Raw genomic sequence first — 57,671 nt, 5'->3', positions numbered from 1 at the left:
CCAACAGCACGGTAGCCGTCAGGTACCCGGCCAGACAGCCGAGCAGGACCGTGCGGGGGGCGTGTCGGTCGATGAGTCGACCGCGCAGGGGAGCGGTTGTACCTTGGCCGACCGCCAAGGCGCTGACCGCAAGGCCCGCGGTCCCATACGAGTGATTCCGGCTGACCAGGAGCAGCAGACTCAGCCCGGCCATGCTGGGCGGCAGCTTCGACGCCAGGCCGATCCCGGCGAGCCGCCAGAAGCCGGGTACGTCCATCAGGTCGTGGTAGCTGGAGAGGTATCGCCGCGGTGCGGCGTCCAGCAACTCGGTGGGGCCGGTCGACCCAGCAGGTTCGGTGGAGGCGGCGGAGATCGAGCCCGAGCGGCCCACTACCGAGGCGTCCGGGCACGCAGGGCCTGGACGGCCCAGGCAAGCACCGGCGCCAGACTCTCAGGCGCAGGCCAGCCGTTGATCACGGCGAGCAGTGCCAGATACCGGTCTCTGCGGGGGTCGTCCATCGTCTCCAGACGGGTTACCAGGCGCTGGCGGACCTCGGCGTTATCGGGGACGCCGAGAATATGGGCATAGTGCGCCGAGAGCGCCGTGACGATCGGCTCGGCCTGCGGCGAGGTCGGGTCGGTGCCCGCCTCGACAGCCGTAGTGACTTGTGCGCGGACGGCCTCGGCGAGGATGCGGGGCAGTCCTGTGGCGTCGTCCGGGGCCCGGTCGGACGCCAGGTCCCCGGCCATTCCCCGCATGGTGGAGCGAAATCCCGGATCCTGGAACAGATCGGCCAGTTCCACCCATGCCTCGACCTGCTCGGCCTCAGGGTTGTCGGGCAATTCGGGGGTCAACGAGCGGATGACTGCAGGGAATGCCGGGTGGTCGTGCAGACCCTCGAAGACAGTGTCGAGGAAATCATCGATGAGGCGTTGGCGTTCGTCTTCGGAGAGTTTGGCCAGCTTGTGCATCAGTTCCAATTCTTCTGGTGTGGAGCTGCGCTTGGCTACCGCTGTCAGGATCGCTCGCCGCAGTCGGAGCACGCGGATCTGCACCTCCAGTGCGTCCGCGTGCGCCGAGGCGACCGCGGGCAGCGAGACCTCGTGGTCCAGGACCTTCCGAATGGTGGGCAGGTCAAGTCCCAGGTCGCGCAAGGTGCGTACGAGATCGAGGCGGGCCACTGCGTCGGTGTCGTACAGGCGGTAGCCGGCCGGACTGCGGTCGGCGGGCGGAACGATGCCCGCGTCGGAGTAGAACCGGACGGTCTTGACCGTCAGCCCAGTCCGCCGCGCCAGTTCGCCGATCGAGTAGAGCGTGTCGCCGTTCATGTCCTTCACCTTTACGTCTCCCCTTACAGGAGACTCAAGCTCTCCTACAGGAGAATCGAGCCCCGTCACCTACGGGCGCGGAGTGCGGCATCTGCGGCGTATCCGGAGCTTTCAGAGCCGCCAGCAGATGCCGGATCGCGGGGGACAGTGGCTCGGGACGCACGGCAAGGCTGACGATCGATCCCGCGCAGAGCAGCGTCCGGCTTCTCGGCGGCACCATGGAGTTTCTCACCTCATGTCATGTGCGCCACCTACCCTTTGGGTTCAGCCATCTGGACACGATGGCTGCGGACCCGACAAAAAGGCCCCGCACCGTGGACTTGGACGAGATGTTCGGCGAAGGCTGGTGCGTCACCCTCGCCCCCCACCCACTCACCGAAACCCTCCACCTCATGGGCGTTGCCAATCCCGTGCCCTGCCCCGAGGACCCGAACCAAGCCGCGCACTTCCTCCAAGAGCACCAGGGCGAAGGCGCCTTCGTCCTCGGCCGCGAAATGCCAGGCGGCTGGACCCTCACCATCGAATTCGAAAGCTGGATCGGCTCCGAAAACGATGTCCTGCGCAACCTCGCCGCCGACGGCCACACCGCCATCAGCGCCTACCGTGACCCCGACACGAAGACGGCCACCATCGCCCACGACGGCGCCATCCTCGGCCGCCTCGAACTGTCCGGCGGCTACTTCGACGGCCCCTCCGGCAGCGTAGACACCACTCACCCCGTCGTCGGCTCGCTCACCGCGGCGGGCTTCGACGCCTCCGATGACTGTGAACCCACCGGCGAGGCCGACACCGAAGAACCCGAAGGCTGCCTCATCCTCGCCGTACGCGTCCTGACCGGCGTCACCCTCACGGCAGCCGACTTCGGCGGAACGCGGATCTTCGCCTGACAGCACGATGGTGGAATCCACCGGGATGTCCTCGTCGATCGCGCCCGCGACACCGGCAGCGGCCTGGACCTGGTGCGGGATCCGACCGATCACCTGTCGATGATCCCGCCATCGGCCACAACGTCCATTGCTCGCCGGCAGGAACGGCCGCAACCGTTACCACTCAGCATCGTCAGAGAGTGGCTGACGCGGCGCTCCTGGCGGCAAATGTGGCGTCTACGTAGTCAGGTGGTTCGCGCCGGCGGAAGGCCGAAGCTACGCCGCCGCACCCGCCGGATCATCAAGCACGGTCCGTACTACGGAGTGCGCCGCCCCCAGCAACGGACCGTCGGAGCCCAGTCCGGATACCGCGACATCGCACGCTGTGCCCGCTGTACGGCGCCCCAACTCGCCCTCCAATGACGGCAGCAGCCACGGTGCGAGCCGCGACAGGGCCCCGCCGAGCACCACCGAGCGCGGATCCAGCAGATTCACCGCTCCGGTGAGCGCGATGCCCAGTGCTGTCCCGGCACCGTGCAGTGCCTGTCGTACTTCCTTGTCGCCCTGTGCGGCGCGCTCGGCGAGCAGCCCGACGCGGTCCGCATCCGGGGCGATGCCCGCCGCGCGCAGCACCGCCCCCTCGCCCGCGTACTGCTCCAGGCAGCCACGCCCGCCGCACGGACACGCCGGGCCGTCGGGCCACACCGGGACATGCCCCAACTCGCCCGCGAAGCCACGCGTCCCCCGCAGCAGCCGTCCGTCGACGACCAGTGCGGCACCGATGCCGATCTCCGCCGATACGTGGAGGAAGTCCTGCGGTATCTCGTCGCCGAGCCACAGCTCGGCCAGCGCACCGAAGTTGGCTTCGTTGTCCACCGTCAGCGGCAGCCCGCCCGGCAGCAGCGCACCGAGGTCGACGTCGTGCCAGTCGAGGTTGGGGGCGCGGACCACCGTTCGTGTGTCATGGGCGACGAGGCCGGGGACCGCGACGGCAAGGCCCGCGGGACGTAGACCTGCCAGCCGCGCTGCGACACTCACCTGTCGCACCAGTGCGACGAGCTCCTTGAGAACGGGTTCGGGGGCGCGCCCCCAGTTGCTGCCTTGTCGCACGGCACGCGCGCGTACCTCTCCGCGCAGATCGACCACGCACACCGCGAGATGATCGACGCCCACCTCGGCGCCGATCCCGGCCGGTCCGCTGCCGCTGACCGCGAGTGCGGAGCCGGGGCGGCCCACCCGGCCGGGGCGCTCAGGGCCCAGCTCGTCCAGGAGTCCGGAGCGGATCAACTCGTCCACCAGGGTGGAGACGGTGGCCCGAGTCAGACCGATCCGAGTGGCCACGGCGGCACGGGACAGCGGCCCGTGCGCCGCGACCGCGTGCATGACGCGGGAGAGATTGCGGCGGCGCATCCCCTGCTGGGTGTCGGGCAGTGGGGCCCCTGACGTGCCCTGGCGTGCGTCGTGCGGTGGTGCGGTCATGCCCCCGTCAGTCCCTGCTCTGCTGTCCTCATGGCCGTGAGTCCTCGTGACCCGTGCTGCCGAGCAGCGGCGCCGCGTCGGAGACTACCCCGGCGATCCGCGCGAGTGCCGCCTCGTCCCGTTCCACAGGGGCCAGCACTGGCCCCTTGGCCGTACCCCAGCGTCGCGCGACAGCCGCCGGATCCTCTCCGGTGAGGAGTCCCGCGGCCTGCGCGGCGGCGCCGAGCGCGACCAGTTCCCGGGCTTCGGGCACCTGAACGGGGCGTCCGGAGAGGCGCCGCACGGTGTCCTGCCAGGCTGTGCCGCGTGCGCCGCCGCCGATGAGCAGGAGCGGAGCCGACCGGTCAGTGTCGGCATCGAGGACCAGATCGAGGGCGCCGAGCAGCGAGTGCACGGCCCCGTCGTAGGCCGCCTGCAGCAGCTGGCCCGGAGTCGTGTCGTGCCGGAGTCCGTACAACAGCCCCGAGGCGTGCGGCAGGTCAGGGGTGCGCTCACCGTCCAGATAGGGCAGCAGTGTGACGGAGCCGCCTGCCTCCACCGCCTCACGGTCGAGGCTCAGCAGCGTGGCCACGCGGTCCACGGCCAGGGTGCAGTTGAGCGTGCAAGCCAGCGGCAGCCAGTCGCCGCGTGCGTCGGCGAAGCCGGCCACCGTGCTCGTCGGATCCGTGGGGCGGCGGCTCGATACCGCGTACACGGTGCCTGACGTTCCCAGGCTCAGCACCGGAGTGCCGGGTCGCAGACCGAGTCCGAGCGCGGCCGCCGCGTTGTCCCCGGTTCCGGGGGCGACCAGCGTGCCCTTGGAGAACGGAAGTTCGCCGCTACCGCGGACCGTGCCCGCGACCTCTCCCGGGTGGACCACTCGCGGCAGCAGCGAGGGATCCAGGCCTACGAGTCCCAGGATCTCCTCGTCGTACGACTCCGTCGCGGACGCCCACCAGCCCGTACCGGAGGCGTCGCCTCGGTCGGTCGTGCCGCATCCCGTGAGACGTTCGGTGAGGTAGTCGTGGGGGAGTCGCACGGCGGTGGTGGCGCGGACCGCCTCGGGCTCGTGCTCGCTGAGCCAGGCCCACTTGGTCACCGTGAAGGAGGGGCCCGGCACGCTGCCCACGCGTTCGGCCCACGCCTTCGGGCCGCCCAGACGGTCGACCAGAGAGCGGGCCTGCGGCGCCGAGCGCACGTCGTTCCAGAGCAGAGCGGGCCGCACCGGCCTGGAGTGTGCGTCCAGCGTGACGAGCCCGTGCTGCTGACCGCCGACCGACACCGCCGCGGCCTCGTGCGCCGCGTCTCCGCACTGGCGCAGTGCCTCGCACAGCGCCTGCCACCACTCCTCGGGGTCACTCTCGCGTGCCGCCCCCGAACTGACGCCGTGCGGGGCCTGACCGCTCGCCACCACCCTGCCGGTGGCGGCGTCGACGACCAGGACCTTCGTGGACTGCGTGGAGCTGTCCACGCCGACGACGAGAGGACCGTCGGCTGCTGGTGCTGATGACATCGGGGGTCTCCGTTCCCGCGGCTCTTTCCGGGCGTGCCCGGACTTCTTCTCGTCCGACCTTCCCAGGGATGCCTCCGGATACTAATTTGTTAAGTGCCATGACGAAATAGTCGGGGCAGCCGCACATGAGCTCGTGGCACAGCCATGAGCTCATGGCGCAGCCGTGCCCGGATCGGCCGCACAGCCGCGCATCAGCCATCTAGGGAGCCGCACATGACGTACCAGCCCACTCCTGAGGACAAGTTCACCTTCGGCCTGTGGACCGTCGGCTGGCAGGGAAGGGACCCGTTCGGGGACGCGACCAGGGCGGCCATCGACCCGGCCGACTCCGTACGTCATCTGGCCGAACTCGGTGCCTACGGAGTGACCTTCCATGACGACGACCTGATCCCCTTCGGATCCACGGACGCCGAGCGCGAGTCGCACATCAAGCACTTCCGGCAGGCGCTCGACACGACAGGGCTCGTCGTGCCGATGGCGACCACGAACCTCTTCACGCACCCCGTCTTCAAGGACGGGGCGTTCACCGCCAACGACCGGGACGTGCGCCGCTACGCCCTGCGCAAGACGATCCGCAACATCGACCTCGCGGTGGAACTGGGTGCCCGCACCTACGTCGCGTGGGGCGGCAGGGAAGGCGCGGAGTCCGGCGCCGCCAAGGACGTACGCGCCGCTCTCGACCGCATGAAGGAGGCCTTCGACCTGCTCGGCGACTACGTGACGGAGCAGGGATACGACCTGCGCTTCGCGATCGAGCCCAAGCCGAACGAGCCGCGCGGCGACATCCTGCTGCCCACCGTCGGACATGCGCTCGCCTTCATCGAGCGCCTGGAGCGCTCTGATCTGTTCGGCGTCAACCCCGAAGTGGGCCACGAGCAGATGGCCGGCCTCAACTTCCCGCACTCCATCGCGCAGGCCCTGTGGGCGGGCAAGTTGTTCCACATCGACCTCAACGGCCAGACCGGCATCAAGTACGACCAGGATCTGCGCTTCGGCGCGGGGGATCTGCGGAGCGCCTTCTGGCTGGTCGACCTCCTGGAGAGGGGCGGTTACGAGGGGCCGCGGCACTTCGACTTCAAGCCGCCGCGCACAGAGGATTACGCGGGTGTGTGGGCGTCAGCGGCAGGCTGTATGCGCAACTACCTCATCCTGCGGGAGCGTTCGGCGGCGTTCCGTGCCGACCCGGAAGTCCAGGAAGCCTTGCGCGCTTCCCGCCTTGACGAACTGTCCTTGCCGACAGCAGAGGACGGCCTCTCCGGACTGCTCGCCGACCGCGGTGCCTTCGAAGACTTCGATGTGACGGCGGCCGCCGTCCGTGGAATGGCCTTCGAGCATCTCGATCAGCTGGCCATGGACCACCTCCTGGGGGCGCGAGGCTGATCGGAGGCTTCAGCTCCGGGAGCATCACTTCCGCGCACGGGCTGCGTCTCGATCCTTCCGAGACGCAGGTCCCCGCCACCTGGTAACGCCCCCCCCGCGTGGCGGAACGGAGTCCTGGGGCTCAGATCTTCTTGGGCAGTCGCACGTACGTCACGGTGGTCTGCACCCCGCTGTCCACCAGCCGGCCGTCCTTGTCGAAGGCCTCCGCTCCGTCCGTCATCCCCAAGTCGTTGTCGTTGATCAGCGCGAGAGTGCGAGTGCCGACGCGAGCCACGCCCTCGATCTTGTCGGGAACACCGTCGATGCCGTTCAGATCGACCAGGAGCCGCTTCTTCAGGACGGACACTCCGGAGGCCGCCGGATCCTCGAGCTGCTCCAAGGAGGGCTTCGTCGAGGCATCGTCCCACTGGTCGCCGAGTATGTCGGCGCGGCGGTCCAGCTTCACCGTCTGCAGCCGCGCGGCCTTGTCGGTGCGCTCCTCGACGAGGAGCCGGTCACGGCCGATGGCCACTACGGAGGAGATCTTCAGCTCGGACGTGTCGTCCTCACCCGGGTCGACGACCCCCACCGCGTCGAAGCGATACGCGTACTCGGCGGTGACCGCCTGCTTCTTCGGCGAGAAGCGCAGCAGCCGCGTCGTCCGTGATCCGTCACCCGTGTCCTCGTCCGGCACGGACAGGGGGCTCTGGACCGCCATCACGAGGTCACCGCCCGGTAGTTGAGCGAGCCCTTCGAAGCCTCGATTGCCCTTGCGGTGCAGCAGGATGCCGGGCAGCGCCTCGACGACCGGGTAGTCGGCGCCGGCGAGCTTCAGGCCATGGGGGACGTAGCGCTTGAGCACCTCTCCGTGCGCGGAGACATGGATGAGCGAGGGGCCGTACTCGTCGACCAGCCAGAAGCTGCCGTCGTGCGCCCGCACGATGCCCTCGGTGTCCAGACCGTTCGGGTCGTACGTGAGCGAGGTCTTCGCGTCGTACGTGTAGGGCGCCTCGTCGCGCCCCTCCTGGTTGGGCAGTCCGGTGACGGGCTTCCCGGAGGATGTCGTCAGCGGGAGCGCGTCGATGACTTTCACGGTGTCACCGGAGACGCGGACCTTCACGATCGCCGGATCGAATCCGGGGACAGCGAAAGTGCGTCGCTTCTTGCCATCCACCTTGATCTGGCCATTCGGCCCCGATCGGTGACTGTCCAGAACTCACCCTTGCGGCCCGTCGGATAGATGTCACTGCCGATGCCGCCCAGATCCACACCGCGGTCGTTGTCCACGGTGCCGGGCAACAAGGAGTTGCTGAATGTGCCCAGAGGGATGTCGCCCAGCGTCGCCGTAGCCGTGATCCGAGGTGCCCTCTCCTTGTCGCCGGTCTGGGCGCCTGTGGCGGTCCCGGTGACCGCGACCGCGGCGAGCACGGCGAACGGCACACCCGCGGCGACGGAGCGGCGGATGCGACGCTTACGGGCGGCGTGCGGGGACATGGGTGCCTCCTGGGGCGGTCGTTCGGTGACAGCGGTCAGACTTCGCCGTCGCCACGAACACAGGGAGGCGGAAAGGTGAACGTGAGGGGGCATACCGACGGCGCCTCCCGCGAGGGGTGGGAGGCGCCGTCGTCGACCACAGGCCGGTCAGCGGTGGTTGGGCACGTTGCCCTCGTCTCCCCCTTCAGGTAGATCGCGCTGATGAACCCGACGCTCCTGCGGTACTGCGGGACGGGGGAGTCCAGTCGCGGTCGGTACCCCCTGAACCGGTGTGATCCACACTCTCGGATGTCATGCTCGTGCTCAATCGCCGATCAGGGGGAGCGCGCGAGCCGGTGTTCCCGGCGTGTGTGTGAGTGGCGCGGATACGCCGGTCGCCGCTGCGGCGTCGAGTGGTCTTGGCCGCGCGGGGCGGGCCGTCTGATGCGGGCGCCGGGTGGGGCCCGCACCAGACTTGTCTGCCCTACTCGCCGCCGGTCAGTACGGCCAGCGCGGTCGCCGGATCGTGTGCCGCGGGTCCTGCCGGGGTCCAGCGGCCGCGTTCCTTGCGGTAGGGCCACCAGCGGCCGTCGGTCCCGTGCCGCAGCTGTGCGTCGCTCCCGACCACGGTCCAGCGATTGCGGGCGGCGCGCAGCCGGGGCCGCTCGCCTTCGTCCCAGGCCGCGTCCAGCGCCGCACGCGCGCGTGCCAGCGCCTCCGCTTCGGGAGCCCACTCCTCCTCCAGGACGCGGAGCGCAGCCGGACCCCCGTACTCCCAAGCCCGTACGGCCAACGTGAGCCCCTCCTTGCCGCGGTCAGAGGCGGACGCGAGGCGCGCCGCCACCGCAGCCGTGGGAGCCGCGGCGCCCAGCCGTACGGCATCCTCGTCCAGCGTCAACTCCTGCTCGACCGGCTGCCGTTCGTGTCCGGGCGAGAGCGCCTCGGCCAGCATCCGGTGCGCCGCCGTGGCCGCCTGTGCCGCCAGGAACTCGAGCGCGGCCACATCGATGCCGGGCGCGGGCTCCGCCTCAGTGTCGAGGGAGGGCGGCAGGCCCCTCTCGGACGGCAGCAGAGGGAGGTCGGGCAGCGGAGGAAGGATGGCTCCCTCTGCGTACGCCTCGTCGGCGTACACGCCTTCCTGGACCCCCTCGGGCTCCTCCCCGGGCGTCTCTTCAGCCTCCGCCCGCGCCACACTGCGTACTTGAAGCTCGTCCAGCAGTTCCCGCTCCGCGCGGCCACGCATCAGGAGCAGCACGAACGGATCCTGGTCGAGCAGCCGGGCCACCTGGTAGCAGAGCGCGGCGGTGTGCCCGCAGTGGTCCCAGGCCTCGCAGTCGCACTCCGGCTCCAGGTCACCGATCCCCGGCAGGAGTTCGACACCCGCTGCCGCCGCGTCCTCCACCAGATGCGGCGGCATCTCACGGTCGAGCAGCGCCGCGATATGCCCGGCCCGCTCGACAGCCATGCCCAGGAAGCGGTCCCACGCGTCCTCGCTCAGTTGCTGCAGCAGTACGTCGGAGCGGTGCGGGGTGCCGTCATGGCCCTGGACCACCGCGGTGATGCGGCCAGGGCGCACCGACACCGCGCCCACGGCGTCGGCGCGCGCGAGCCTGCGCCCGGCCTTCAACTGCGCAAGGTCCAGTGCGGTGTCCTCCAGGGCCTTGAGCCAGGCCTGGCCCCACCAGCTCTGCGCGAATGCCCGCCCGTGCGTGGCCGGCAGCGCGGAGAAGGTGCGCTCATGCCCGTATGGGCCTTCCCCGGGGGCGCCGTCCTCGTGTGTGTCGCCGTTCGACTCGTCATACATGTCACTCATCGCGACCCCCCTCGCAGCTCCACCAGATCGGACAGTTCCGCGTCGGTGAGTTCCGTCAGCGCCGCCTCGCCGGAGCCGAGCACCGCGTCCGCCAACTCCCGCTTGCGCACCAGCATGTCGGCGATGCGGTCCTCGATCGTCCCCTCCGCGATGAGCCGATGCACCTGCACGGGTTGCGTCTGCCCGATCCGGTACGCCCGGTCGGTGGCCTGGGCCTCGACGGCGGGGTTCCACCAGCGGTCGTAGTGCACCACGTGCTCGGCCCGCGTCAGATTCAGTCCCGTCCCCGCGGCCTTCAACGACAGCAGGAAGACGGGGACTTCGCCGTCCTGGAAGCGCTGCACCATCGCCTCGCGCGCGGCGATGGGCGTTCCGCCGTGCAGAAACTGAGTGAGGGTGCCACGGGCTGCCAGATGCTGCTCGATGAGGCGCGCCATCTGGACGTACTGCGTGAAGATCAGCACGCTCGCGTCTTCGGAGAGGATCGTGTCGAGCAGCTCGTCAAGGAGTTCCAGCTTTCCGGAACGGCCCTCGATCCGCGGCTTGTCCTCCTTGAGGAACTGCGCCGGGTGGTTGCAGATCTGCTTGAGCCCGGTGAGCAGCTTGACGATCATGCCGCGGCGGGTGAAGCCGTCAGCGCCGGAGATCTCCGCGAGAGTCTCGCGCACCACGGCTTCGTAGAGGCCCGTCTGTTCCGCCGTGAGGGACACGGCCCTGTCGGTCTCCGTCTTGGGCGGCAGCTCGGGCGCGATGCCCGGATCGGACTTGCGCCTGCGCAGCAGGAAGGGGCGTACCAGTTGGCCGAGACGCTCGGCGGCCGACGGGTCCTTACCGCTCTCGACGGCTTGGGCGTACCGGGTGCGGAAGGTGCCGAGCTTGCCGAGCAGCCCCGGTGTCGTCCAGTCGATGATGGCCCACAGCTCGGAGAGATTGTTCTCCACGGGTGTGCCGGTGAGCGCCACGCGTGCGCGTGCGCCGATGGTCCGCAGCTGCCTGGCGGTGGCCGAGTAGGGGTTCTTGACGTGCTGAGCCTCGTCGGCGACGACCATGCCCCAAGGGGCGCCGGCCAGGCTGCCGGTGTCGAGCCGCATCGTGCCGTACGTGGTGAGCACGAACTCACCGTCGGCCAGGTCCTCCAGGCTGCGCTGAGTGCCGTGGAAGCGGCGTACAGGGGTGCCGGGGGCGAACTTCTCGATTTCGCGCTGCCAGTTGCCCATCAGGGACGTGGGGCAGACGACGAGTGTCGGTCCCGCGGACTCGCTGTCCGTCTGCCGGTGCAGATGCAGGGAGATCAGCGTGATGGTCTTTCCGAGGCCCATGTCGTCCGCGAGGCAGCCGCCCAGGCCCAGCGAGGTCATCCGGGCCAGCCAGTTCAGGCCGCGCAGCTGATAGTCGCGCAGATCCGCGGCGAGCGCTTCCGGCTGACCGACCGGCTCCATGCCCTCCGGGTCCAAGAGGCGCTCGCGCAGCGTGGCGAGCCAGCCTGTCGGCTGGACGTCCAATCGGCTCCCCGCCACCTCGGTGGTGCCCGTCAGAACGGCGCTCAGGGCGTCGATCGGGGTGACCTTGCGGTCCTGGTGTTCGCGAGCGCGCCGCGCCTCCTCGGGGTCGATGAGCACCCACTGGTCGCGCAGGCGCACCACGGGACGATTGGCTTCGGCGAGACGGTCCAGCTCCTCGCGTGACAGCTGCTGATCGCCCAGCGCGAACCGCCAGTTGAAGGCCAGCAGCGCGTTGGCGGAGAGGTATGACGGCGTGTCCGACGACGGCTTGTCAGGGTCCTTCTTGTCGTCGTCGGGCGGGCCGATGACTGCGCGGGCGGTCAGGTTGCGTGCCAGTTCCTTGGGCCAGTGCACCTCGACACCCGCGGTGACGAGCATGCGGGATCCCTCGCCCAGGAGCGAGGTGACCTCTTCGTCGGCGAGTTCGAGCGCATCGGGCACGGTGGCCGAAAGGAGTGGGGCCAGCGGCGGCCACGCGCGCGTGGCGCGGCGGAGCGCGAGCAGGGCGTCCATCCGGGAGCGTGGCCCGAAGGCCTGCCCCGAGGCGCCGGAGCCGGCCCACACCTCAGCCGCGTCGGCGACGAGTGAGGGGTCGCTGACGCTGTGCATCTGCAGCACGGCGCGGAACGGCAGCCGGGTGTCGCCCGAGGTGTCCGACACCAGGCCGGGCACCTCGACGCGCAGTGAGATGCGTACGCCGGCGTCGTGCCCGGCGGCGACATCGGTGGCCCAGGGGCGCTGCTCGGGGATGCGCTGCGGCTGGGGAGAGGCGAAGGGTGCCGCGCCCGCAGCGAGCGTCGCCGCGGGGGAGCGGGGGAGCGTATCGGCCACCGCGTCGAGGAACTGGCGCAGTAGCCGCTCGGGTTCGGGCAGCCGCAGCGGCTCGGAGTCGTCAAGCGGAGCGGCGTGGGCGGCGGGTGGCATCGCGGCGGCGAGATCACGAAGCCGCTGTAGGTCATCGGCCCCGAGGGGGCCCGAGCGCCACGCGTCGTGATCATTCGGTGTCAGTCCGGGCAACAGCAGCCCGCGCGCCGCGAGTTGCAGCGCGAGCACGCCCGCCGTCCCCCAGAACGCGACCGTCGGGTGTGCCCCTGCCATGGCACGCGCGCGTGTCAGGACCGGTAGTGCCGCGCGCATCGGGAGGAGTGCCGCGGATACGCGGCTGAGCCTTGCGCCGTCGCCGCCGGGCACGGCGACGGTCAGCTCCTCGATGGCGCCTGCGGAGCAGTCGGGCGGTGCGTCTCCGTCGGGGTTCCAGAAGGCGACCCGGCCGCCGCGGGCCGGGTCGGCGGATACGAAGAGCGCGGAGCAGCGGGACAGTTCAGAGATCTCGGAAGGTGACGCGGCAGGGGGCCTTGGCACGACGATGGCACATTCCTCAAACTTGACTACTGGGGTCGGAGCGGCCGAGAGTACAGTACGCCCAGCGCAAGACGGGAGTGATCGCGCGGTGATCCCCGTCACGCCACTTCGAAGGTGTAGCTACCCCCCCTCCCGGGCGGTGCTAGCCCCCTTCAGAAGTCGGGTGTAGGCGCCATGGTTGCCCAAGGTCACTGGCTCGTACGTTTTGTGACGTCAGCCCGATCCAGTCAGAGACCGGAGACCTCACCATGCCCCAGGCCGCCGCAGCAGTCGCGGAACGTTCCCCAGGCACCACCACACGGCAGCCCACGGGAAGCGATTTCGCTCCTCTCCTGCGCACCGTCAAGGAGCACGGCCTCCTGGGGCGCCGCACTGGCTGGTACACGTCCACCATCGCGGTCAACGCGGTGGCGCTGGCCGCCGTAGGGACGGGCATGTTCCTCATCGGAGGCTCGTGGTGGGTGCTGCTCCTGGCGCCCGTCCTCGCCGCACTGTGTGCCCGGACGGCGTTCATAGGTCATGACGCCGGGCACTCCCAGATCACCGGCGACCGCGGCGTGAGCCGCGCCATCGGTCTCGTCCACGGGAACCTCTTGCTCGGAATGAGCTCGGCCTGGTGGAACGACAAGCACAACCGCCACCACGCCAACCCCAACCACATCGACAAGGACCCCGACGTCGCCGCGAACGTCCTTGTCTGGACCAGTAAGCAGGCCAAGGTCCGCAGGGGCTTCCAGCGCTGGCTCACCCGTAACCAGGCCTGGCTCTTCTTCCCCTTGACGCTGCTCCAGGGCGTCGCCATGAAGATCTACGGCTTCCAGGACCTGCGCCGCCAGGCTCCGCGCGAGCGTGTGCTGGAAGGCCTTCTGCTGGTGGCGCACCTCGTCGGATACGTGGCGCTCCTGCTCGCCACGATGCCCGTGGGCCACGCCATCGCCTTCGCCGCCATCCACCAGGCGCTCTTCGGTCTGCATCTCGGCCTGGCCTTCGCGCCCAACCACAAGGGCATGGAGATGCCCGACCCCGACGGTGAACGCTGGGGCCACCTCAGCCGGCAGGTCCTCACCTCCCGCAACATCCGCGGCAGCGTGCTGACCGACTGGTTCCTCGGTGGACTCAACTACCAGATCGAGCACCACCTGTTCCCGAGCCTGCCCCGCCCCAGCCTGCGGCGCGTGCAGCCCCTGGTACGCGCCCACTGCGCCGAGCTGGGGATGCCGTACACGGAGGCCGGATTCATCGACTCCTACCGGCAGGTACTGCGCCACATGTACGAGGTCGGCGAGCCGCTGAGGGTCGAGTAGCCGCTCGGGCGGCGGGCGCGGCTCAGGGTTGCGTCAGGGTCGCTCCTCAGGGATCTATCAGGGGAGCAGACTGGAACTGTGGGCCGCCGGAGCCCGTTTCTCAATACAGAGAGCGGCAATAGCCGCGAAGGAGGCGACGCACATGTCGAAGAACGCGAAGATCGCCGCAGGAGGCGTGGCGGTCGGCATCATCCTGTTGATCTGGCTGCCCTGGTGGGCCTCCCTCCTGATCGTGCTGGGAGTCCCGGCCGCGGCCTATCTGACCCTGGACCCAGGGCAGCGGCGCAGGCTGCGCCGCGTTTCACGCAAGGAGATCGGCCACTGACCCGGCGCGCCGGGGAGAGCGTCGCGCCGGTGAGCGCACACGCGAGGCACAGAAGCTGACGGGTGCCCCGCTCGCGGTCCTGCCCACGGCAGTTCCGCGAGCGGAAAACCCGTTGCACCACTCCCGGTTCGGCGGTGATCATGGCAGACATGACTTCCCGAAAGGAGGCCCAGCGCTCACACGGTGACCGCTGATGGCCGCATACGACGCGTCGCAGACGCCGTCCTCCCAGTCTCAGACCGCTCCCGCGCCGCTGACTGCGGCCTGGCTGAAGGCGCACTTCGACCCACTGCCCTTCCCGGCCCGCATGAGCGCCTTGGCGCGCTATGTCCGAGGGCTCACACCGGCGGCGTACAGAACGCTCCGCAGCGCCCTCGCCGCAGGTTCGGCTGACGAACGGCACACCGCTCTCTTCCTCGCCGTCACCCGCCGCGACCTCGCCGTCGTCGCCGCTGCCCTCACCGATCCCCTCCTGCGCCGCCGTGCCCTCTCGGCAGCCATCCGGCTTCCTGTGCCGGACGAAGCCCTGGGACAGCTCGCGTTGAGCGACATCGGAGCGGTGCGGCACGAGACGTACCGAGTCCTGCGCCTCAGCCACCGCCGCATCCTTGCCGCACGTCTGTTGCCAGAAGTCCACGAACGGTTCGGCGCCCAGGACGCCTCCCAGCTCCTGCCCGCATGTCCCGCAGGGACAGTGGGCGAGTGGCTGCCCCGACTCGACCCGCCTCCCGGCGTGCTGAACGCACTGGCTCGCACCGCACCACGCGCCGTGGCCGAACTCCTGGCCACCCGCAGTCAGAGCAAGGAGGCAAGCCGCGACCGTTACCGCTTCACGAGCCGCAACCGCGCGGTCGCGAGCCTGGCCGCGGGACGCGAACCGGAAGCCGGACTTTTGCTCCTGACCCGGGCTCCCGACCTCCTGTCGGCACGCGCGGCCCGTTCCCTGCTACATCATCCGGCCCGGGTCCTCGAGATCCTCCGTGCCGCCCCACCCGGCCAGGACGGCAACCCATGCGAACTCCGGCTCCCCGCCGGGACCTTGCCGCCCGCCACACTGCGCGCCCTGCGTGAACTCCCGCCCACGGATCTGGTGGACCTGGCCCGGCGGTGCCCTGTCACACAGCCACGCCATCACGGGCCAGGACGTCACGACGTCGAGCCCGACAACCTGCTGGCGCTGCTGCCCGCCCCGGAACGACGACGCCTGGTCGAGGAACGCACCGCCCGCCGCCGCTCGGTGCGAAGCCTCCCCGCCGCCGTACTCACGGCCCTGGAGCCGGCCGACAGGGCGGAAATCGTCATGACCTGGGTGGAGCGCTGGTCGCGCCAGGAATGGACATCGAGCCGACTGGCCGTCGCGCTCCCGCTCGCCCTGGGAGAACCGCTGCTGCGCGACATGGCGGGGCGGCACCGGGTCCACCAACGCCTGGCGGCCTGGCCCGCGCTGCTCGCCTGCGCGGAACTGGAAGGCGACCCGGACGACTTCGCACGGATCGCCGTGGACTGCGAGCGGGCCTGGCACGACCAGGAGGAAGTACGGCGGGCCACCCTCCAGCAGCTCGCGGGGGCGCCCCCGCACCTGCTCGCCGCGCTGCCCGACCGGGTCCTGCGCGATGCGGCGCTGACCACCGTCCAGTCCCGCGACTCGACCACCCGCACCCTGGCCGCGGCTGAGCAACTGCTCCGGCGCGGAGCGGAGAGCGCCGCCGGCACCGGAAGGCCGAGCCGTGCAGCGTTCGCCATCGAATTGCTCTGCCACGTCGTATCCGACCTCCGCTCCCACAAGCCCGTCCCGCCGCTGCGCATCGGCGAAGAGGCGGCACGTGCCATCTGGTCCGTGGTGTCGGCAGGCACGCGAGCGCGCCCCGATCTCCACACCACGATCGCCGAACTCCTCGCACCGCACCTCACCGCGCTGCCGGAACTCGACGCCCTGGTGCGACACATCGCTTTGGAGTCCGACGACCCGGACGTCGTGGCCCGTGCCGCTGCCGCATGGGTGAGTCCGTCGGCGATGCGAGAACGGCGCAGTGCCGAACTGGTCGGCCGGGACGCCTCGTTCGCGGCGGTGCCGATCATCCTGCGCACCGTCGCGACCCGGCGTACCGACCTGCTGGACTCGGTACTGCTAGCCGCCCAGGAAGGACTCACAGGCCGTGTACGTCCCCGAGCCACTGCCTGGGCTCCGGGGCTGCACACGGGCGTCATCGGCCGCTGGCTGCCCGACCAGCGCCGCGCGTGGGACGAACACCACGCGCGCGTGGCCGCTGACGAGCTGGCCCCGCTGCGCACTCGTGCCGACGCCGCGACGCAGCTGCGTGACCCGGCGTTGCTCACGACTCTCGCGGAGACGGCGCCACAGCCAGTCGCCGCAGCGGCACTAGGGGCGCTGGGCGATGTCCTCACCGCCCCTCACGACGGAGCACAGCCCACGACCGACCCACTGGTGGGCACCCTGCTCCGGCACGCCGCGACAGGTGGCGTACGAGGGCGGGCCGCCATGGCATCCGCCCGCAGACTCCTGGAGGCCGTGCCGGACTCGCAGGCCGTCGCCCTGCTCGCTCCGGCGGCCTGCGCGCCGGACGCCCCCGTCGGCTCCCGAAAGGAGGCGGTCCGCGCCTTGGGTGCCCTCACCGGTGGCGCGGCGTTCGACGCCCTGGTGGCCGCCTGGGACGCGCCACGTCAACACCGCGACGTACGCGCTGTCGTGGCACGTTTCCTCCTTGCCGCGATCGACCGACCTGCCATCGCCGACCGCCTGGCTCGGGCGGCGGACGAGCCCGCGGTAAGGGAAGCGGTGGTCCACGCGCGCGTGGGGCCCGTACGTGAATCCGCGGGGGAGGCCTATGCGGCCTTCTTGGCCCGCTTGGTGAGGGAAGGCGACGAAGAGACCGTCGTCGCCGCGTGCCGTGCCCTGCCCGCATGGTTCACACCGGAATCAGACGATGCCATGCGCGCCGTCGCCGGAGTCGCCACAGACTCGCGACGAAGCCGAAGGGAGTGGGACGCGGCCGCACAACAGCTGGCCTGGTTCCCCCTGGGGCCGACCGGAGGGGCCGTCCTGAAGGATGCCATCCGGCGTCTCCAGGAGCTCGGGGGCGCGTCAGACCCCCAGACGCGCGCTGACGCACTCCGCCGTATCGCGGGTATCGGTGAAGCCTTGCGTGTGCGGCGAGGTTCTGCCGAGACGCTTCGCACCGCCGACGCCCTGGCCCTGTCGATGCACACGGTGGGCTTGTACGCCGACGCGGTGACCCTGACATGGCACACGTCGCTGGCCGCAGTACGCCACGGAGAACACCGGGCCGAGCGCTGGGAGCGGCTCCTGGACCTGGTCGAGGAACGTCCCGAGCGGCTGCCCCTGGGGACCGGGGTTCAGCTCGATGCCCCTACGCAACGCGCGCGTGCGGCACTGCTCGCTGCCGCCCGGCTGCTGCGCGAGCGCGGGTCCCCAGCGGCCGGAGTGATGGCCCTCGCGCTGGTGCGCGCCGGTGGCCGGGTGACGTCGTGGGACGAGACCTGGCGCGGTGAACTGGAGTGCCTGCGGGATCACGCGGATCACGACACGGCAACGGCCGCGTTTCTCGTCGACCCCGAGAGGAACAACTGACGATCCGCAGCTCCCGCGGGCAGCGGGGGGATCAGGCGGGACGCACGGCCATCTTGTCGAGCGACTCGAGGAGCCAGGGGAGTTCGGTCCCACGGCCCACCGGCAGTACCTCTCCCGGCTCCTCGTCGAGGAGCACGAACGCGATGTCGTCGGTCCTGGCGACCATGGACCAGCCAGGACCGTCGGCACGCAGCGTACGGGCCTCACCGGAGGCGAACGACGACCGCACGCGGCCCAGAGGCGGCGGAGTGCTCACGTACGCCCGTGCTTCCGCGAGGACCCTCCGTACACCGGTGAGCGGTTCCTGACGGGCATCCGTGTCCCCGCCCTCCGCGTCGGCCTCTTCGTCCTCCCGCGCCGCACTCTCCACTGCACCGTCGGTCAGGAAGTCGGCGTCGTCGATCCGCTCGCGCCAGGCCGCCCACTGGAGCGCGATCTCGTCGGCGCCGAGCCGCCGCTGAGCAGGACCCCAGGTGTCGGAATGAGGAGGCGAGAGCGGCTCCTGGTCCGCGTCCTCGGGGGCGGGTTCGGGGTCGTGGGGAGCGGGCACCCCGGGCGCGGCGACGGCAACCGCCAGTGGCCAGCCCGGCAGCGCGGCGACCACGGTGTGCTCATCGGGGGACAGGTCGTACTCCATGCCACAGTCCCAGGAGGCGATCGCGACGGCCACGAGTGACACGTCGTCGACGACGACCGTCCACCGGGCGCCCGACCCGTCCTGACCGAGCACCAGACCGTAACCGGCGGCGAGTGGTGCGAGCCGTAGTGCCGCACACGCCTCCGGGTAGTCGTCACCGAGCACGCTGGGGAACTTCGCGGGTGTCAGCAGTACCGCGGTCAGCACGTACAGCGCGTCGTCCTCGGCGGCGACAGCGTCGTCCGTTCCGGCCATGCCAGCCTCCCCCATCGCTTCATCCGTCGGCGCACCCTAACCACAGGTCCACTTGATCGTCGAGGGTAGATGACCAATGAAACTCGCTCGTATGCCGCCGCTTCGGGCGCCGAGACAGGCGCTCCGAACAGTGACGGGCCGGCCTGCCCTGGTCCCGCACACACGAATGTTCAGGCGGCAGGCAGGCCGAGGAGCGTACGGGCCACATCCGTCGGCGACTCGTCGCGTTCCCGTGCGAGTGCGATGACCGCGCGGCACGCCAGTTCGCTGATGCCGAAGGACAGGGCTTCCGGTGACACCCAGCCCGTGGCCTCGTCCATCCGGTCCTGATCGTCGTCGGCGCTGGCCGCCACGTAGACAGCGACTGCTTCGAAGAGGTTGTGCGGACGCTCCTCCTTGCCGCGAACGGTTTCGTTCGCGCGCCACAAATTGCGGAGCTTGTCGAACATGTGGGCCACCTTCCCCCCGGGTGCGGTTGCCGTCGATGATCATTCATGTGTCGTACCCCAACGTAGAGTTGGAGCTCCAGCGAATGAAGGGGGGCCGTGCGGTGAAGCGCTATGAGCGGCTCGAGGAAATCCGGCGTCTCGATCCGGAGAAGGACGCCCTGACGATCTATCGGCTCACCGCGTCCTACGAATTCCCCTGGGACTTCACCCGCTCTCTGGAACTTGCCCTCTACCGAACCTACGCCGTCCCCAGTATCGGCCGACTCCTCGCCGATACGGCCGAACTGACGGACCGTACGCAGAAGCGGTACGACGACACGGCCCTGCTGCTCGACGCTGTCGTCGAGCACGGCTTCGGCACGGAGGAGGGGCGCACCGCGATCCGTCGCATCAACCAGATGCATCGCAGTTACGACATCAGCAATGACGACATGCGGTACGTGCTGTGCACGTTCGTGGTGATGCCCAAGCGCTGGATCGACGCCTACGGATGGCGCAGGTTGTCACGCCATGAGAAGACCGCGAGCGCCGTCTACTACCGCACCTTGGGGCGGCACATGGGGATCCAGGACATTCCTGACTCCTACGAAGAGTTCGAGAAGTGTCTCGACGACTACGAAGAGGTCCACTTCGCGTGGGACGAGGGCGCGCGCAGGGTCTCCGACGCGACCCTCGACCTCATGGCTTCCTGGTATCCGCGTCCCTTGGCGCCTTTGTTGCGGACGTCGACCCTCGCCCTGCTCGACGAGCCTCTCCTGCGGGCATTCCGCTACGAACCACCGGGCGCCACCACTCGCGCTCTGGTCCGGCGCGCGGTGTGGTTGCGCGGCCGTGCCGTGCGGCTGATGCCGCCACGCGAGGCGCCGCACTATGCCCGGCAGAACTGGGAGATCAAGGGCTACCCGAAGGGCTATCGGATCGGCGAACTCGGTTCGTTCCCGGTGCCCGGTGTGCGGGGCTGCCCGGTGGTGCACACGGACGAGGCGGGCGGCGCTTCAGCGGAGTGAGTTCAAGGTCGTCCGCAGCCAGGTGAGTTCGGCCCGGCTCGTCGCGCGGGCGATGGTGAGGATTCCGCGTCGGAACGGGTCGTCCAGATCCTCGGCGCGCAGCGGGCGCTCGCCGTCGTAGAAGAAGCTCGCGGGCTCCTCCAGGAAGGCGAGACGGCGCTCGAGGACCGCGGCTTGCGCCGTCTTGTCGTCGAGATGGCGGAGAAAGGCGAGGACCGTGAACCAGCGGTTCTCGTCGGTGATGTCGGCCTGGACCGGCTCTGTGAGCCTGCTGCGCAATGCGCGCTGCCCGTCCGCGGTGAGGTTCAGGACATGCCGCGGGGCCGCCACTGAGCCGGGCTGGGTCTCACGGGTGAGGAGGCCGGTCTTCTCCAGCCGTTTGATGGCGGGGTACAGCGTGCTCTCCGCGACCGGGCGCACGTGGCCCGTCAGTGCCGTGATGCGCTTGCGCAGCTCATAGCCGTGCAAGGGCGCGTCGTAGAGGAATCCGAGGATGGCCAGTTCGAGCATGTCGTGCATTCTGCCGCATCGGCGGTGTACCTCGGACTCGTGATACATCGAAATCGATGTATCGTCTTCCCGGGTGCTGGCCAATGAGTAGGCGCGTGAGTGAGGGAGCGGCGATGCGACAGGCACGGTTCGACGCGCAGGGCAGTTGTGTGCGCTGGACGGAGGCTGAAGGGTACGGCCCGGCCCGGGTGTATGTGCACGGGCTCGGCGCGGCGTCGACGGTCTATCACGCGCACATCGCGGCCAGGCCCGAGCTGGCAGGTCGTCGATCGCTCTTCGTCGACCTGCCGGGCCACGGCATCAGCGATCGTCCGGCGGACTTCGGCTACACGCTTGAGGACCACGCGGACGCCTTGGCCGCGGCGTTGGATGAGGCTGAGGTGACCGGCGCGGAGATCGTCGGGCACAGCATGGGCGGCGCTGTCGCCATCGTGCTCGCTCACCGCCGCGGTGGTCTGGTGTCGCGGCTGGTCCTCACCGAGGCCAATCTCGATCCGGACCCACCCATGACGGCGGGCAGCAGCGGAATCGCGGGGTACGACGAGGAGGAGTTCGTGTCCGGCGGCTACGCGCGCGTGCTCGACAAGGTCGGCCCCCTCTGGGCGGCGACGATGCGGCTCGCCGACCCCCGTGCACTGCACCGCAGCGCAACGGGGCTGGTGAGGGGGACACGGCCCACGATGCGGGAGATACTCAAGGACCTGCCTATGGAGCGTGTGTTCTTGCAGGGTGCACTGAGCGGTGAACTCGCCGGAACAGACGAGCTGGTGGCGTCCGGGGTGCGGGTCGTCACCGTGTCGAGGGCCGGGCACAACGTCATGTTCGACAACCCGGAAGTGTTCGCCTCGGCCGTCGCCGGACGCCAGTGACGGCCCTCTTCTAGCCTCCCCGTACCGCAAGGGCGAGGAACCGGGCGTCTTCGTCGACGTACGACGTCAGCCGCCACCCTGAACCGTCCAGCAGGGGGCGGAGGTTCGGCTCCGCACGCAGATCGTCCGCTGTGATCCGGCGCCCCTGCCGGGCCGCGAGCGCGGCCCGGCCGATGGGGTGAAAGAGCGCGAGGCACCCTCCGGGACGCACTACGCGCCTCAACTCCCGCAAGTTCTCCGCCGGATCGGGCAGATGCGAGATCAGGCCCGCGCCGAACACCGCGTCGAGTGACGCGTCGCGCAAGGGGAGCTGGGTCACGTCGGCGAGCAGGAGCTGTCCTTCGCGGTCCCTTCCTGCCCGCGTAGCGGCCTCCAGCATGGCGGGCGTCAGATCGATCCCGAGTACGGCTCCAGAGGGCCCTACGGCGCCCCTGAGTGCGGGCAGCGCACGCCCGGTGCCGCAGCCGGCGTCGAGGACGCGGTCGCCGGGGCGCAGACCCAGCTCGGATGCGGCGGCCTGGTAGGCGGGCCCGTCATCGGGGAACCGGCTGTCCCACCGGGCCGCTCGGGCGGTGAAGAATTCGCGGACATGCGTGTGGTCGTCGCTCATCTGGCCATGATCCCGCAACGACTCGCATGTGCGTTGGGGGCACACGTTCGAGCGTGACGCGATCGTTCAGGAACCTCTCTCTGTCATATTCCAACACCTTTCGAACTGCGCCCCCGTAGTGCGCCCCTGCTGGGACTAGCGTCCCGGAGCCATGGGACACCTGGACCACGCCACCTTCGGCTGGCTGACCCCCGTGCTGTCGTACGCGATGGCCTGTATCGGCGCCGCTCTCGGGCTGCGCTGTACCGTCCGTGCGCTCGGGGCCACGGGAAAATCACGCCGCAACTGGCTCATCACCGCGGCCTCCGCCATCGGCACGGGCATCTGGACGATGCACTTCGTGGCCATGCTCGGCTTCGGTGTCACCGGCACCGAGATTCGCTACAACGTGCCGCTGACGTTCCTGAGCCTGATCGTCGCGATGGTCGTCGTCGGTGCCGGAGTCTTCGCCGTCGGCTACGGCCGTGACCGCGGGCGTGCGCTCGCGCTCGGCGGGCTCACCACCGGGCTCGGTGTCGCGAGCATGCACTACCTGGGCATGGCCGCGCTGCGGCTGCACGGCAGCGTGAGCTACGACCCCGTGCTGGTGGGCCTCTCCGTGGTCATCGCTGTCGTCGCCGCGACCGCGGCTCTGTGGGCGGCGCTCAACATCAAGTCACCTCTCGCGGTCGCCGTCGCGTCGCTCGTCATGGGAGGAGCGGTGAGCAGCATGCACTACACCGGAATGCTGGCTGTGCGCGTGCGCGTCACCGAGTCGGGCGCCGCACTGCCCGGGGCCGCGACGATGCAGTTCATCTTCCCCCTTGCCGTCGGCCTCGGGTCCTACCTCTTCTTGACCTCGGCGTTCGTCGCACTGTCCCCGACCACAGGGGAGCGCGAGGCCTCCGTCTCGGCACAGCAGCCGGTGGAGGGCGCTGCCCGATAAGGCGTACCCGGACCGGGTCACGGCCCACCGGCACACGCCCCGAAAACCTTCCGAGCGAGGAGGCCATGCGTACACCCCGCAGGACCCCTGCCCCAGCCGACGGCGCCGCGCCGCCGCAGCCTGGGCCCCCGGCACGCGGTCGCCGCGCGCACGCGGGACAGCCCGCCGACGAACGGTCCGAAACGGAAACGCCGTCGGGCGCCGGACCTCTCACGGCCTCCACGAGCAAGGGGCACTGGTGGCCGCGTCCCCGCACCGTACGAGCCAAGATCGTCTGCCTGCTGATGGTGCCGGTCGTCTCGCTGCTCGCGCTGTGGGGATACGCGACGGTCAGCACGGCCCAGGACGTGGCGCGCCTGCGGCAACTGCAGCGCGTCGACGCCGAGGTGCGAGGACCCGTCGACGCCGCGGTCGCCGCGCTGCAGGCCGAGCGGGTGGCGGCCGTGCGATACGCGACCGTACCCGCGCCCGACCGCGGCAGCGAACTCAAGAGGAGGGCGGTACGCACGGACCGTGCGGTGGCGAAGCTGCGCCGTGGCGAGCACCGGACGGTCGCCGACGGCGCTGATCTGCCCAACGGCGTTGCGTCCAGGCTCGAATCGTTCGTCTCCGGAGCTGAAGGCCTGAGCACGTTGCGGACCGACGTGCTCGACCGCCGAACCGGCTGGGACGCGACCTATGGCCAGTACACGAAGACCATTACGGCCGCCTTCGGAGTCGGCGGCGCGCTCACCGGTATCCAGGACGCCGAACTGGGCTCCGAAGCACGCGTGTTGCTCGAATTCTCCAGGGCGTCCGAGATGCTGGCCCGCGAGGACGTCGTGCTCGCCAGCGCCCGGCTCGACGGCTCGCTGGACGGCGAGCGACTGCGGCAGTTCAACGGGACCGTCGACACGCGACGGACCCTGACCGACGCGGCCGTGGCAGATCTGCGCGGACCCGAACGAGCGGCCTGGCATGACCTCGCGGAGGGGAGCGCGTACGCCGACGTGCGCGCCACCGAGGACAAGGTGCTCGTCGCACCCCCGGGCCGCAAGGCGGCCGACGCGGCACCGGCCGCCACATGGGACAGTGCCCACGCCGCGGTACAGGACGAACTCCGCGCCATCCAGGTGGGCGCGGGCCGCAGCGCAGCCGACCGGGCCGACCCGTTCACCCGCGGAGTACTCACGCCGGCAGGCGCCGCCGTGCTCTTCGGGCTCGCGGCTGTCGCCGCCTCACTGGTCATCTCCGTACGCATCGGGCGAGGCCTGGTCGTCGAGCTGGTGAGCCTGCGCAACGGCGCGCTGGAGATCGCTCGTCGCAAACTCCCGCACGCCATGCGGAGACTGCGCGCGGGCGAGGAGATCGACATCCACGCCGAAGCTCCCCCCGGCCCGCCCGCGGAGGATGAGACGGGGCAGGTCTACGAAGCGCTCGGCACGGTGCACCGGGCGGCCCTGCGTGCCGCCATCGAGCGCGCCGAACTCGCCAGCGGGATCTCGGGTGTCTTCGTCAACCTCGCTCGCAGGAGCCAGGTCCTCGTCCACCGTCAGCTCAGTCTTCTCGACAGCATGGAGCGCAGGTCGGACGATCCGAACGAACTCAGTGACCTCTTCCGGCTCGACCACCTCACGACCCGGATGAGGCGGCACGCGGAAAGCCTGATCATCCTCTCCGGAGCCGCCCCGGGGCGCGCCTGGCGTATGCCGGTCTCCTTGACGAACGTCGTCCGCGCCGCCGTCTCTGAAGTCGAGGACTACGCGCGCGTGGAGGTGCGACAACTCCCCGGCGCCTCGGTCGTCGGAACAGCGGTCGCCGACCTCACCCATCTCCTGGCGGAACTCGTCGAAAACGCCGCCCAGTTCTCGCCACCCCACACCAAGGTGCGGGTCAACGGCGAACCGGTGGGCAACGGCTATGCCCTGGAGATCGAGGACCGTGGCCTCGGTATGGGCGGGGAGACCCTCGCTGAGGCCAACCGCCGAATCGAGCAGTCCGAAGCGCTCGACCTGTTCGACAGCGATCAACTGGGACTCTTCGTGGTCAGCCGGCTCGCCGCACGGCACGGGGTGAAGGTGCACCTTCGTACATCCCCCTACGGCGGCACCACCGCGGTCGTCCTGCTGCCCACCGCACTGCTGCAGAGCAGCACGCCGGAGAGCACCGGAGCTCACACCATGGATCCTGACCGCGAACAGGCCGTGCACGCGCGCGTGCACGGTGCCGCAACGGTGAACGGCAACTCCGTTCCTGCCGCGGCCGCCCGCCCCGCCCTGGCAGCGTCGGCGGAGCTCCCGGTGCCGACACCGCCCGGCGTCACCGCGCTCCGCCTGCACAAGTCCCCGGAAACAGAGCCCGACAGCGCCCCGGAAGCTACGGACGATCTCCCACGCCGTGTACGCCAGGCCAGCCTCGCCCCCCAACTGCGCGAACAACGCCCCGAAGAGGCGACCGGATCCGTGAGCGTGCGCGAGGACACCGAACGCAATCCCGAAGAAGTACGGGACCGGATGTCCGCCTACCGCGACGGCTGGGCCCGCGGTGGTGGTCGTCGTCCGGGCATCGTCGGCGCCGTCCCCGACGTTCCAGGGCCCGCACCGGCCAGTGACAGCACCGAAGGAGACCACGCATGATCCAGGATCAGAGCATCACCGCCGGCCGGTCCGGCGAACTCGACTGGCTGCTGGACGACCTGGTGCTGCGCGTCGGCGAGGTGCGACATGCCGTGGTGCTGTCCAACGACGGTCTTGCCGTCGGCGCCTCGACCGCCCTCACCCGTGAGGACGCCGAGCACCTCGCCGCGGTCGCCTCCGGGTTCCACAGCCTCGCCAAGGGGGCGGGCCGGCACTTCGGGGCCGGGGGAGTGCGCCAGACCATGGTCGAGATGGACGACGGCTTCCTGTTCGTGGCGGCGGCGGGCGATGGCTCCTGCCTCGCCGTACTCAGCTCCGTGACGGCCGACATCGGCTTGGTGGCGTACGAGATGGCGCGCCTCGTCAAGCGGGTGGGCGAGCATCTCTACACGCCACCGCGCTTCGCGGCGCAGCCACCGGCCGCCGGATGACGCAGGGCGGTCGACACAGATGACCGAGGACAGGAGCGGCGTCCCGCGCGACGCGGGCAGCCAGTGGTACGACAACGAGGCCGGACCGCTGGTCCGTCCCTACGCGATGACGGGCGGACGGACGAAACCGGGGCCCAGCGGAGTGCATTTCGATCTGATCGCACTCGTCAGGCTGGACGAGAACGCGCCAGGTCCCGGGGATGACACCGCGCTAGGACCGGAGCACAGGTCGCTCATCGAACTGTGCCGCACCGAGACCCAGTCGGTCGCCGAGCTGGCGGCCGGTGCCGATCTGCTCGTGGGTGTGGTCAGGGTGCTGCTCGGTGACCTGCTGGAAATGGGCTGCGTGAAGGTGAGCCGACCGGTGCCTCCCGCACAGCTACCCGACGAAAAGATCCTGCGAGAGGTGATCGATGGGCTCCGAGCACTCTGACGCCGAGGGCGGCGACACGACCGCCATGGCGTTGAAGATTCTGGTCGCGGGCGGCTTCGGGGTGGGCAAGACCACCCTGGTCGGCGCGGTCAGCGAGATCCGTCCGCTGCGTACCGAGGAACTGCTCAGCGAGGCCGGCCAGTCGGTGGACGACACCGGCGGCGTGGACCGGAAGACCACGACGACCGTTGCCATGGACTTCGGCCGCATCACCATCAGGTCGGGCCTGTCGCTGTACCTCTTCGGTACGCCGGGGCAGGACCGTTTCTGGTTCCTGTGGGACGAGTTGTCACAGGGCGCGCTCGGTGCCGTCGTCCTCGCGGACACGCGACGGCTCGAGGACTGCTTCCCCGCCGTCGACTACTTCGAGCATCGGCACATCCCGTTCGTGGTGGCCGTCAACTGCTTCGCGAGCGCGCGTACGTACGGTGCGCATGAAGTGTCGCGGGCCCTGGACCTCGACCGTGGAACCCCCGTGGTGCTGTGCGACGCACGGGACCGTGATTCGGGAAAGGAGGTGCTGATTCGCCTGGTCGAGTACGCCGGGCGGATGCATACCGCCCGGCTGCTCGACACGGTGGGCTGAGCCGTCAGTTGGCGACGGAGGCGAGCGCGACGACCTTGTCGATCTTGACGCGTACGAGGAGTTCACCGGGCACGCCATTGCGCTTGCCGAACTCCTCGGCGCGGCTCTCTCCCATGTAGCGCGCGCCGAGCCGGGCCGCCCAGTGCCGCACCTCGTCGAGATCGTCGATGAGTTCGGCCCGCCCCTGCAGCACGGCGAACGCGAACGGGGGCTTGTCGTCGTCCACGCACAGGGCCACGCGCCCGTCCCGCGCCAGATTCCGCCCCTTGACGGTCTCTGCCCCGGTGTTGAACACCAGATCGTCCCCGTCGAGCAGGAACCAGATCGGTGCGATATGCGGGCTGCCGTCCGCCCGGACGGTCGACAGCTTGGCGGTGCGGGTGCCGTGTGAGACGAAGGCCCGCCATTGGTCATCGGTCATCTTCTGTGCCATGTCCTCATCATGCTTGCCGGGGCGCCGATGGTGGGGAAGGCTGGCAGGTCAGTTCCTCCAGCCAGGGGGAGCAGAAAACGGGAGACGGGAACATGGTGCAGAACACGGGGCTCGGTTGGCTGCTCGACGACTTGACCCAGCGGATGGAGTCCGTACGGCACGCGCTGGTGCTGTCCAACGACGGTCTGGTGACCGGAGCGAGCTCGGAACTGAAGAGGGAGGACGCGGAGCACCTTGCCGCGGTCTCATCGGGTCTGCACAGCCTGGCCAAGGGATCGGGGCGGCACTTCCGGGCGGGCGGCGTGCGCCAGACGATGATCGAGTTCGACGACGCCGTCCTCTTCGTCACCGCGGCGGGCGACGGTAGCTGCCTGTGTGTCCTCAGTTCCGCCGAGGCCGACATCGGTCAGGTCGCGTACGAGATGACACTCCTCGTCAATCGTGTCGGCGAGCATCTCGGCGTAGATGCCCGGCAGCCGGAACGGATGCCGGTCGTAGACCTCTGACCTGCTGAAACGGCGACGCAGTCAGAGTTATCCACAGGCTCAGCGCGGATCGACGTGATCGCGCTACGGTTTTCCCGAGAGCAAAGACGCCTCACGGGGGAGAACCACCATGACAGGTCACACGATCACGCAAGTCGCTGCCGACCAGGCAGCACAGACATCGGTCGCGCAGAGCCGCGCCGCACGGGAACTGGGTCTGAAACGCGGCGAGTTCGAGCTGGCCGTGATGCTGGGGCGCATCCGCACCGTCAGTGACGCGGTCGGTGAGCGGCGCCGCGTCACGCGTGAGGAGATCGAGCGGGTCCGTGCCGGGGAGGGCTTCCCCGAGGCGTGGGTGGAACACATCAGAGCCGTGGGGACCACGGAGGGTGCGGCTCTCATGGACATCTCCACGGCCCGGTTCACCCGGCTCACTCGCGCCGGATTCGTGACGCCCGTAAAGTTTTACCTCAACCGATACCGAGCAGTCGTCTGGCTCTATCTCGCCGAGGAACTACGGCAGTTCGCCGAATCCGAGATCAATGCCGGACTGCTCACCGGGAGGTCGCCCGCCACGATCCGCGCTCAGCTCGAGGCAGGTGTGGACCTGCGGGCGCGGAATTGGCGTGGCCGCCATGCGGGAGCGCTGCTGCGGCAGTCCGAGGATCCCTGGGAGCGTGCCGCGGCGGTGGCTTCACTGCTCGACCCGGTGCAGATCGCGGAAATCGTCAAGGATCCGTACGAACGCGCTTATGTGCACAGGCTCATGCCCGAGCGCTTCGCCCAGGGGGCACCGGAGTCGCCCGCGGCACGGATCATCCAGAAGGTGACGACCGCGAACGACCCGGACGAGATTCGCTGGTTGCGGGCGAACCTCACCATCGGCCTCTCGCAGGCCCGAGGGCTGCGCCCCGCGCCACGGCCGACACCGGGATCTGGACCAGGCGGCCCTGGAGCCAGGCCTCACCCCCACCCTGCGCCGGATCATTCGGCACGGCCCGCCGATCGGCCGGACGAACAGCCGGACGAACGGACCGACGGCGAGGTGAGTGGGCGGGGTGCCGAGCCGCGGGGGCTACGCAAGTGGCTGCGCCGCAGGGGAGTTTGACCTGCGCTCAACGAAAGGCGAGGGCAGGGAAGTAGGTACCTGTGTCGCACTGGTCGTTGGACCGGCAGGCGGGGCGACCGCTACTCCATTGCGTCGAGATCCTTCGCGTAATGCTCGATCGCGGGCCGGTAGGCGGCGATGTCCGGGTCCTTACTCGTGGTGGCGAGCAGGGATAGCAGGATTTCCATTGCGTCGCGTGCCCGGCCGGTGTTGTAGAGCGCCATGGCCAGAAAGGTCTTGAGGGCTGCGTCGTCGGGGAATTCGGCTACCGCGTCGCCCAAGGTCGCGACGGCTTCGGGATAGCGGCCGAGGATGCGGTAGGTGCTGCCGAGGCCGAGGAAGGCTCCCCGGCGGTCGTCGCGAGAAAGGCCTGGTCCCTCGACTGCGCGTACGTAGTGCGACACCGCCTCGGCCTCCAGGCCGAGTGCATCATGCACCCACGCGGTCTGGTACGCCACCTCCGGGTCCGTGGGGAACTGCTCGCACAGGGCAAGCAGCCGCTCCTTCGCTTCCTCGCGGTGACCGTCCTCGCGGAGCCGCACGGCCTCGGCGAGCAGGTGGTCGCGGTGCCTGGATGCGGATGTGTCCTCGTCTGTGGTCAATGCCCCGTCCCCTTCTCTGCCTCAACCTGAGCGATCGGAGGCATTGATGTCCCGGCCGTCCATGCGGCGAGCACATTCCGTTCCGTTGTCGTCAGCAGGCTAGGGCCTCTCGATCCGGCGTCTCACCCCGCTGCCGGAATCAGGAGCCTTCACCCGTTTCCCCGCCCCTGGGGTGCCGAGAGCGCCGCCATTGCGTTGAATCCGGAATGACCTATGCCTACGGGAGCAAGTATGTCTGTGTCACATGGGCCGCGTGAGCCACGGCCGACGGACTCACCGTCACAGCGGGGCCGACTTCGGCGGATCGGGCAGTGGTGTGCCCGTCACTGCGTGATCGTCATCGTGGTGTGGCTGGCCGCCCTGGTCGGGCTGCAGGTCCTGAACCACGCCTACGGCGGTGAGTACTCCGACGACTTCTCCCTCCCCGGCACCCAGTCGCAGGCGGGCCTCGACGTCCTCAAGGCGCATGAGCCCGCGGCCGGCGGCTACAGCGCACAGGTCGTACTGCACGACTCGGACAAGCCCCTCAGCGACGAGAGCGACCAGGTCGGCGCGGCCGTCAGCAGCCTGCAGAAGCTCCCTCACGTGCTGTCCGCGCAGAGCCCGCTGCCCGCGCAGCAGCAGCCCGCGGGCACGCCGAATCTCGGGCCGCTGTCCTCCGACGGCAAGACGGGCTACATCACTGTCCGCTTCGACGTGCAGCCCTCCACCCTGGGTGACGGCTATCTGGACGGCGTCGACAAGGCGGTGCAGCCGCTGCGTAGTGCCGGTGTGGAGGTGGAGTACGGAGGCCCGCTGGGCGAGCTGGCCCGGCCGGAGCCGGACGACCGGACGAGCGAGGCCATCGGATTCGGTGTGGCGATCGTGGTCCTGCTGATCGGATTCGGCAGCGTGCTTGCGGCGCTGCTGCCTCTGGTGACCGCACTGATCAGCGTGCTCTGCGGCCTTGCCTGCCTGGGCCTGCTTGCGGCCGCGTTCACCTTCGCCACGGTCTCGCCGACGCTGGCCACGATGATCGGTCTCGGCGTCGGCATCGACTACGCCCTCTTCCTGGTCACCCGCCACCGTCAGAACCTCCTGGGTCAGGATCCGTTCACAGCGGCGGGTCACGCGACGGCGACCAGCGGCCGGGCGGTGCTGGTCTCCGGGTGCACAGTGATCATCGCTCTGTCCGGCCTGTGGGTCTCCGGGATCTCGTTCATCGGCAAGCTGGGCCTGGCCGCCGCGGTCACCGTCGTCACGGCGGTACTCGGCGCGCTGACACTGGTCCCGGCGCTCCTTGGCCTGATCGGGCGGCGGATCGACATGCTCCGCGTGCGGACCCCGATCGCCGAGACGAACACCGATTCGGGGGTGACGGACCAGGGCGGCTGGCACCGCTACGCGCAGCGCGTGGAGAGACGGCCCTGGTGGTTCCTCATCGGCGGTGCCGTCGTGCTCGCCGTCCTGTCGGTCCCGGTCTTCTCCATCCAGCTCGGGCACATCGGCGACGGGGCGGACCCGAAGTCCTTCACCGACCGGCGCGCCTTCGACCTGATGTCCTCCGCCTTCGGACCCGGTTCGAACGGCCCGATGACCCTCGTCATCGACCAGAGCGACGTGCCCCAGTCGGACAGGGCGGCACTGGAGACCCAGGCGCAGAAGGCCCTCACCGACGTATCCGACGCGGCCGCGATCACCTCGCTCAAGGCCACGTCGGACGGCGACGTCCTGATCTCCACGGCCTACTCCGTGGCCGCTCCGCAGGACGAGCGGACCACCGATCTGCACGAGCACCTGAGCGACGACGTGCTGCCGCAGGCGGTGTCCGGGACGAAGGCGGGTACGTACGTCACGGGGACGACCGCCGCGCAGGCCGACTTCCTGGAGATCGTCTCCAAGAAGCTGCCACTGATCATCGCGGTGGTCGTGGCCCTGGCCTTCCTCGTCATCCTCGTCGTGTTCCGCGGCCTGCTCGTCGCGGTCAAGGCAGCGGTGCTCAACGTGCTGTCGATCGCCGCCTCGTACGGGGTCGTAGTAGCCGTCTTCCAGTGGGGGTGGGGTGGGCCTGCGCTCGGGGTCTCGGGGAAGGTCCCGATCGAGAGCTATGTACCGATGATGATGTTCGCGATCGTCTTCGGACTGAGCATGGACTACGAGATCTTCCTCCTGTCCCGGGTCCATGAGGCGTGGCTGCGCACCCGGGACGCCAAGGCGAGCGTCGCCCACGCCCTGGAAATCACCGCACGGGTCATCACCTGTGCCGCACTGATCATGGTGAGCGTCTTCGCCGCGTTCCTCATCAGCGACAACATCGTGGTGAAGATGCTGGGGCTCGGCCTCGCGGCGAGCGTGCTCATCGATGCCACCGTGGTCCGCCTCTTGCTGGTGCCCGCGGTCATGACCCTCCTGGGCAAAGCCGCCTGGTGGGCGCCCAGTTGGATGGGCCGACTACTCCCGCACATCGACGCCGAGGGCGAGGGCGAGAGCGAGACTACGGAACCAGGCAAGAAGCCGGGCTGACGCGGCCGCTCACGAATCCGTCACTCACGAATCCGTCACTCACGAACCCGTCACTCACGAATCCGTCGACGGCCGCCCGTCCATGTGCCGCTCCCCGTAAGGCCGGAACAGCCCTTCCTGTACGACCGAGACCAGCAGCCTGCCCTCGATGTCGTAGATACGGCCCCGCGCGAGACCACGGCCCCCCGTCGCGATCGGGGACTCCTGGTCGTACAGGAACCACTCGTCCGCGCGGAAGGGACGGTGGAACCACATGGCGTGATCCAGCGAAGCCATGTCGAAGCCCCGAGGGCCCCACAGCGGTTCCACCGGAATGCGGACGGCGTCCAGGAGCGTCATGTCGCTCGCGTACGTCAGCGCGCAGGTGTGGACGAGTGGATCGTCACCCAGCGGGCCGACCGCACGCATCCAGACCGCGCTGCGCGGCTCGGCGTCCTTGATCTCCTCGGCACTCCAGCGCAGTCGGTCCACGTAGCGGATGTCGAAGGGCTGACGTCTGGCCATGCGCTCCAGCTGCTCGGGGAGCGCGCCCAGATGCTCCTGGATCTCCTGCGCGACCGTCGGCAGCGACTCGGGGTCGGGAGCCGTGATGCGCGGCGGCAGCTGGTGCTCGAAGGCGCCCTCCTCGGGCTGATGGAAGGAAGCGGTGAGATTGAAGATGGTGCGTCCCTGCTGGACCGCGGTGACGCGGCGCGTCGTGAAGGAGCGCCCGTCCCGTACCCGCTCGACCTGGTACACGATCGGCACGCCCGGACGGCCGGGGCGCAGGAAGTACGCGTGCAGCGAATGCACCGGGCGATCACCCTCGGTGGTGCGCCCCGCGGCCACCAGCGCCTGCCCGGCGACCTGCCCGCCGAACACCCGCTGGAGGGACTCCTCCGGGCTGCGGCCGCGGAAGATGTTGAGCTCGATCTGCTCCAGGTCCAGCAGGTCGACAAGACGGTCGGCGGGATTGTTCATGGCGGTTCCTCGACTCCTGTCCGGGGGGAAGGTCGGTGCGATCGGCGTCAGCGGTACGCGGTCAGAGCTGGCCGACGTCGGTGACCCGGACGATGGCGCGGCCTTCCTCGTCGGAGGCCGCGAGATCGACCTCCGCGCTGATACCCCAGTCATGGTCGCCGTTCGGGTCGGCGAACGTCTGTCGGACGCGCCACAGACCGTGCTCCGGCTCCTCCTCGATGAGCAGCAGTTTGGGTCCGCGCGCGTCGGGGCCGGTGCCGAGATCGTCGTACTCGTCCCAGTACTTGTCCATGGCCTCGCCCCAGGCGTCCGCGTCCCAGCCGGACTCGGCGTCCAGGGCGCCCAGCTCCTCGACGTGGTCGAGGGCGGCGAGCTCGACGCGGCGGAAGAGCGCGTTGCGGACCAGGACGCGGAAAGCGCGGCCGTTGGCGGTGACCGGCTTGACCTGGTCGGCGCGCTCCTGGGCCTCCTCGGCGGTCATGACCTCGGGGTTGGCGAGCTGCTCCCACTCGTCGAGGAGGCTGGAGTCGACCTGCCGGACCATCTCACCGAGCCAGGCGATGAGGTCTTGCAGGTCCTCGGACTTCAGGTCGTCCGGGATGGTGTGCTCAAGCGCCTTGTACGCGCTCGCGAGGTAGCGAAGCACGATGCCCTCGGTGCGGGCGAGTTCGTAGACGGAGGTGAACTCCGTGAAGGTCAGCGCCCGTTCGTACATGTCACGGATGACGGACTTCGGGGAGAGCGGGTGGTCGCCGACCCACGGGTGGCTCGTTTTGTAGACGTTGTACGCGTGGAAGAGGAGCTCCTCCAGAGGCTTGGGGTACGTGATGTCCTGGAGCCGCTCCATGCGGTCCTCGTACTCGACGCCGTCCGCCTTCATCAGGGCCACGGCCTCGCCGCGGGCCTTGTTCTGCTGGGCGGCGAGGATCTGGCGCGGATCGTCCAGGGTGGACTCGACGACGGACACCATGTCGAGGGCGTACGAAGGCGATTCCTTGTCGAGCAGGTCGAAGGCGGCCAGCGCGAACGTCGACAGCGGCTGGTTGAGCGCGAAGTTCTGCTGGAGGTCGACCGTCAGACGCACGATGCGGCCCGAGGCGTCCGGCTCATCGAGCTTCTCGACCACGCCACCGTCGAGCAGCGAACGGTAGATGGCGATGGCGCGGCGGATGTGCCGCAGCTGCTGCTTGCGCGGCTCGTGGTTGTCCTCAAGAAGGTGACGCATCGCCTCGAAGGCATTGCCCGGACGGGCGATCACCGCGAGGAGCATGGTGTGCGTGACCCGGAAGCGGGAGGTCAGCGGCTCGGGCTCGGAGGTGATGAGCTTGTCGAACCCCTCCTCGGTCCACCCGACGAAGCCCTCGGGCGCCTTCTTGCGTACCACCTTGCGGCGCTTCTTCGGGTCGTCGCCCGCCTTGTTGAGCGCCTTCTCGTTCTCGATGACGTGCTCGGGCGCCTGCGCCGCGACCAGGCCCGCCGTGTCGAATCCGGCGCGGCCGGCGCGGCCGGCGATCTGGTGGAACTCCCGCGCGCGCAGCGTCCGTACACGCGTCCCGTCGTACTTGGCCAGGGCGGTGAACAGCACCGTACGGATCGGGACGTTGACGCCGACGCCGAGGGTGTCCGTGCCGCAGATGACCTTCAGGAGACCGGCCTGCGCCAGCTTCTCCACGAGCCGCCGGTACTTGGGCAACATGCCCGCATGGTGCACGCCGATCCCGTGGCGTACGTACCGAGAGAGGTTGCGGCCGAACTTGGTGGTGAAGCGGAAGTTGCCGATCAGGTCGGCGATCTTGTCCTTCTCCTCACGGGTGCACATGTTGATGCTCATCAGCGACTGCGCGCGCTCGACGGCCTGTGCCTGCGTGAAGTGCACGATGTAGACCGGGGCCTGCCTGGTCTCCAGAAGCTCGGTGAGCGTCTCGGTGATCGGCGTCAGCCGGTACTCGTAGCTGAGAGGGACGGGGCGCGTCGCGGAGCGGACCACCGAGGTGGGGCGGCCCGTGCGGCGCGTCAGGTCCTTCTCGAACATCGAGACGTCGCCGAGCGTCGCGGACATGAGGATGAACTGAGCCTGCGGCAGTTCGAGGATCGGGATCTGCCAGGCCCAGCCGCGGTCCCCCTCCGCATAGAAGTGGAACTCGTCCATCACGACCTGGCCGATGTCGGCGTTCTTGCCGTCCCGGAGCGCGATCGACGCGAGAACCTCCGCCGTGCAGCAGATGACGGGGGCGTCGGAGTTGACGGACGCGTCGCCGGTCAACATGCCGACGTTCTCGGTGCCGAAGAGCTTGCACAGGTCGAAGAACTTCTCCGACACCAGCGCCTTGATCGGAGCCGTGTAGAAGGTGACCTTGTCCTGGGCCAGTGCCGTGAAGTGTGCGCCCGCCGCGACCAGGCTCTTTCCGGAGCCGGTCGGTGTGGACAAGATCACGTTGGCCCCGGAGACCACCTCGATCAGCGCCTCCTCCTGAGCCGGATAGAGAGTGATCCCCTGGTCCTCGGCCCACGTCGAGAAGGCTTCGAAGAGGGCATCGGGGTCGGCATCCGGCGGCAGCTGATCAATAAGGGTCACACCCCCATCTTGCCCTCCTTCTCACTCGATCAGGGAACCGGCGGTCCGTACGAAGATCACGAACGCTACGCTGTGTCGCCAACGGGGCGTCAGCACAACGGAAATGGGGCGGGGAACAGTCATGATGGGTCCGGCACACTCACTGTCGGGGGCGGCGGCCTGGCTCGGCGTCGGCGCGGCCGCGACGGCCATGGGGCACACGATGCCCTGGCCGGTCCTCCTCGTCGGAGCCTTGATCTGCGCCGGGGCCGCGCTCGCACCCGACCTCGACCACAAGTCGGCGACGATCTCACGGGCCTTCGGACCCGTCTCCAGGGGCCTCTGCGAGATCGTCGACAAGCTCTCGGCCGCCGTCTACAAAGCGACAAGGAAGAAGGGCGACCCGCGCCGTGCCGGTGGGCACCGCACGCTCACCCATACCTGGCTGTGGGCGGTCCTCATCGGTGCGGGTGCCTCCGCCCTCGCCATCGCCGGTGGCCGCTGGGCGGTCCTCGCGCTGCTCTTCGTGCATATGGTGCTGGCCATCGAGGGTCTGCTGTGGCGGGCCGCCCGCGGGTCGAGCGCGGACGTGCTGGTGTGGCTCCTGGCCGCGACGAGCGCCTGGATCCTCGCCGGAGTGCTCGACAAGCCCGGAAACGGGTCGGACTGGTTGTTCACCGCCCCGGGCCAGGAGTATCTGTGGCTGGGCCTGCCGATCGTGCTCGGGGCTCTGGTGCACGACATCGGGGACGCCCTCACTGTCTCCGGCTGCCCGGTGCTGTGGCCCATTCCCATCGGCCGCAAGCGCTGGTACCCGATCGGGCCGCCCAAGATGATGCGGTTCCGGGCGGGCAGCTGGATCGAGCTGAAGGTGCTCATGCCGGTCTTCATGCTGCTCGGGGGAGTGGGCGGCGCCGCCGCGCTCAATTTCATCTGAGGGGCCGGTTCTCCACACCCGGCCGCGGCGGTTCAGGAAGCAGCCGGTCGCTCGCCGTGCCACGAGTGCCAGAGCGCGGCGTAGGCGCCGTCGGCGGCCACGAGTTCGTGGTGGGTGCCGAGTTCGGTCACCAGGCCGTCCTCCATGACCGCCACCCGGTCCGCGTCGTGGGCTGTCTGCAGACGGTGCGCGACAGCGATGACCGTCCGCCCGGCGAGCACCGCTGCCAGCGCCCGCTCCGTGTCACGCGCGGTGGTCGGGTCCAGGAGCGCGGTGGCCTCGTCGAGTATCAGCGTGTGCGGATCGGCGAGGACGACACGGGCCAGGGCCAGCTGCTGGGCCTGCGCGCCGTGCAGCCGGTGGCCGCCCGCTCCCAGTTCGGTGTCGAGGCCCTCCGGCATTTCCCCGGCCCAGTCGGCGCCGACGGCGGCGAGTGCCGCGTACAGCTCGGCGTCGGCGGCGGACTCGGCGGCGATCAGCAGGTTGTCGCGGAGCGTGCCGAGGAAGACGTGGTGCTCCTGCGTGACGAGGACGACGTGGCGGCGCAGCTGGTCCGGATCAAGGCCGAAGACGGGTACCCGGCCCACGGTCACCGAGCCGGAGCGTGGCGGGTCGATTCCGGCGAGCAGCCTGCTCAAGGTGCTCTTGCCCGCGCCGGACGGGCCGACGATCGCGAGCCGTTCGCCGGGCCGCACCGACAGATCGACGCCTCGCAGGACCTCGCGCCCGCCGTCGTAGGCGAAGGAGGCGCCGATCACGTCGATCCGGTCATCTACGGGTGCGGGGCCCGGACCGGGGATCGGAGGAGAGGCCGTCGCGGGCCCCGACGCCGTCCCGGCAAGACCTTCCACTCTCGCGAACGAGGCGCTGCTGCTCTGGAGCTGTTCCACCTGCTGCAGGATGGTGTCAAGGGGCTGCGACAGCTGACGCAGGTACAGGGCGCAGGCGATCACCGTACCGAGGCTGACAGCGCCGTTCTCGTGGAGGACGCCGCCGATGAGCAGCACGGCGACCACCGGGACGACGTACGAGATGTCCACGGCCGGAAAGAGCACGCTGCGCAGGAACAGTGTCCGTTCCCTGGCCCGGTGGCACCTGACGACCTCCTCCTCGCAGGCGGTGATGCGGCGCTGCTGGAGTCCGAAGGCCTCGACCGTGCGGGCACCGGACGCGGTGGCGGCGAGTACCTCGGCGAGGGCGGAGTGGGCCGCACCCTGGGCCAGGTAGGCGGCGTGCGCGCGGCGCAGATACCAGCGGACGGCGAACCAGATGCCCGAAAGGCCGAGCACGCCGCACAGACCGAGCAGGGGGTCGAGCGCGAACACCGCGCCCAAGATGAACAGGGCCTGCACCGTGGCGACGAACATGTCAGGTCCGTTGTCGCGCAGGGCGACGCCCGCCGTCGCGACGTCCGTGGTGCCACGGGCGGTCAGGTCGCCCGCGCCCGCGTGTTCGACGATCGAGGCGGGCAGGGCGAGCGCTCGGTCGACGTAGTTCTCGCGTACGCGGGCCAGGGTGCGCTCGCCGAAGCGGTGACCGATGTTGCGGGCGTAACGGGCGAGGACGAGCTGGGCCAGGGCGCCGAGCAGGATGCCGAGGGCAAGGCGGTCCACTGTGGCGACGTCCCCGCCGTCCTTGACCGTGTTGATGATCCGGCCGAGCAGCCAGGGGCCGAGGAGCCCGGCCGCCGAAGCGAGTGCGTTGAGGGCGAGCAGGGCGGCGAAGGCGCGTCCGTCCTGGCGGATCAGCCGGAGCGCGGCCTGGCGTACGTCAGCGGGAGTGGCGACAGGGAGCTGACCGGGCGCGGGCTCGGGGCGGGCCTTCACTGGGTGGCCTGCCGGGAGGGCTCGGGGGACATCCGTAGTTCCTGGGATTCCTGTGCTGCCTGTGCCGCCTCGGTCGTCCACGCGGGGCTTTTGGCCCCGGCGCCTGCCGTCTCGCAGCCACCGTCCGCGCCGTCGTCGGCTTGGGGCTCGGCGTCAAGACCGCGCGACACCAGGACCCGGTATCCGGGCTGCTCCGCCAGGAGTTCGTGGTGGGTGCCGACGGCGGTGACGTGGCCGTCGACCAGGTAATACACGGCGTCGGCCTGGTCCAGGACCAGGGGCGATGTGCTGGTGACGAGTGTGGTGCGGCCCGCGCGGGCGGTGCGGAGCCGGGAGGCCATCGCAGCCTCCGTGTGGGCGTCGACCGCGGAGGTGGGGTCGACGGCCAGGAGGACCTCGGGGTCGGCGAGCAGTGCGCGGGCCAGGCGGATGCGCTGGCGCTGGCCGCCCGACAGATTGCGGGCCTGCGCGTCCAGCGGCGAGGCGAGGCCGTCCGGCAGGGCGAGGACGATGTCCCCCGCCATGGCAGCGTCGACCGCGCTCGCGATCGCCGCGTCGTCCGGATCCCACTGCCCGGCGATCGCCGTGCGCACCGTACCGGCGAACAGATCGGCTTCGTTGTCCGCGACGAGGATGCGGGCGCGGACCCGGTCCAGGGCGAGCGCGTCGAGCCGGTCCGAGCCCCAGGTGGCGGGCGATGGGGCGAAACGGCCGACGCGGTCGACCACGGCTGCGGAGTCCGCGGGGCGGCCGCTGACGAGCGCGGTCAGCGTGCCCGGTGCCACGACGACGCCGGAAACGGGATCGCGCAGCGTGCCGGGCGCGATGGGCTCGGAAGCCATGACCACCGAGCTCTCACCCGAGGTGGCACCGTCCTTCGTGTCCATCCGTTCAATCCGCAAGAATCGCAGGATGCGGCGGGTGGCGACCAGCCCATGGGTGATGTCGTATCCGGCTTCGATGAGGAAAAGGACGGGGAGCACGAGGACAGCGACGTAGCCGTAGACCGCGACCAGCTCGCCCACGGTGATGGTTCCCTGGGCCGCCATCCGCGCGGCCAGCCAGGTCACGGCGGCCAGGAACAGTGTCGGCAGGCCGACGGCGAAGGCCTGGATCCAGCTCAGGACCGCCCCGACCCGGTAGCCCTCGTCCCGCAGCTCGCGCGAGCTCTCCCGGTAGCGGGCGGTGAACACTTCCTTGCCGCCAAGCCCGTTGAGCACGCGCAGCCCGCTCACCAGGTCGGTGAGGACGGCGGCGAGGCCGCCCTCACGTTCGCGGTAGACCGACTCCACCTTCTGCAGCCGTCCCAGCGGCGGGCCGATGAGGACCACGAGCAGCGGGACGCCGAGCAGTACGACCAGGGCGAGCAGCGGCGCGACGGAGAGCAGCAGGGCGGCCACCACGAGGTAGGCGAGCACCGCGCCGACGCCGGGGCCCGTGAGGGTGAGGGTCTGGCTGACCACGCCGACGTCGGCGTGCCCGATCGTGACGACCTCACCGGCGGTGACGCGCTTCGGCAGTTCCGCCCCGAGCCGCGTCGCATGTCGGACGACGACCCGCACCGTACGGAAGTAGGCGTCCTGGCGGATCCTGGTCATCGTGCGGTGCCGCAGGATGGCGAGGAGCGCGTTGAGCACCCCGACTCCGAACAGCACCGCAGTCCATGCCGCGAGCGTGCCGTAGTCCCCGGGGCGCAGCCCGTCGTCGACGGCGCGCGAGAGAACGTACGGCGGCAGCGTCAGGCCGACCATCCACAGGCTGCCGAGCAGCGCACCGAGGGCGACGCGTCGGCGTTGGCAGGTGACAAGCCACCAGAAGTACCGGACCGGACCGCGCCGATCAGGCACGCCCGGATCGACAGGTACGCCGGTCCCGGCAGGCACGCCCGGATCGACGGCTCTGTCGGGATCCGGATCTATGGAGGATGCAACCATTCTGGCACCCTAGCCAGGAGCCGGCGCTCGGCGACAGGGCACCCCGTGATGAAGCGCTCCTCCCATCGCCGATCTCGCCGAGCTCCCGGTCACCCATGCCAGGACCGCCACAGCGCCGCGTACGCACCCCCCGCCCCCACCAGCTCGTCATGGCTGCCCAACTCGCTGATCCGGCCGTTCTCGACCACCGCGATGACATCCGCGTCGTGCGCGGTGTGCAGCCGGTGCGCGATGGCCACGACCGTGCGGCCGTCCAGCACACGTGCCAGGGAGCGTTCCAAGTGGCGTGCCGCGCGCGGGTCGAGGAGCGAGGTCGCCTCGTCGAGGACCAGCGTGTGCGGGTCGGCGAGCACCAGGCGGGCCAGCGCGATCTGCTGCGCCTGCGCCGGAGTCAGGGCGAAACCGCCCGAACCGACCTCGGTGTCCAGGCCGTCGTCCAGGGCCCGCCCCCAGCCTTCCGCGTCGACCGCGCCGAGCGCCGCCCACAGCTCGGCGTCCTGTGCCCCGGTCCTCGCGAGGAGGAGGTTGTCGCGCAGGGAGCCCACGAAGACGTGATGCTCCTGGTTGACCAGCGCCACATGCGTGCGCACCTCTTCCGCGGACATGTCCGACAACTCTGCGCCGCCCAGGGTCACTTGACCGTTCCGCGGAGCGTAGATCCCCGCGAGCAGCCTGCCGAGCGTGGATTTGCCCGCGCCGGAGGGCCCGACGAGGGCGACTCGCGAGCCGGGAGCGACGGCGAGCGACACCTCTCGCAGCACGTCGACTCCCGCGCGGTACCCGAAGTGCACGTCGTCCGCGAGCACATCGCGGCCGTCCGGAGTCGCGGAGCCGTCGCCCGCGTCCGGTTCGATGTCCCGTACGCCCACCAGGCGGGCCAGCGAGACCTGGGCGACCTGCAACTCGTCGTACCACCGGAGGATGATCCCCAGCGGATCGACGAGCATCTGTGCGATGAGTGCGCCGGTGGCCAGCTGGCCGACGCCGATCCAGCCCTGGAGGACGAACACTCCGCCGATCATCAGGACGGAGCAGAGCACGAGGGTGTGGGTGAAGGTGATGACCGGGAAGAGGACGGAGCGCAGGTAGAGCGTGTGTCGCTCCCATGCCGTCCACTCCTTGATGCGGCGCTCGGACAGCTCCACGCGGCGCTTGCCGAGCCGGTGCGCCTCCACTGTGCGCCCCGCGTCGATGGTCTCGGCCAGGGCGGCGGCGACGGCCGCGTACCCGGCGGCCTCCGAGCGGTACGCGGACGGCGCCCGCTTGAAGTACCAGCGGCAGCCGACGACGAGGAGCGGCACCGCGACAAGGAGGGCGGGCGCCAGCGGCGGCGCGGTCACGGCGAGTCCGCCGATCAGCAGCGCCGCCCACACCACGCCGATCGCGAGCTGCGGCACCGCCTCCCGCATGGCGTTCGCGAGCCGGTCGACATCCGTGGTGATCCGCGAGAGCAGGTCCCCTGTTCCGGCGCGTTCGAGCACACCCGGCGGCAGCCCGACCGAACGGACGAGGAAGTCCTCGCGCAGATCGGCCAGCATCCGCTCACCGAGCATCGCGCCGCGAAGCCGCACCTGCTGGACGAAGAAGGCCTGGACGACAAGGGCGAGGGTGAAGATCCCGATGGTGCGCGCGAGGTGGAGGTCGCGGGCGCTGTCCGAGACGTTCTCGACCAGGTCGCCCAGCAAGTAGGGGCCGGCCATCGAGGCGATCACGGCGCATGTGTTGACCGTGACGAGCAGGGCGAAGGCCCGGCGGTGCCGCTGGACCAGCTCGCGTACGTAGGCCCCTACCGTCGCGGGCGCGCCGACGGGCAGGGTGTCCGCGGTGGTCGGGGCCGCCGGGTCGTATTCCGGTGGCGCCAGGCCGATCATGCCGTCTCCTCGATGTCGTAGTCGGTCAGAGTCGCCGGGGCAGTCCGTCCGTCCCCCAGCGAGGCCGGTGCCCGCTCCTCGTCCGTCTCGCGCGTCACGACCGCCCGGTAGCGCGGTTCGCTGTGCACCAGTTCGCGGTGCTCGCCCACCGCCGCGACCTCGCCCCCGTGGAGGAAGACGACGCGCTCGGCCCGGTCGAGGAGCAGCGGCGACGACGTGAGGACCACGGTCGTACGTCCGCCGCGCAGCTCCTTGATGCCGTCGGCGACCCGCGCTTCGGTGTGCGAGTCGACGGCGGACGTCGGCTCGTCGAGCACGAGGACATCCGGGTCGGCCACCAACGAGCGGGCCAGCGCGAGGCGTTGCCGCTGCCCGCCCGACAGGGAGCGTCCGCGCTCCGTGACGTGGGCGTCCAGCGGAGCCTCGTCCACCGACGCCTGCGCCAGGGCGTTCAGGACGTCCGAGCACTGCGCGGCTTCCAGGGCCTTGTCGGCGCTCACCGCTCCCGATGCCGGTACGTCGAGGAGTCCGCGAAGCGTGCCGGACAGCAGGACCGGGTCCTTGTCCTGTACGAGGACGGCGGTGCGGGCGGTGGCCAGTGACACCTCGTCGAGGGCCACCCCGCCGAGCAGCACGGACGGCAGCTCCTCCGCGCCGTCGAACGCGGCGTGCCCGCCGAGCCGTTCGGCGAGCCGCCCCGCCTCGTCCGGGTCGCCGCACACGACGGCGGTGAGACGGCCCGCGGGGGCGAGGAGCCCGGTCGCCGGGTCGTAGAGGTCACCTGCGGGCGTCCCGTCGTCGTCGCGCCGCCCGCCGCCGGGCTGCCCGCCGGGATGCGTGGTGCGCTCCAGGGACAGCACCCGTGCGGCACGCTTGGCCGAGGGACGCGAGAAGCTGTAGGCCATCGCGATCTCCTCGAAGTGCCGCAGCGGGTACGTCAGCATCGTGACCGCGCTGTAGACGGTGACCAGTTCGCCGACGGTGATCCGGCCGTCGCGGGCCAGGTGTACGCCGTGCCAGACGACCGCGATGAGCAGCAGTCCTGGCATCAGCACCTGGATCGCCGAGATCGTCGCCCACATGCGGGCACTGCGTACGGCGGCCGTACGCACTTCCTGCGAGGCCCGGCGGTAGCGGTCGAGGAACAGTTCCTCGCCACCGATGCCGCGCAGCACCCGCAGCCCCGCCACAGTGTCCGAGGCCAGTTCGGTCGCCCGCCCGGCCTTCTCCCGCTGATGGTCGGCACGCTTGGTGGCGCGCGGCAGCAGTGGCAGCACGGAGAGCGCGAGGACCGGGACGCCCACGGCGACGACAACGCCGAGGGCGGGCTGGTACACGACGAGGCCCACACAGACCAGGACGACCGTGAGCGCGGCCGCCATGAACCGCGAGATCGATTCGACGAACCAGCCGATCTTCTCGACGTCCCCGGTGGAGACCGCGACCACCTCACCAGCGGCGACGCGCCGCGTGAGCGCGGAGCCGAGCTGTGCGGTCTTGCGGGCCAGCAGCTGCTGGACGCGGGCGGCCGCGGTGATCCAGTTGGTGACCGCCGTGCGGTGCAGCATGGTGTCGCCCAGGGCGATGCCGATGCCGCACAGCGCCATCACCGCGCCCGCCACGGCGAGCCGCCCGCCGGAGCGGTCGATCACGGCCTGCACGGCGTAGCCGACCAGGTACGGGAGCACCGCGATGGCCCCGAAGTGGAGCAGACCCCAGGCGAGCGCTTTCAGCTGGCCGTCGAGCTGATTCCGCCCGAGCCAGCGCAGGAAGTGAGGGCCCGAGCGGGCATCCGGCATACCCGGGTCGGTGTACGGAAGATCGCGAATCTGCATGACGTCCCAGGTCTAGGAGAGGGGGTCGTCGGTTCGGCGGAGAGTGCCGGCGTGAACGGACGGCCGTGAACGAGCACGAACGAGAGGAGTGAGAAGGCAGAACGAGCGGAGGTAAACGAGCGGGAAAACGAGCGGAGGCAGAGGCAACAGGCGGCGGTAACAGCCCGTGAAAGGTTCGCCTCGTACGGTCGCGCGAAGCAAACGATTTTCCGTCGGAGAGTAAAGATTCGGCCGGTTCTCTGCCGGGGACAGGGCGCCGGGACGGTCCGCGTGAACCGGGTGCGACCATGGACGAATGCGTATAGCCGGTGCGGTGCGAGTGGCGGCCGCGGTCGCGGCCTGCGGTGTTCTCCTGACGTCCTGCGGAAGTTCGGACGACGGGGCGGGGGCCGAGGGGAAGCAGGACGGGGCGGGCGGGAATCGGGCGAAGGGCGCCGAGGCGTCGGCGACGACCGACCTCAAGCGCATCCCCGACGTGGGCGACGGCCTCCAGAACAAGATCCCCAAGGGCTCCCGGCAGGTCGTAGCGGTCTACGGAGAGGGCGTGGACTCGGCCAAGTCCACCGTCGTCCTGTACACGAAATCGGGCTCGACGTGGGACAAGACCCGCAGCTGGGCGGCGCACAACGGCAAAAAGGGCTGGACCACCGCCCACCACGAGAACGACAAGCGCAGTCCGGTCGGCGTCTTCACGCTCACCGACGCGGGCGGCGTCCTCGCCGATCCGGGCGCGAAGTTCCCGTACACGCGGAGCGCCTCGATGCAGGCCCCGCACTACTGGGCCAAGTCGCACTGGCACGACTTCGACTACGTCGTCGCCATCGACTACAACCGCGCCAAGGGCACCCCGCCCAACGACCCGACCCGCCCCCAGGGCCAGTCGAAGGGCGGCAGCATCTGGCTGCACATGGACCACGGCAGTGGTACGTCGGGCTGCGTGAGCCTGTCGAAGCCGGGCATGGAGTACCTCCTCAAGAACCTCGACCCGAAGCAGCGTCCTGTCGTGGTGATGGGCGACAAGGCGAACCTCGAGAAGTAGCCCCCGCGTGACGCCGGCGGACTCCCCGGAACGCATTGCGGTGATCGTCGACTCCCCGTAGAAATCCCCCATGAGACGACGAGTCATGTCCATGCTCGCCGGGGTCACCCTCGCGGCGAGCACACTCTTCAGCGCGGGCCCGGCGGCGGCCGACACGCCCCCACCGGAGTTCGGCAACGACTGGCACGACCCGGTCACGGCTGCACCACCCGTCCCGAAGCCGCACACCAAGTCCTGCGAAGTGACCGTGGCTGAGGCGCAGTTCAAGGACTTCACGCCCTACAAGGGCACCTACGCCCCGCCCGGGAAATGCGGCGCGGGGGACTGGGGCAAGGTGGTCCTGCGGCTCGACGGAAAGGTCAAGGGCCGGCAGTACGACCGCCTCGGCTATCTCCGCATAGGTGGCGTCGAGGTTTTCCGTACGTCCACCCCGGAGCCGTCGGCCGACGGCATCACCTGGTCCGTGGAGAAGGACGTCACGCGCTACCGCGAGACCTTGGGGCACGACCAGCGGGTCGAGATGCTCATCGGGAACGTCGTCAACGAGACGTACACGGGAGTCATCGACGTCAAGGCGACTCTGACGTTCTACGCGGCGGAGAAGGCGGACGGGGTGGACCGAGCCGTGAAGGGCAAGCAGTCACCCCCCGACCGCGTCCTGCCCCTGGGCGAAGGCACAACCCTCACCACGCCCCGCAACAGCGAACGTATCGTCGCCGAGGTCTACGCGACCGGCTCCGGCGGCGGCTGCGAGGAGTACTGGTATCTGACGGTCCCGGACGCGGCGCCGTACTCCTGCAAGGCGGAGGACGGTCCCTACCGCGAGGTGCAGGTCACGGTCGACGGTCAACTCGCCGGTGTCGCAACCCCGTTCCCGACCGTGTGGACGGGCGGCTGGTCCAACCCCTTCCTCTGGTACGTGATTCCAGGCCCCCGCGCCTTCGACATCAAGCCCATCGAGTACGACCTGACGCCCTTCGCCGGGCTGCTCAACGACGGCCGCCCGCACCAGGTGGAGGTGTCCGTCGCGGGCAGGCCGGAGGCGACGACCGGCTGGCACACCCCGACCAACATCCTGATCTGGCAGGACGAGAAGAGTGCGCACGTCACCGGCAAGCTGACCGCGCACAAGGCTGGTGACCTTGCCAGCAAGGCCACGTACACGCCCGGTTCGCCGGAGCGCGAGCACCGTCTCGACACCTCGGGAAGCCACCGGCTCAGCGTCTCGGGATATGTCGACACCTCCCACGGCCGCGTCGAGACGACCGTCACCCGCGCGCTCGCCAACACCTCCGTCCACCGCTGGACCGACGGCGAGTCGAAGGACGCGCTCAAGTCCCGCTGGACCGACCGCGAGACGGTCACCACCGACGGCCGCGCGATCCGCACCGACCGGACGTACACGATGGACGGCACGACGACGCTCGGCACCGGCGACCGGCTGCGCACCGAGATCGCCCTGGGTGACCGGGCGGAGAAGGTCACCACGAACGACGGCCGTCGCACCGCCCGTTCGGTGACCGACGACCGCTACGACGGTGACGCCACGTACACGTCGAACGTCCCGCGCGAGGACCGACATGCCGTCGGCACCTCCCGTGAGCGCTACCGCGTGTACGGCGACGGCGGTTGCTACGACCGCACGCTGGCCACTGAGCAGGGAACCCTGACGGTGAACCGGCAGCGCTGCTGAACCCCCCGTTCCGCTCCGGCGGTTTGGAGCAAGATCCAAGATTTACGCCGATGTGATCTGGAGGTCTTTTACGGAAGCGGGCACTCCGCCATAGTGGCGCCTCGCGGAAACAAATTTCCGTATGGCAGAAGTCACTGGAAGTCTCAACTCAGGAGTGCCCGTGCCGCAGTCCGTACCGTCCCTACCGCGACGCGTAGCACGCACATTGCGCACCTCACTGTTCGCGCAGGTCGCCTGCGCGCTGGTGATCGGAGTCGTCGTCGGACGGCTGTGGCCCCATGCGGGCACAGCCGTCCAACCGCTCGGCGACGGCTTCGTACGTCTCATCAAGGCGATGATCGCTCCGCTCGTCTTCTGCGTGGTCGTCGCCGGAATCACCAAGGCCGGAGACCTCAAGGCCTTCGGCCGTATCGGGCTCAAGGCCCTCATCTGGTTTGAGGTCGCGACCACTGTTGCCCTCGTCATCGGGCTGCTCGCCGGGAACCTCGTCAGCCCCGGCACCGGCATGAACGTTGACCCCGCCAAGCTCGACGCGTCCGCCGTCGATGCGAAGACCGGCGGCGGTGAGCTCCCGTCGACCAGCGATTTCATCCTGCACTCGCTGCCCGACAGCGCGATCGGCGCCTTCGCCGAGAACTCGCTGCTCCAAGTCCTCGTCCTGTCCTGCCTGGTGGGTGCCGCGCTGCTGCACCTGGGCAACTCGAAGGTCCCCGCGATCCTGCCCGCCATCGAGCAGGGGCAGGAGGTCGTCTTCGCGATCGTCGGCTTCATCATGAAGCTGGCGCCGCTCGCCGTCTTCGGTGCGACCGCGCATCTGGTGGGGGAGTACGGTCTCGGAGCCCTGTCGACATACGGCAAGCTCATCGGTGTCTGTTACGCGGTGGCCCTGATCTTCCTCGTCCTGCTCGGCGTCGCCCTGAAGGCGCTGACCGGCCTGAGCCTGTGGAAGTTCGTCCGCTACACGCGCGAGGAGATGCTGCTCGCGCTCGGCACGGCATCGAGTGAGACCGTCATGCCGCGCATGATGCAGAAGCTGCGCCAGGCGGGCTGCCGCGACGACGCGGTGGGCCTGGTCCTGCCGACGGGCTACTCCTTCAACCTCGATGGTGCCTCGATCTATCTCTCCGTCGGTACGTTGTTCATCGCGCAGGCCGTGGGAGTGGACCTGAGCCTGGGGCAGCAGCTCACCGTCGTCCTCGTCCTCATGCTGACCAGCAAGGGCATGGCGGGCGTGCCCGGTTCGGCGTTCCTCGCGCTGTCGGCCACCGCCTCCGCGCTCGGGGTCATCCCGGCGGGCGCGGTCGCGCTGCTCCTCGGTGTGGACCGCATCATGGACGCCATGCGCGTGGCGACGAACCTGCTGGGCAACTGTGTGGCGGTCCTTGTCGTCTCGCGCTGGGAGGGCGCTTTGGACACGGTCCGGGCAAAGAAGGTCCTCTCCGGAGAGATCGCCTTCGTACCCGAACAGACGGAGTCGGCCGAGTCGGTGGTGGAGCCCGGCAGCGCCGATGTGAGCACCGCCGGGCCCAAGTCCCTTACGCCTTCGGCTTCTGAGAGTCCACTCCCGGCCGAGCCTTCTTCCACAGCCCGCGAGTGAAGTCGGGGATCTCCTGCGGCGCGCCCTTCGCCTTGATCGACAGATGGCTCAGGGGCACGGGCGATGTCCAGGTCGCAGCGTCGTAGACATCGAAGTCAGGTACCAGGCCGAGCTGCATGGTCTGCATCAGACGGAAGATCATGATGTAGTCCATGCCGCCGTGCCCGCCGGGCGGGTTGGAGTGCTCCTTCCACAGCCAGTGGTCGAAGTCCGCGGCGTACTTGCCGAAGTCGCCCCACTCGTCGTTCGTGTGGTCCGGCTCGATGTAGATGCGCTCCGGATAGTCCTCGAAGACGCCCTTGGTGCCGCCGAGGCTGTTGATGCGGCTGTAGGGGTGGGGGGTCGAGACGTCGTGCTCCAGGCGGATCACCCGCCCCTTCGCCGTCTGGACGAGGCTGATCGTGCGGTCGCTCTCGATGTACGTCTCTTTCCAGCTGGGGTCACCCGCGGGCATGTGCGCCTTGCGGTACTCGGCGAGACCGAGGGCGGGGGTGCCGAAGCTGGAGATGTGGGTGACGCGGTCGCCGCGATTGATGTCCATGTAGTTGGAGACCGGGCCGAAGCCGTGGTTGGGGTAGAGGTCGCCGCGCAGCCGCGTGTGCCACAGGCGCCGCCACGGACCTTCGTAGTAGTCCGGGTCGAACATCAGGCCACGCAGGTCGTGGTTGTACGCGCCCGCCCCGTGCAGCAGATCACCGAACTTGCCCGCGTGGGCCATGCGCAGGACACGCATCTCGTTCTTTCCGTAGCAGCAGTTCTCCAACTGCATGCAATGTCTGCGCGTTTGCTCGGAGAGGTCGACCAGTTCCCAGAGCTGGTCGAGCTGGAGGGAGATGGGACACTCCACTCCGACGTGCTTGCCGTTCAGCATCGCCGTCTTGGCCATGTCGAAGTGCCAGTCCCAGGGCGTCGCCACGTACACGAAGTCGACATCACCGCGCTTGCACAGATTCTCGAAGTCGTGATCGCCCTTGGTGTACGTCGCCGGGGCCGGCTGACCCGCGTCGGTCACCTTCTTCGCGGCGGCCGCCGTCTTGTCCTTGACCGGGTCGCAGAGCGCGACGACCTTCACTCCCGGGATCGCGAGAAACAGGTCGATCATGCTGCCGCCGCGATTGCCGAGCCCGACGATGCCGACCCGCACCGTGGAACGCCGGTCGAACGGTACGCCGACCATGGTCTCGCCCTTGCGGGCGGGTGCACCGGCGGCCGTGGCCGCGGCTGCGGGCGTGCCCTGCGGGGCTTGTGCGTGGGCAGTGCCGCCGGTGAAGGCGCCGAGGCCGAGCCCGGCTCCGGCGAGGCCCGCGGTGCGGAGTACCGCACGGCGGGAGGCGCCGTCAGTGGAGTCGGCGGAGTCTTCAGGGGTCGCGGACTCGTCAGGGTTCGGTATCGCGTGCTCGTCGTGCATCGGACCTCCGTGGCTTGGATGCCTGCGCTGGAACGGATGCCACCCTGATGGGGGGATGGGCGTGGCGCAAGGTACCGAAGTGGCCAGGGAGTTGGATTTATTTCGCGTCGGTGCTCACGGACGGGTCGCGCGCTCCAGTTCCAGGAGGACGGAGTAGTAGTGACGGCCCGTCGCGTGGTCCATGCCGACCTCGCACATGCGGTTCGCCGAGAGATGCGCGTCGAAGTCGCGTGCGGTGACCTCCGCCGCCTCCTTGCGGGTCGCCGACTCCGTCAGCTCCTTGTGCAGCATCCCGCGGTCGCCCGCGAAGGCGCAGCAGCCCGCGTCGTCCGGGACGACGACCTCGTCCGCGCAGACCTCGGCGACGGCACGCAGCTGCGCCTCGTCGCCGAGGTGGCTCATGGAGCAGGTGGGGTGGAGGACGGCGGAGCCGACCGTGCGGTGCACCGTCAGGTGGGGGAGGAGCTCTTCCGCGGCCCAGACGAGGGAGTCGACGATGTTCAGCTCGCGGTGCAACTGCCGGTTGTCTTCGGTGAGATACGGCACGACCTCGTGCGCGATGCCGAGCGTGCAGGAGGAGGCGTCCACCACGAGGGGCAGCCTGCCGCCCGCGGTCCAGCCCCAGGCCGCCTCGACGATGCGATTGGCCATCAGTACGTTGCCTTCGTCGTACCCCTTCGAGTGCCAGATCGTCGCGCAGCATGTCCCCGCGACATCGTCCGGAATCCAGACGGGCCGCCCCGCGCGCGTGGAGACGGCGACCACGGCCTCCGGCAGGGAGCGGTCACCGGGACCGCCGAAGATGCGGTTGACGCACGCCGGGTAGTAGACGGCGCTCGCGCCCACGCGGGTGGTGTGCGGCAGCCTGCGGGCGGCGGCACCGGGGATGACCGGCAGCCACTCGGGGACCAGATCGGGGTGAACGGCCTTGCGTGCGGCGCGGGTCACCGTGGTCAGGAGCCGGTCGCTGATCCTGTCGGCCGCGGCCACCGCGAGCCGGGCGGAGGCCTCGACCGCCTTGAAATTCCTGGCGGCCAGCGCGGCCGCCTTCTCCTCGCGCGGCGAGTGCCTCGCGTGGCGGAAGTCCTTCATCAGGGCGCCCGTGTCGATGCCCACCGGGCAGGCCAGCTTGCAGGTCGAGTCGCCCGCGCAGGTGTCCACGGCGTCGTATCCGTACGCCTCGACCAGGCCGTCCTCGACCGGTGAACCCGCCGCCTGTCGCATCATCTCGCGGCGCAGCACGATCCGCTGGCGCGGAGTCGTCGTCAAGTCCTCGCTGGGGCAGGTCGGTTCGCAGAAGCCGCACTCGATGCACGGGTCGGCGATCAGCTCCACCTTGGGGATCGTCTTCAGGCCCCGGAGGTGGGCCTTCGGGTCGCGGTCGAGCACGATGCGCGGCGCGAGCACACAGTCGGGGTCGATGACCTGCTTGGTGCGCCACATCAATTCCGTGGCCTTCGGGCCCCATTCCAGCTCGAGGAAGGGCGCGATGTTGCGGCCCGTCGCGTGCTCGGCCTTGAGCGAACCGTCGAAGCGTTCGACGGTCAGTCGGCAGAATTCGTCCATGAACGCGGCGTAGCGCTCCACATCGGCGGGCTTCCCCGCGTCGAAGGCGAGCAGAAAGTGCAGATTGCCGTGCGCGGCATGTCCCGCGACGGCCGCGTCGAAGCCGTGCCGCGTCTGCAGTTCGAGCAGGGCGTCACAGGCGTCGGCGAGTCGGGACGGCGGCACCGCGAAGTCCTCGGTGATGAGCGTCGTCCCGGAGGGGCGCGATCCGCCGACCGCGGTCACGAACGCCTTACGCGCCTTCCAGTAGCCCCCGATCGTCTTCGCGTCCCGAGTGAACGCGTTGGTCACCGATGCGACCGGCGCGACGAGGTCGAGCCCTTCGACGACCTGGGCGGCAGCCGCCTCGAACGTCCCCTGATGTGCCGCGTCCGGCGCCCGGAACTCCACCAGGAGCGCGGCCGTCGACTTCGGGAGCTGCTTCCAGTCGGCGGGCACGCCCGCCACGCTGGTCGACGCGCGCAGTGTGTTGCCGTCCATCAGCTCGACGGCCAGTGCGCCCGCCTCGTTGAACAGCGGGACCGCCGCCGCGGCCGCGGAAAGGGACGGGAAGAACAGCAGGCCCGTGGTGACGCGTCGGTCGAGCGGAAGCGTGTCGAAGACGACCTCCGAAATGAACCCGAAGGTGCCCTCGGAGCCGACCATCAGGCCGCGCAGGATCTCGACGGGCGTCGCACCGTCCAGGAACGCGTCCAATCGGTACCCGTTCGTGTTCTTGATCTCGTACTTGGCGCGGATGCGGGCGGTCAGTTCCTGGTCGGCCTCGATCTCCCGTTTGATCGCCAGCAGGCCCTCGCACAGGGCGGGTTCCGCGTGCGCCAGCTGCTCGTCGGCGTCGGAATCCGCCGTGTCGACGACTGTCCCCGTCGGCAGGACGAAGGTGAGCGAGGCCACCGTCCGATACGAATTGCGGGTGATGCCCGCAGTCATCCCCGACGCGTTGTTCGCGACGACCCCGCCGATCGTGCAGGCGATCGCGCTCGCCGGGTCGGGGCCGAGCACCCGCCCGTGCCGGGAGAGCGTGGCATTGGCCCGCAGGACCGTCGTGCCGGGGCCGATGCGCGCCTGCTCTCCGTCGCCGATGACCTCGACTCCCGCCCAGTGCTTGCGCACGTCGACCAGGATGTCCTCGCCCTGGGCCTGGCCGTTGAGTGAGGTACCCGCCGCGCGGAAGACGACCTCGCGGCTCCTGCCGTGCGCGTACGACAGGACGGCGGAGACGTCGTCGATGTCCTCGGCGACGACCACGACCTGCGGCACGAAGCGGTAGGGGCTCGCATCGGATGCGTACCGCACGAGGTCGGAGATCTTCGTCAGGACCTTGTCGGCGCCGAGCAGTGCGGAGAGCTCCGAGCACAGCGGCTCGGGGGTGCCCTTGGCCTGCCGGTCCGGCACCCGGTCGTGAGCCGGGCCCTCCGTGCGCGACGCGGGACGCAGGGCTTCCGGCTTGGGCTCCAGGAACGGCATGAGCTCTCCTCAGCAGCTGCGGGCGTCCGGCACATCGAACAGTGCGTTCAGCAGGCCGCCGAGCTGCTCGCGCTGCTCGGCGTCCAGTGGAGCCAGGATGTCCTCTGCGGCGGCCCGGCGCGCGCTGCGCAGCTCCCTGAGTGCCTTGCGTCCCGCGTCAGTGAGCTCGATGCGGATCACCCGGCGGTTGGTGGGATCGGGGACGCGGCGCACGAGATCGCTGGCCTCCAGGCCGTCGACCAGGCTCGTCACGGCACGCGGCACCACTTCGAGGCGCTTGGCGAGGTCGGCCATGCGGGGCGGCGTCTCGTTGTGCACGAGGGTGCGCAGCAGGCGGGACTGGGCCGGGGTGATGCCGATCGGCACCAGATGGCGCTTCTGGATGCGATGCAGCCTGCGGGTCAGCCGCAGCAGCTGTTCGGCGAGCAGGCCGTCGGCGTCCGGGGTGTTCATGCGGGAACATTATCAGGACCTTGTGCATTGTGAGTATAGGTAACAGTGAGCTATGCTCCATCGCCTAGTCTTCGTCCAGTCATCGCCGGTCCGTGTGCCGGCGGCCGTCTCACCTCCCGTAGGAGCCCATGCCTCACGACGAACCCAAGTGGACACCGCAGCCCCCGGCCCCCGGCCAGGAGGAACAGCCGCGGCAGGTCCGCCGTATTCTGCGCCTCTTCCGCCCTTATCGCGGCCGCCTCGCGATCGTCGGCCTGCTGGTCGGCGCCGCTTCCCTGGTCTCGGTCGCCACCCCCTTCCTGCTCAAGGAAATCCTCGACACCGCGATCCCCCAGGGACGGACAGGCCTGCTGAGCCTGCTCGCCCTCGGCATGATCCTCAGTGCGGTCGTTACCAGCGTCTTCGGCGTCCTGCAGACCCTGATCAGTACGACGGTCGGGCAGCGCGTCATGCACGACCTGCGCACCGCGGTCTACGGCCGCCTGCAGAGCATGTCGCTCGCCTTCTTCACCAGGACCCGAACCGGTGAGGTCCAGTCCCGCATCGCCAGCGACATCGGCGGTATGCAGGCGACGGTCACCTCCACCGCCACCTCCCTGGTCTCGAACCTCACCAGCGTCGTCGCCACGATCGTCGCCATGCTCGCCCTCGACTGGCGTCTCACCGTCGTCTCGCTGCTCCTGCTCCCCGTCTTCGTGTGGATCAGCCGCCGTGTCGGCCGGGAGCGCAAGAAGATAGCCACGCAGCGGCAGAAGCAGATGGCCGCCATGGCCGCGACGGTCACCGAGTCCCTCTCCGTCAGCGGCATCCTGCTCGGCCGCACGATGGGCCGCGCGGACTCCCTGACCAAGTCCTTCTCCGACGAGTCCGAGCAGTTGGTCGACCTCGAGGTGCGGTCGAACATGGCCGGGCGCTGGCGCATGGCCGTCATCTCGATCGTCATGGCCGCCATGCCCGCCGTCATCTACTGGACCGCGGGCATCGCCTTTCAGGCAGGCGGCCCGACGGTCTCGATCGGCACGCTCGTCGCCTTCGTCTCGCTCCAGCAGGGCCTGTTCCGGCCCACGGTGAGCCTGCTCTCCACCGGCGTGCAGATCCAGACCTCGCTCGCGCTCTTCCAGCGCATCTTCGAGTATCTGGACCTGCCCATAGACATCACCGAGCCTGAGCACCCCGTGCGCCTGGACACGATCAAGGGCGAAGTCCGCTTCGAGGACGTCGAGTTCCGCTACGACGGCGACGACGACCAGAGCCGCCCGATACTCGACGGCATCGACATCACCGTCCCCGCGGGCGGCAGCCTGGCCGTCGTCGGCCCCACCGGCTCCGGAAAGTCGACCCTCAGCTACCTCGCGCCACGGCTGTACGACGTGACGGGCGGCCGCGTCACGATCGACGGCGTCGATGTGCGTGACCTGGACTTCGACACGCTGGCCCGTGCGGTCGGCGTCGTCTCGCAGGAAACGTATCTCTTCCATGCCTCGGTCGCCGAGAACCTCCGCTTCGCCAAGCCCGACGCCACGGACGAGGAGCTGACAGCGGCCGCCGGTGCCGCCCAGATCCACGACCACATCGCGTCCCTGCCCGACGGGTACGACACGGTCGTCGGCGAGCGCGGCCACCGCTTCTCCGGGGGCGAGAAGCAGCGCCTCGCCATCGCCCGTACGATCCTGCGCGATCCGCCCGTGCTCATCCTGGACGAGGCGACCAGCGCCCTGGACACGCACACCGAGCACGCCGTGCAGGAAGCCATCGACGCCCTGTCCGCCGACCGGACGACGCTCACCATCGCCCACCGTCTCTCCACGGTCCGCGGCGCGGACCAGATCGTGGTCCTGGATGCGGGCAGAATCATGGAGCGCGGCAGCCATGAGGAGCTTCTGGAGAGGGACGGCCGTTACGCCGCCCTGGTTCGGACAGACGCCCAACTGGAGCCAGCAAGATGAAGATATGCACGGAATGTCTGCATTTGCGGGATAATGTGCCCGCATGTTGCAGACCAAGACTCCGCGCCGGGGCACGATTCGACTGACGCGTCGGGGCCGGATCGCCCTGATCGCGACCGGAGCCTTCGCGGCGGTCACCGCCGTGGCGGTGCCGCTGCTGCTCCCGGACGACAACGCACGTCCCGAGTCCCTGACCATCCCCGAGGGCTGGCGCTCGGGCCAGGTCTACGGGGCCGTCGACAAGGCCCTCGGGGTGAGTGCAGGCACCACGAAGAAGGCCATCCCCAAGGCCGGCCTCAAACTCCCCAGTGACGCGGGCGGCAACCCCGAGGGTTACCTCTTCCCCGCGACATATCCCCTCAGTAGTCAGTCGACTCCCTCGTCCGTCCTGTCGTACATGGTGAACACCGCCACCAAGAGATTCGGCGGCGGTCAAGTGACGGCGGGCGCCGACCGGAACGCGGTGAACGTCTACCAGACCGTCACCATCGCGAGCATGATCGAGGCCGAGGCAGGTTCCAAGGCGGACATGGGCAAGGTCGCCCGAGTCATCTACAACCGCCTCGACCAGGGCATGCCGCTCCAGATGGACTCGACGATCAACTACGCCCTGAACCGTTCGACGCTGCACACCCGCGACCGCGACACAAAGATCAACAGCCCCTACAACACGTACACGCGCATGGGCCTGCCCCCCACTCCGATCGGCAACCCCGGCGAGGAGGCTGTGCGCGCGGCGACCAGCCCCGCGCGGGGCGACTGGCTGTACTTCGTGACGGTGAAGCCGGGAGACACTCGCTTTACGTCGAGCTTCGAGGAGCAGCAGAAGAACGTGGCGGAGTTCAACAAGAACAACAAGAAGAACGAGAACGACAAGAAGGCGTCCTGAGCCGAGGGCCCATCTGAAGGCCGAGAGGGGCGCCGCGTCACACGGTGACCGGCGTCCCTTCAAGCAACCGCTGAACGTCCCGCACGGCCGCCCGCCCCGCGCGATTCGCGCCGATCGTGCTGGCCGAGGGCCCGTACCCGACCAGGTGGACACGGGGATCGGTAGCGGCCCGCGTGCCTTCCACTCGGATCCCGCCCCCCGCCTCGCGCAGCCGCAGCGGCGCCAAGTGCTCGATCGCCGCCCGGAATCCGGTGGCCCAGAGAATGACGTCGGCATCAACGCGCCGCCCGTCGTTCCACTCCACGCCGCTCGGCGTGATGCGGTCGAACATCGGGAGCCGGTCGAGCACCCCGTCGGCCCGCGCCTGCCGGATGGCGTCGTTGACGGGAAGCCCGGTCACGGACACCACGCTCTGCGGCGCGAGCCCCTGCCGGACCCGCTCCTCGACCATGGCGACGGCCGAGCGCCCCCAGTTCTCGTCGAAGGGACCCTCGCGGAAGACGGGCTCCCGCCGAGTGACCCAGGTGGTCTCGGCAGCGTACGGAGCGATCTCCATCAGATGCTGCGTGCCGGACGCCCCGCCGCCCACGACGATCACCCGCTGCCCCTTGAAGGCCTCGGGCCCCGGATAGACGGCCGTGTGCAACTGCCGCCCACGGAAGGTGTCCTGCCCCGGATAGCGCGGCCAGAACGGCCGGTCCCACGTGCCTGTGGCGTTGATCAGCGTGCGTGTCGCCCAGGTCCCGGCCGACGTCTCGACGAGCAGCCGCCCGCCGTCGCCCTCGCGCACCTGGCGTACGTCGACGGGACGGTGCACCCGCAGGTCGAAGCGCCGCTCGTACTCCTCGAAGTACTCCCGGATGACCTCCGACGAGGGCCGCGCGGGGTCGGCGCCCGTGAGCTCCATGCCGGGCAGGGAGCTCATGCCGTGCACTTTGCCGTAGGTGAGCGAGGGCCAGCGGAACTGCCAGGCGCCGCCGGACCGGGGGGAGTGGTCGAGGACGACGAAGTCCCGGTCCGGCTCGAAACCGACCCTGCGCAGGTGATAGGCGCTGGACAGGCCCGCCTGCCCGGCGCCGATGACGACGGCGTCCACTTCTTGTGCTGCTTCTGGCGCTTCGCGCGCTTCGCGTGTGCCCGCGTCCCGTACCCCGATGTCGTTCACGTTTCTACTAACTCCATCGGGGCTCGGGATCTTCCCGCGTCGGCGCGCTCCGGGTCAGCGCCCCCCGGCCACCAGGAGCGGTGCGCCACCCGGAGCGGAAGCCGGACGCCCGTTCGCCGCGGGCACTCCGGACAGCTGGGACGCCGGGATCCGGGGGAGCAGCCCACGCGCCGCCAGGTCC

General features: G+C 69.7%; 44 protein-coding genes and 1 pseudogene (2 of these 45 running past the window's edge). 21 read left to right on the top strand and 24 right to left on the bottom strand.

Annotated features, from left to right (window positions below):
• Together ACGFSB_RS20510 and ACGFSB_RS20505 are read right to left on the bottom strand one after the other, a co-directional pair.
• Nucleotides 1-370, bottom strand: the 5' end (the start) of a protein-coding gene (locus ACGFSB_RS20510; RefSeq protein WP_393401006.1) for an MFS transporter. Its footprint begins 890 nt before the window's first position; only the first 370 of its 1,260 coding nucleotides appear in the window; the start codon lies at nt 368-370; its stop codon lies beyond the left edge, outside the window.
• The gene (locus ACGFSB_RS20505; protein ID WP_393401004.1) at nt 370-1,308 is read right to left on the bottom strand and encodes a MerR family transcriptional regulator; all 939 of its coding nucleotides are present in this window, start codon (nt 1,306-1,308) and stop codon (nt 370-372) included. Before ACGFSB_RS20505 ends, ACGFSB_RS20510 begins: the two co-directional genes overlap by 1 nt.
• A gap of 314 nt (nt 1,309-1,622) precedes the next feature.
• Between ACGFSB_RS20505 and ACGFSB_RS20500 the strand changes: the two genes are divergently transcribed.
• Nucleotides 1,623-2,195 (top strand): DUF6461 domain-containing protein, encoded by a 573-nt coding sequence (locus ACGFSB_RS20500; RefSeq protein WP_393401002.1) that lies wholly within the window; start codon nt 1,623-1,625, stop codon nt 2,193-2,195.
• Nucleotides 2,196-2,450: 255 nt separating this feature from the next.
• Here ACGFSB_RS20500 and ACGFSB_RS20495 read toward each other — a convergent pair whose 3' ends face one another.
• Nucleotides 2,451-3,653 (bottom strand): ROK family protein, encoded by a 1,203-nt coding sequence (locus tag ACGFSB_RS20495; protein ID WP_393400999.1) that lies wholly within the window; start codon nt 3,651-3,653, stop codon nt 2,451-2,453.
• A 28-nt stretch (nt 3,654-3,681) separates the two neighbouring features.
• Complete coding sequence (gene xylB, locus ACGFSB_RS20490; RefSeq protein ID WP_393400996.1) at nt 3,682-5,145, bottom strand: xylulokinase; 1,464 nt, start codon at nt 5,143-5,145, stop codon at nt 3,682-3,684.
• A gap of 213 nt (nt 5,146-5,358) precedes the next feature.
• Here xylB and xylA point away from each other — a divergent pair, with 213 nt between their 5' ends.
• Nucleotides 5,359-6,525: a xylose isomerase gene (gene xylA, locus ACGFSB_RS20485; protein ID WP_393400993.1), complete on the top strand. Its 1,167-nt coding sequence runs from the start codon at nt 5,359-5,361 to the stop codon at nt 6,523-6,525.
• 121 nt (nt 6,526-6,646) lie between these two features.
• On the opposite strand, the pseudogene ACGFSB_RS20480 reads toward xylA, so the two are convergent.
• From ACGFSB_RS20480 to ACGFSB_RS20470, 3 genes and pseudogenes are all read right to left on the bottom strand, one after another.
• Nucleotides 6,647-7,998, bottom strand: a pseudogene (locus ACGFSB_RS20480) (esterase-like activity of phytase family protein).
• A 463-nt stretch (nt 7,999-8,461) separates the two neighbouring features.
• Nucleotides 8,462-9,790 carry an SWF or SNF family helicase gene (locus ACGFSB_RS20475; protein WP_393400990.1) on the bottom strand — a complete coding sequence of 443 codons (1,329 nt, stop codon included), beginning with the start codon at nt 9,788-9,790 and terminating at the stop codon, nt 8,462-8,464.
• Nucleotides 9,787-12,654 (bottom strand): DEAD/DEAH box helicase, encoded by a 2,868-nt coding sequence (locus tag ACGFSB_RS20470; protein ID WP_393400988.1) that lies wholly within the window; start codon nt 12,652-12,654, stop codon nt 9,787-9,789. Before ACGFSB_RS20470 ends, ACGFSB_RS20475 begins: the two co-directional genes overlap by 4 nt.
• A gap of 248 nt (nt 12,655-12,902) precedes the next feature.
• On the opposite strand from ACGFSB_RS20470, the gene ACGFSB_RS20465 reads away from it, so the two are divergent.
• From ACGFSB_RS20465 to ACGFSB_RS20455, 3 genes are all read left to right on the top strand, one after another.
• Nucleotides 12,903-13,958 carry an acyl-CoA desaturase gene (locus ACGFSB_RS20465; RefSeq protein ID WP_393400986.1) on the top strand — a complete coding sequence of 352 codons (1,056 nt, stop codon included), beginning with the start codon at nt 12,903-12,905 and terminating at the stop codon, nt 13,956-13,958.
• Between the two features lie 142 nt (nt 13,959-14,100).
• Nucleotides 14,101-14,283, top strand: coding sequence for a hypothetical protein (locus tag ACGFSB_RS20460; protein WP_393400983.1), 183 nt, complete (start codon nt 14,101-14,103; stop codon nt 14,281-14,283).
• 193 nt (nt 14,284-14,476) lie between these two features.
• A complete protein-coding gene (locus tag ACGFSB_RS20455) occupies nt 14,477-17,893 on the top strand; it encodes a hypothetical protein (RefSeq protein ID WP_393400980.1) in 3,417 nt (1,138 codons plus the stop codon).
• A gap of 31 nt (nt 17,894-17,924) precedes the next feature.
• On the opposite strand, the gene ACGFSB_RS20450 is transcribed toward ACGFSB_RS20455, so the two are convergent.
• Entirely contained in the window at nt 17,925-18,785 is an 861-nt protein-coding gene (locus tag ACGFSB_RS20450) for a hypothetical protein (protein WP_393400978.1), read from the bottom strand.
• 170 nt (nt 18,786-18,955) lie between these two features.
• The gene (locus ACGFSB_RS20445; protein WP_393400975.1) at nt 18,956-19,234 is read right to left on the bottom strand and encodes a hypothetical protein; all 279 of its coding nucleotides are present in this window, start codon (nt 19,232-19,234) and stop codon (nt 18,956-18,958) included.
• 101 nt (nt 19,235-19,335) lie between these two features.
• Between ACGFSB_RS20445 and ACGFSB_RS20440 the strand changes: the two genes are divergently transcribed.
• On the top strand, nt 19,336-20,241 hold the full coding sequence (locus ACGFSB_RS20440) for an oxygenase MpaB family protein (RefSeq protein ID WP_393400973.1): 906 nt from the start codon (nt 19,336-19,338) through the stop codon (nt 20,239-20,241).
• On the opposite strand, the gene ACGFSB_RS20435 is transcribed toward ACGFSB_RS20440, so the two are convergent.
• Entirely contained in the window at nt 20,230-20,751 is a 522-nt protein-coding gene (locus ACGFSB_RS20435; protein WP_393400970.1) for a PadR family transcriptional regulator, read from the bottom strand. The two genes, ACGFSB_RS20440 and ACGFSB_RS20435, sit on opposite strands and share 12 nt — an antisense overlap.
• Before the next feature lie 113 nt (nt 20,752-20,864).
• Between ACGFSB_RS20435 and ACGFSB_RS20430 the strand changes: the two genes are divergently transcribed.
• Entirely contained in the window at nt 20,865-21,620 is a 756-nt protein-coding gene (locus ACGFSB_RS20430; protein WP_393400967.1) for an alpha/beta fold hydrolase, read from the top strand.
• Between the two features lie 10 nt (nt 21,621-21,630).
• On the opposite strand, the gene ACGFSB_RS20425 is transcribed toward ACGFSB_RS20430, so the two are convergent.
• On the bottom strand, nt 21,631-22,230 hold the full coding sequence (locus tag ACGFSB_RS20425) for a class I SAM-dependent methyltransferase (protein ID WP_393400964.1): 600 nt from the start codon (nt 22,228-22,230) through the stop codon (nt 21,631-21,633).
• A 151-nt stretch (nt 22,231-22,381) separates the two neighbouring features.
• On the opposite strand from ACGFSB_RS20425, the gene ACGFSB_RS20420 reads away from it, so the two are divergent.
• From ACGFSB_RS20420 to ACGFSB_RS20400, 5 genes are all read left to right on the top strand, one after another.
• Nucleotides 22,382-23,155, top strand: coding sequence for an MHYT domain-containing protein (locus ACGFSB_RS20420; RefSeq protein ID WP_393400961.1), 774 nt, complete (start codon nt 22,382-22,384; stop codon nt 23,153-23,155).
• A 65-nt stretch (nt 23,156-23,220) separates the two neighbouring features.
• Nucleotides 23,221-25,770, top strand: coding sequence for a nitrate- and nitrite sensing domain-containing protein (locus ACGFSB_RS20415; RefSeq protein WP_393400958.1), 2,550 nt, complete (start codon nt 23,221-23,223; stop codon nt 25,768-25,770).
• Nucleotides 25,767-26,201, top strand: coding sequence for a roadblock/LC7 domain-containing protein (locus ACGFSB_RS20410; protein WP_393400955.1), 435 nt, complete (start codon nt 25,767-25,769; stop codon nt 26,199-26,201). Before ACGFSB_RS20415 ends, ACGFSB_RS20410 begins: the two co-directional genes overlap by 4 nt.
• Before the next feature lie 19 nt (nt 26,202-26,220).
• A complete protein-coding gene (locus tag ACGFSB_RS20405) occupies nt 26,221-26,634 on the top strand; it encodes a DUF742 domain-containing protein (RefSeq protein WP_393400953.1) in 414 nt (137 codons plus the stop codon).
• Nucleotides 26,615-27,220 carry an ATP/GTP-binding protein gene (locus ACGFSB_RS20400; protein ID WP_393400950.1) on the top strand — a complete coding sequence of 202 codons (606 nt, stop codon included), beginning with the start codon at nt 26,615-26,617 and terminating at the stop codon, nt 27,218-27,220. Before ACGFSB_RS20405 ends, ACGFSB_RS20400 begins: the two co-directional genes overlap by 20 nt.
• Before the next feature lie 4 nt (nt 27,221-27,224).
• On the opposite strand, the gene ACGFSB_RS20395 is transcribed toward ACGFSB_RS20400, so the two are convergent.
• Nucleotides 27,225-27,653 (bottom strand): PPOX class F420-dependent oxidoreductase, encoded by a 429-nt coding sequence (locus ACGFSB_RS20395; RefSeq protein ID WP_393400948.1) that lies wholly within the window; start codon nt 27,651-27,653, stop codon nt 27,225-27,227.
• Between the two features lie 92 nt (nt 27,654-27,745).
• Between ACGFSB_RS20395 and ACGFSB_RS20390 the strand changes: the two genes are divergently transcribed.
• Together ACGFSB_RS20390 and ACGFSB_RS20385 are read left to right on the top strand one after the other, a co-directional pair.
• The gene (locus ACGFSB_RS20390; RefSeq protein WP_393400945.1) at nt 27,746-28,159 is read left to right on the top strand and encodes a roadblock/LC7 domain-containing protein; all 414 of its coding nucleotides are present in this window, start codon (nt 27,746-27,748) and stop codon (nt 28,157-28,159) included.
• A gap of 109 nt (nt 28,160-28,268) precedes the next feature.
• Nucleotides 28,269-29,246: a DUF6397 family protein gene (locus tag ACGFSB_RS20385; RefSeq protein WP_393400943.1), complete on the top strand. Its 978-nt coding sequence runs from the start codon at nt 28,269-28,271 to the stop codon at nt 29,244-29,246.
• A gap of 80 nt (nt 29,247-29,326) precedes the next feature.
• On the opposite strand, the gene ACGFSB_RS20380 is transcribed toward ACGFSB_RS20385, so the two are convergent.
• The gene (locus tag ACGFSB_RS20380; RefSeq protein WP_393400941.1) at nt 29,327-29,848 is read right to left on the bottom strand and encodes a tetratricopeptide repeat protein; all 522 of its coding nucleotides are present in this window, start codon (nt 29,846-29,848) and stop codon (nt 29,327-29,329) included.
• A 231-nt stretch (nt 29,849-30,079) separates the two neighbouring features.
• On the opposite strand from ACGFSB_RS20380, the gene ACGFSB_RS20375 reads away from it, so the two are divergent.
• Nucleotides 30,080-32,350 carry an MMPL family transporter gene (locus ACGFSB_RS20375; RefSeq protein ID WP_393400938.1) on the top strand — a complete coding sequence of 757 codons (2,271 nt, stop codon included), beginning with the start codon at nt 30,080-30,082 and terminating at the stop codon, nt 32,348-32,350.
• Nucleotides 32,351-32,404: 54 nt separating this feature from the next.
• Here the strand turns inward: ACGFSB_RS20375 and ACGFSB_RS20370 are convergent, their stop codons facing one another.
• On the bottom strand, nt 32,405-33,310 hold the full coding sequence (locus ACGFSB_RS20370; protein WP_393400935.1) for an acyl-CoA thioesterase: 906 nt from the start codon (nt 33,308-33,310) through the stop codon (nt 32,405-32,407).
• Between the two features lie 61 nt (nt 33,311-33,371).
• Nucleotides 33,372-35,885, bottom strand: a complete 2,514-nt coding sequence (locus ACGFSB_RS20365) for a DEAD/DEAH box helicase (protein WP_393400932.1) — start codon at nt 35,883-35,885, stop codon at nt 33,372-33,374.
• Between the two features lie 121 nt (nt 35,886-36,006).
• On the opposite strand from ACGFSB_RS20365, the gene ACGFSB_RS20360 reads away from it, so the two are divergent.
• Nucleotides 36,007-36,801 (top strand): metal-dependent hydrolase, encoded by a 795-nt coding sequence (locus tag ACGFSB_RS20360; RefSeq protein WP_393400930.1) that lies wholly within the window; start codon nt 36,007-36,009, stop codon nt 36,799-36,801.
• Nucleotides 36,802-36,833: 32 nt separating this feature from the next.
• On the opposite strand, the gene ACGFSB_RS20355 is transcribed toward ACGFSB_RS20360, so the two are convergent.
• From ACGFSB_RS20355 to ACGFSB_RS20340, 4 genes are all read right to left on the bottom strand, one after another.
• Nucleotides 36,834-38,627, bottom strand: coding sequence for an ABC transporter ATP-binding protein (locus ACGFSB_RS20355; RefSeq protein ID WP_393400927.1), 1,794 nt, complete (start codon nt 38,625-38,627; stop codon nt 36,834-36,836).
• Entirely contained in the window at nt 38,624-40,561 is a 1,938-nt protein-coding gene (locus ACGFSB_RS20350; RefSeq protein WP_393400924.1) for an ABC transporter transmembrane domain-containing protein, read from the bottom strand. The genes ACGFSB_RS20355 and ACGFSB_RS20350 overlap by 4 nt, the downstream gene beginning before the upstream one ends.
• Nucleotides 40,562-40,650: 89 nt before the next feature.
• Nucleotides 40,651-42,432 carry an ABC transporter ATP-binding protein gene (locus ACGFSB_RS20345; RefSeq protein ID WP_393400922.1) on the bottom strand — a complete coding sequence of 594 codons (1,782 nt, stop codon included), beginning with the start codon at nt 42,430-42,432 and terminating at the stop codon, nt 40,651-40,653.
• Nucleotides 42,429-44,267, bottom strand: a complete 1,839-nt coding sequence (locus ACGFSB_RS20340) for an ABC transporter transmembrane domain-containing protein (RefSeq protein WP_393400920.1) — start codon at nt 44,265-44,267, stop codon at nt 42,429-42,431. The genes ACGFSB_RS20345 and ACGFSB_RS20340 overlap by 4 nt, the downstream gene beginning before the upstream one ends.
• A 295-nt stretch (nt 44,268-44,562) precedes the next feature.
• Here ACGFSB_RS20340 and ACGFSB_RS20335 point away from each other — a divergent pair, with 295 nt between their 5' ends.
• From ACGFSB_RS20335 to ACGFSB_RS20325, 3 genes are all read left to right on the top strand, one after another.
• The gene (locus tag ACGFSB_RS20335; protein ID WP_393400918.1) at nt 44,563-45,306 is read left to right on the top strand and encodes a L,D-transpeptidase family protein; all 744 of its coding nucleotides are present in this window, start codon (nt 44,563-44,565) and stop codon (nt 45,304-45,306) included.
• Nucleotides 45,307-45,376: 70 nt separating this feature from the next.
• Entirely contained in the window at nt 45,377-46,999 is a 1,623-nt protein-coding gene (locus ACGFSB_RS20330; RefSeq protein ID WP_393400916.1) for a peptide-N4-asparagine amidase, read from the top strand.
• 160 nt (nt 47,000-47,159) lie between these two features.
• Nucleotides 47,160-48,596, top strand: coding sequence for a cation:dicarboxylate symporter family transporter (locus ACGFSB_RS20325; RefSeq protein WP_393400914.1), 1,437 nt, complete (start codon nt 47,160-47,162; stop codon nt 48,594-48,596).
• Here ACGFSB_RS20325 and ACGFSB_RS20320 read toward each other — a convergent pair.
• From ACGFSB_RS20320 to ACGFSB_RS20310, 3 genes are all read right to left on the bottom strand, one after another.
• Complete coding sequence (locus ACGFSB_RS20320) at nt 48,535-50,004, bottom strand: Gfo/Idh/MocA family protein (protein WP_393400912.1); 1,470 nt, start codon at nt 50,002-50,004, stop codon at nt 48,535-48,537. The two genes, ACGFSB_RS20325 and ACGFSB_RS20320, sit on opposite strands and share 62 nt — an antisense overlap.
• A gap of 114 nt (nt 50,005-50,118) precedes the next feature.
• Nucleotides 50,119-53,037, bottom strand: a complete 2,919-nt coding sequence (locus ACGFSB_RS20315; RefSeq protein ID WP_393400910.1) for an FAD-binding and (Fe-S)-binding domain-containing protein — start codon at nt 53,035-53,037, stop codon at nt 50,119-50,121.
• 9 nt (nt 53,038-53,046) lie between these two features.
• A complete protein-coding gene (locus ACGFSB_RS20310) occupies nt 53,047-53,490 on the bottom strand; it encodes a MarR family winged helix-turn-helix transcriptional regulator (RefSeq protein ID WP_393400907.1) in 444 nt (147 codons plus the stop codon).
• A gap of 128 nt (nt 53,491-53,618) precedes the next feature.
• Between ACGFSB_RS20310 and ACGFSB_RS20305 the strand changes: the two genes are divergently transcribed.
• The gene (locus ACGFSB_RS20305; protein ID WP_393400904.1) at nt 53,619-55,436 is read left to right on the top strand and encodes an ABC transporter ATP-binding protein; all 1,818 of its coding nucleotides are present in this window, start codon (nt 53,619-53,621) and stop codon (nt 55,434-55,436) included.
• Between the two features lie 46 nt (nt 55,437-55,482).
• Nucleotides 55,483-56,325 (top strand): endolytic transglycosylase MltG, encoded by an 843-nt coding sequence (gene mltG / locus ACGFSB_RS20300; RefSeq protein WP_393401196.1) that lies wholly within the window; start codon nt 55,483-55,485, stop codon nt 56,323-56,325.
• Between the two features lie 37 nt (nt 56,326-56,362).
• On the opposite strand, the gene ACGFSB_RS20295 is transcribed toward mltG, so the two are convergent.
• On the bottom strand, nt 56,363-57,481 hold the full coding sequence (locus tag ACGFSB_RS20295) for an NAD(P)-binding domain-containing protein (protein ID WP_393401193.1): 1,119 nt from the start codon (nt 57,479-57,481) through the stop codon (nt 56,363-56,365).
• Nucleotides 57,482-57,544: 63 nt separating this feature from the next.
• Nucleotides 57,545-57,671, bottom strand: partial view of an LLM class flavin-dependent oxidoreductase gene (locus ACGFSB_RS20290; protein WP_393400901.1) — the end only. It continues 1,082 nt past the right edge of the window; only the last 127 of its 1,209 coding nucleotides appear in the window; its start codon lies off the right edge, out of view; the stop codon is at nt 57,545-57,547.

The sequence above is a fragment of the Streptomyces sp. NPDC048441 genome (assembly GCF_043200235.1).
Classification (GTDB): Bacteria; Actinomycetota; Actinomycetes; order Streptomycetales; family Streptomycetaceae; genus Streptomyces.
Note: the sequence above shows the minus strand (reverse complement) of the source record. Positions and strands in the feature narration are given on the sequence as shown.

Excerpts from the sequence above, each read along its gene's own strand:
- ACGFSB_RS20505 (WP_393401004.1), bottom strand. The coding sequence starts at position 1,308 with ATGAACGGCGACACGCTCTACTCGATCGGCGAACTGGCGCGGCGGACT.
- ACGFSB_RS20495 (WP_393400999.1), bottom strand. The coding sequence starts at position 3,653 with ATGACCGCACCACCGCACGACGCACGCCAGGGCACGTCAGGGGCCCCA.
- xylB (WP_393400996.1), bottom strand. The coding sequence starts at position 5,145 with ATGTCATCAGCACCAGCAGCCGACGGTCCTCTCGTCGTCGGCGTGGAC.
- xylA (WP_393400993.1), top strand. The coding sequence starts at position 5,359 with ATGACGTACCAGCCCACTCCTGAGGACAAGTTCACCTTCGGCCTGTGG.
- ACGFSB_RS20475 (WP_393400990.1), bottom strand. The coding sequence starts at position 9,790 with ATGAGTGACATGTATGACGAGTCGAACGGCGACACACACGAGGACGGC.
- ACGFSB_RS20465 (WP_393400986.1), top strand. The coding sequence starts at position 12,903 with ATGCCCCAGGCCGCCGCAGCAGTCGCGGAACGTTCCCCAGGCACCACC.
- ACGFSB_RS20460 (WP_393400983.1), top strand. The coding sequence starts at position 14,101 with ATGTCGAAGAACGCGAAGATCGCCGCAGGAGGCGTGGCGGTCGGCATC.
- ACGFSB_RS20455 (WP_393400980.1), top strand. The coding sequence starts at position 14,477 with ATGGCCGCATACGACGCGTCGCAGACGCCGTCCTCCCAGTCTCAGACC.
- ACGFSB_RS20450 (WP_393400978.1), bottom strand. The coding sequence starts at position 18,785 with ATGGCCGGAACGGACGACGCTGTCGCCGCCGAGGACGACGCGCTGTAC.
- ACGFSB_RS20445 (WP_393400975.1), bottom strand. The coding sequence starts at position 19,234 with ATGTTCGACAAGCTCCGCAATTTGTGGCGCGCGAACGAAACCGTTCGC.
- ACGFSB_RS20435 (WP_393400970.1), bottom strand. The coding sequence starts at position 20,751 with ATGCTCGAACTGGCCATCCTCGGATTCCTCTACGACGCGCCCTTGCAC.
- ACGFSB_RS20430 (WP_393400967.1), top strand. The coding sequence starts at position 20,865 with ATGCGACAGGCACGGTTCGACGCGCAGGGCAGTTGTGTGCGCTGGACG.
- ACGFSB_RS20425 (WP_393400964.1), bottom strand. The coding sequence starts at position 22,230 with ATGAGCGACGACCACACGCATGTCCGCGAATTCTTCACCGCCCGAGCG.
- ACGFSB_RS20420 (WP_393400961.1), top strand. The coding sequence starts at position 22,382 with ATGGGACACCTGGACCACGCCACCTTCGGCTGGCTGACCCCCGTGCTG.
- ACGFSB_RS20415 (WP_393400958.1), top strand. The coding sequence starts at position 23,221 with ATGCGTACACCCCGCAGGACCCCTGCCCCAGCCGACGGCGCCGCGCCG.
- ACGFSB_RS20410 (WP_393400955.1), top strand. The coding sequence starts at position 25,767 with ATGATCCAGGATCAGAGCATCACCGCCGGCCGGTCCGGCGAACTCGAC.
- ACGFSB_RS20405 (WP_393400953.1), top strand. The coding sequence starts at position 26,221 with ATGACCGAGGACAGGAGCGGCGTCCCGCGCGACGCGGGCAGCCAGTGG.
- ACGFSB_RS20400 (WP_393400950.1), top strand. The coding sequence starts at position 26,615 with ATGGGCTCCGAGCACTCTGACGCCGAGGGCGGCGACACGACCGCCATG.
- ACGFSB_RS20395 (WP_393400948.1), bottom strand. The coding sequence starts at position 27,653 with ATGGCACAGAAGATGACCGATGACCAATGGCGGGCCTTCGTCTCACAC.
- ACGFSB_RS20390 (WP_393400945.1), top strand. The coding sequence starts at position 27,746 with ATGGTGCAGAACACGGGGCTCGGTTGGCTGCTCGACGACTTGACCCAG.
- ACGFSB_RS20385 (WP_393400943.1), top strand. The coding sequence starts at position 28,269 with ATGACAGGTCACACGATCACGCAAGTCGCTGCCGACCAGGCAGCACAG.
- ACGFSB_RS20375 (WP_393400938.1), top strand. The coding sequence starts at position 30,080 with ATGTCTGTGTCACATGGGCCGCGTGAGCCACGGCCGACGGACTCACCG.
- ACGFSB_RS20370 (WP_393400935.1), bottom strand. The coding sequence starts at position 33,310 with ATGAACAATCCCGCCGACCGTCTTGTCGACCTGCTGGACCTGGAGCAG.
- ACGFSB_RS20360 (WP_393400930.1), top strand. The coding sequence starts at position 36,007 with ATGATGGGTCCGGCACACTCACTGTCGGGGGCGGCGGCCTGGCTCGGC.
- ACGFSB_RS20350 (WP_393400924.1), bottom strand. The coding sequence starts at position 40,561 with ATGGTTGCATCCTCCATAGATCCGGATCCCGACAGAGCCGTCGATCCG.
- ACGFSB_RS20345 (WP_393400922.1), bottom strand. The coding sequence starts at position 42,432 with ATGATCGGCCTGGCGCCACCGGAATACGACCCGGCGGCCCCGACCACC.
- ACGFSB_RS20340 (WP_393400920.1), bottom strand. The coding sequence starts at position 44,267 with ATGCAGATTCGCGATCTTCCGTACACCGACCCGGGTATGCCGGATGCC.
- ACGFSB_RS20335 (WP_393400918.1), top strand. The coding sequence starts at position 44,563 with ATGCGTATAGCCGGTGCGGTGCGAGTGGCGGCCGCGGTCGCGGCCTGC.
- ACGFSB_RS20330 (WP_393400916.1), top strand. The coding sequence starts at position 45,377 with ATGAGACGACGAGTCATGTCCATGCTCGCCGGGGTCACCCTCGCGGCG.
- ACGFSB_RS20320 (WP_393400912.1), bottom strand. The coding sequence starts at position 50,004 with ATGCACGACGAGCACGCGATACCGAACCCTGACGAGTCCGCGACCCCT.
- ACGFSB_RS20315 (WP_393400910.1), bottom strand. The coding sequence starts at position 53,037 with ATGCCGTTCCTGGAGCCCAAGCCGGAAGCCCTGCGTCCCGCGTCGCGC.
- ACGFSB_RS20310 (WP_393400907.1), bottom strand. The coding sequence starts at position 53,490 with ATGAACACCCCGGACGCCGACGGCCTGCTCGCCGAACAGCTGCTGCGG.
- ACGFSB_RS20305 (WP_393400904.1), top strand. The coding sequence starts at position 53,619 with ATGCCTCACGACGAACCCAAGTGGACACCGCAGCCCCCGGCCCCCGGC.